The sequence below is a fragment of the Salinicola corii genome (assembly GCF_008298015.1).
In the GTDB taxonomy this organism is placed as follows: Bacteria; Pseudomonadota; Gammaproteobacteria; order Pseudomonadales; family Halomonadaceae; genus Salinicola; species Salinicola corii.
Genome location: NZ_VTPX01000003.1, coordinates 173,015 through 230,685, shown reverse-complemented (window position 1 = coordinate 230,685; position 57,671 = coordinate 173,015). Strand labels below are relative to the sequence as shown.

At 64.5% G+C, this 57,671-nt stretch carries 47 protein-coding genes (2 of these 47 running past the window's edge); 11 read left to right on the top strand and 36 right to left on the bottom strand.

What is annotated here, in order from left to right:
* On the bottom strand, positions 1-211 hold the beginning of the coding sequence (locus F0A16_RS07470) for a Yip1 family protein (protein WP_206019075.1). The gene continues 395 nt to the left of window position 1, outside the view; 211 of the gene's 606 nt are visible here — the first part of the coding sequence; it begins with the start codon at positions 209-211; its stop codon lies off the left edge, out of view.
* 301 nt (positions 212-512) lie between these two features.
* Here F0A16_RS07470 and F0A16_RS07465 point away from each other — a divergent pair, with 301 nt between their 5' ends.
* Both F0A16_RS07465 and F0A16_RS07460 read left to right on the top strand, forming a co-directional pair.
* Positions 513-2,222 (top strand): proline--tRNA ligase, encoded by a 1,710-nt coding sequence (locus F0A16_RS07465; protein WP_149434761.1) that lies wholly within the window; start codon positions 513-515, stop codon positions 2,220-2,222.
* Positions 2,223-2,236: 14 nt separating this feature from the next.
* Positions 2,237-2,842 carry a lytic transglycosylase domain-containing protein gene (locus F0A16_RS07460; RefSeq protein WP_239023746.1) on the top strand — a complete coding sequence of 202 codons (606 nt, stop codon included), beginning with the start codon at positions 2,237-2,239 and terminating at the stop codon, positions 2,840-2,842.
* Between the two features lie 17 nt (positions 2,843-2,859).
* On the opposite strand, the gene F0A16_RS07455 is transcribed toward F0A16_RS07460, so the two are convergent.
* Together F0A16_RS07455 and rfaH are read right to left on the bottom strand one after the other, a co-directional pair.
* Positions 2,860-3,375 carry an FKBP-type peptidyl-prolyl cis-trans isomerase gene (locus F0A16_RS07455; RefSeq protein WP_149434760.1) on the bottom strand — a complete coding sequence of 172 codons (516 nt, stop codon included), beginning with the start codon at positions 3,373-3,375 and terminating at the stop codon, positions 2,860-2,862.
* Positions 3,376-3,436: 61 nt separating this feature from the next.
* On the bottom strand, positions 3,437-3,973 hold the full coding sequence (rfaH, locus tag F0A16_RS07450) for a transcription/translation regulatory transformer protein RfaH (RefSeq protein WP_149434759.1): 537 nt from the start codon (positions 3,971-3,973) through the stop codon (positions 3,437-3,439).
* Between the two features lie 367 nt (positions 3,974-4,340).
* On the opposite strand from rfaH, the gene F0A16_RS07445 reads away from it, so the two are divergent.
* On the top strand, positions 4,341-5,813 hold the full coding sequence (locus F0A16_RS07445) for an AmpG family muropeptide MFS transporter (RefSeq protein ID WP_149434758.1): 1,473 nt from the start codon (positions 4,341-4,343) through the stop codon (positions 5,811-5,813).
* Positions 5,814-5,831: 18 nt separating this feature from the next.
* Here the strand turns inward: F0A16_RS07445 and F0A16_RS07440 are convergent, their stop codons facing one another.
* Positions 5,832-7,649, bottom strand: a complete 1,818-nt coding sequence (locus tag F0A16_RS07440; RefSeq protein ID WP_149434757.1) for an SEC-C domain-containing protein — start codon at positions 7,647-7,649, stop codon at positions 5,832-5,834.
* A 121-nt stretch (positions 7,650-7,770) separates the two neighbouring features.
* Between F0A16_RS07440 and F0A16_RS07435 the strand changes: the two genes are divergently transcribed.
* The 3 genes from F0A16_RS07435 to F0A16_RS07425 all read left to right on the top strand — a co-directional run bounded on the left by F0A16_RS07435 (position 7,771) and on the right by F0A16_RS07425 (position 12,713).
* On the top strand, positions 7,771-9,684 hold the full coding sequence (locus tag F0A16_RS07435; RefSeq protein WP_149434756.1) for a hypothetical protein: 1,914 nt from the start codon (positions 7,771-7,773) through the stop codon (positions 9,682-9,684).
* 99 nt (positions 9,685-9,783) lie between these two features.
* The gene (locus F0A16_RS07430) at positions 9,784-11,772 is read left to right on the top strand and encodes a DNA topoisomerase III (protein WP_149434755.1); all 1,989 of its coding nucleotides are present in this window, start codon (positions 9,784-9,786) and stop codon (positions 11,770-11,772) included.
* Positions 11,769-12,713 (top strand): ketopantoate reductase family protein, encoded by a 945-nt coding sequence (locus F0A16_RS07425; protein WP_239023745.1) that lies wholly within the window; start codon positions 11,769-11,771, stop codon positions 12,711-12,713. Before F0A16_RS07430 ends, F0A16_RS07425 begins: the two co-directional genes overlap by 4 nt.
* Positions 12,714-12,816: 103 nt before the next feature.
* On the opposite strand, the gene F0A16_RS07420 is transcribed toward F0A16_RS07425, so the two are convergent.
* From F0A16_RS07420 to cysM, 9 genes are all read right to left on the bottom strand, one after another.
* On the bottom strand, positions 12,817-14,259 hold the full coding sequence (locus F0A16_RS07420) for a sugar porter family MFS transporter (protein ID WP_149434753.1): 1,443 nt from the start codon (positions 14,257-14,259) through the stop codon (positions 12,817-12,819).
* 75 nt (positions 14,260-14,334) lie between these two features.
* Positions 14,335-15,021, bottom strand: a complete 687-nt coding sequence (locus F0A16_RS07415; RefSeq protein ID WP_239023744.1) for a nucleoside/nucleotide kinase family protein — start codon at positions 15,019-15,021, stop codon at positions 14,335-14,337.
* 208 nt (positions 15,022-15,229) lie between these two features.
* Entirely contained in the window at positions 15,230-15,532 is a 303-nt protein-coding gene (locus F0A16_RS07410; protein ID WP_149434752.1) for a chaperone modulator CbpM, read from the bottom strand.
* Entirely contained in the window at positions 15,529-16,533 is a 1,005-nt protein-coding gene (locus tag F0A16_RS07405) for a DnaJ C-terminal domain-containing protein (protein ID WP_149434751.1), read from the bottom strand. Before F0A16_RS07405 ends, F0A16_RS07410 begins: the two co-directional genes overlap by 4 nt.
* Before the next feature lie 93 nt (positions 16,534-16,626).
* Positions 16,627-19,290 (bottom strand): phosphoenolpyruvate carboxylase, encoded by a 2,664-nt coding sequence (ppc, locus tag F0A16_RS07400; RefSeq protein WP_149434750.1) that lies wholly within the window; start codon positions 19,288-19,290, stop codon positions 16,627-16,629.
* A 139-nt stretch (positions 19,291-19,429) separates the two neighbouring features.
* Positions 19,430-20,326, bottom strand: coding sequence for a nucleoside triphosphate pyrophosphohydrolase (mazG, locus tag F0A16_RS07395; RefSeq protein ID WP_149434749.1), 897 nt, complete (start codon positions 20,324-20,326; stop codon positions 19,430-19,432).
* Positions 20,327-20,334: 8 nt separating this feature from the next.
* On the bottom strand, positions 20,335-22,584 hold the full coding sequence (gene relA / locus F0A16_RS07390) for a GTP diphosphokinase (protein ID WP_149434748.1): 2,250 nt from the start codon (positions 22,582-22,584) through the stop codon (positions 20,335-20,337).
* Position 22,585: 1 nt separating this feature from the next.
* Positions 22,586-24,025, bottom strand: a complete 1,440-nt coding sequence (rlmD, locus tag F0A16_RS07385; protein ID WP_149434747.1) for a 23S rRNA (uracil(1939)-C(5))-methyltransferase RlmD — start codon at positions 24,023-24,025, stop codon at positions 22,586-22,588.
* 2 nt (positions 24,026-24,027) lie between these two features.
* Positions 24,028-24,924 (bottom strand): cysteine synthase CysM, encoded by an 897-nt coding sequence (gene cysM / locus F0A16_RS07380; RefSeq protein WP_149434746.1) that lies wholly within the window; start codon positions 24,922-24,924, stop codon positions 24,028-24,030.
* A gap of 284 nt (positions 24,925-25,208) precedes the next feature.
* Here cysM and F0A16_RS07375 point away from each other — a divergent pair, with 284 nt between their 5' ends.
* Positions 25,209-27,731 (top strand): Hpt domain-containing protein, encoded by a 2,523-nt coding sequence (locus F0A16_RS07375; protein WP_149434745.1) that lies wholly within the window; start codon positions 25,209-25,211, stop codon positions 27,729-27,731.
* Positions 27,732-27,736: 5 nt separating this feature from the next.
* Here the strand turns inward: F0A16_RS07375 and pdxJ are convergent, their stop codons facing one another.
* The 10 genes from pdxJ to rpoE form a co-directional block, all read right to left on the bottom strand.
* Positions 27,737-28,528 (bottom strand): pyridoxine 5'-phosphate synthase, encoded by a 792-nt coding sequence (gene pdxJ / locus F0A16_RS07370; protein WP_149434744.1) that lies wholly within the window; start codon positions 28,526-28,528, stop codon positions 27,737-27,739.
* Positions 28,529-28,607: 79 nt separating this feature from the next.
* Positions 28,608-29,318: a DNA repair protein RecO gene (gene recO, locus F0A16_RS07365; protein WP_149434743.1), complete on the bottom strand. Its 711-nt coding sequence runs from the start codon at positions 29,316-29,318 to the stop codon at positions 28,608-28,610.
* Positions 29,319-29,394: 76 nt separating this feature from the next.
* The gene (gene era / locus F0A16_RS07360; RefSeq protein WP_149434742.1) at positions 29,395-30,294 is read right to left on the bottom strand and encodes a GTPase Era; all 900 of its coding nucleotides are present in this window, start codon (positions 30,292-30,294) and stop codon (positions 29,395-29,397) included.
* Complete coding sequence (rnc, locus tag F0A16_RS07355; protein ID WP_420853074.1) at positions 30,291-30,974, bottom strand: ribonuclease III; 684 nt, start codon at positions 30,972-30,974, stop codon at positions 30,291-30,293. The genes era and rnc overlap by 4 nt, the downstream gene beginning before the upstream one ends.
* Positions 30,975-31,152: 178 nt before the next feature.
* Positions 31,153-31,941 (bottom strand): signal peptidase I, encoded by a 789-nt coding sequence (gene lepB / locus F0A16_RS07350; RefSeq protein ID WP_149434740.1) that lies wholly within the window; start codon positions 31,939-31,941, stop codon positions 31,153-31,155.
* An 11-nt stretch (positions 31,942-31,952) separates the two neighbouring features.
* Complete coding sequence (lepA, locus tag F0A16_RS07345) at positions 31,953-33,770, bottom strand: translation elongation factor 4 (protein ID WP_149434739.1); 1,818 nt, start codon at positions 33,768-33,770, stop codon at positions 31,953-31,955.
* Between the two features lie 219 nt (positions 33,771-33,989).
* Positions 33,990-35,405 (bottom strand): DegQ family serine endoprotease, encoded by a 1,416-nt coding sequence (locus F0A16_RS07340; RefSeq protein ID WP_149434738.1) that lies wholly within the window; start codon positions 35,403-35,405, stop codon positions 33,990-33,992.
* A gap of 233 nt (positions 35,406-35,638) precedes the next feature.
* Positions 35,639-36,697, bottom strand: coding sequence for a MucB/RseB C-terminal domain-containing protein (locus F0A16_RS07335; protein ID WP_149434737.1), 1,059 nt, complete (start codon positions 36,695-36,697; stop codon positions 35,639-35,641).
* Positions 36,697-37,464: a sigma-E factor negative regulatory protein gene (locus F0A16_RS07330; protein ID WP_149434736.1), complete on the bottom strand. Its 768-nt coding sequence runs from the start codon at positions 37,462-37,464 to the stop codon at positions 36,697-36,699. Before F0A16_RS07330 ends, F0A16_RS07335 begins: the two co-directional genes overlap by 1 nt.
* Before the next feature lie 289 nt (positions 37,465-37,753).
* Positions 37,754-38,359 (bottom strand): RNA polymerase sigma factor RpoE, encoded by a 606-nt coding sequence (rpoE, locus tag F0A16_RS07325; protein ID WP_149434735.1) that lies wholly within the window; start codon positions 38,357-38,359, stop codon positions 37,754-37,756.
* A 333-nt stretch (positions 38,360-38,692) separates the two neighbouring features.
* On the opposite strand from rpoE, the gene F0A16_RS07320 reads away from it, so the two are divergent.
* A complete protein-coding gene (locus tag F0A16_RS07320) occupies positions 38,693-39,775 on the top strand; it encodes a 3-deoxy-7-phosphoheptulonate synthase (protein ID WP_149434734.1) in 1,083 nt (360 codons plus the stop codon).
* 107 nt (positions 39,776-39,882) lie between these two features.
* Here the strand turns inward: F0A16_RS07320 and dinG are convergent, their stop codons facing one another.
* Together dinG and F0A16_RS07310 are read right to left on the bottom strand one after the other, a co-directional pair.
* Complete coding sequence (gene dinG / locus F0A16_RS07315; RefSeq protein WP_149434733.1) at positions 39,883-42,036, bottom strand: ATP-dependent DNA helicase DinG; 2,154 nt, start codon at positions 42,034-42,036, stop codon at positions 39,883-39,885.
* A gap of 123 nt (positions 42,037-42,159) precedes the next feature.
* On the bottom strand, positions 42,160-43,449 hold the full coding sequence (locus F0A16_RS07310; protein WP_149434732.1) for a DEAD/DEAH box helicase: 1,290 nt from the start codon (positions 43,447-43,449) through the stop codon (positions 42,160-42,162).
* 354 nt (positions 43,450-43,803) lie between these two features.
* Between F0A16_RS07310 and F0A16_RS07305 the strand changes: the two genes are divergently transcribed.
* Both F0A16_RS07305 and xthA read left to right on the top strand, forming a co-directional pair.
* Positions 43,804-44,040 (top strand): hypothetical protein, encoded by a 237-nt coding sequence (locus F0A16_RS07305; RefSeq protein ID WP_149434731.1) that lies wholly within the window; start codon positions 43,804-43,806, stop codon positions 44,038-44,040.
* Positions 44,040-44,858, top strand: a complete 819-nt coding sequence (xthA, locus tag F0A16_RS07300) for an exodeoxyribonuclease III (RefSeq protein WP_149434730.1) — start codon at positions 44,040-44,042, stop codon at positions 44,856-44,858. The genes F0A16_RS07305 and xthA overlap by 1 nt, the downstream gene beginning before the upstream one ends.
* A 78-nt stretch (positions 44,859-44,936) precedes the next feature.
* Here xthA and F0A16_RS07295 read toward each other — a convergent pair whose 3' ends face one another.
* The 8 genes from F0A16_RS07295 to F0A16_RS07260 form a co-directional block, all read right to left on the bottom strand.
* Entirely contained in the window at positions 44,937-46,148 is a 1,212-nt protein-coding gene (locus F0A16_RS07295) for a tetratricopeptide repeat protein (protein WP_187775933.1), read from the bottom strand.
* The gene (locus F0A16_RS07290; protein ID WP_149434728.1) at positions 46,148-46,915 is read right to left on the bottom strand and encodes an energy transducer TonB; all 768 of its coding nucleotides are present in this window, start codon (positions 46,913-46,915) and stop codon (positions 46,148-46,150) included. Before F0A16_RS07290 ends, F0A16_RS07295 begins: the two co-directional genes overlap by 1 nt.
* Positions 46,915-47,322: an ExbD/TolR family protein gene (locus tag F0A16_RS07285; protein WP_149434727.1), complete on the bottom strand. Its 408-nt coding sequence runs from the start codon at positions 47,320-47,322 to the stop codon at positions 46,915-46,917. Before F0A16_RS07285 ends, F0A16_RS07290 begins: the two co-directional genes overlap by 1 nt.
* Positions 47,315-47,848, bottom strand: coding sequence for a MotA/TolQ/ExbB proton channel family protein (locus tag F0A16_RS07280; RefSeq protein WP_149434726.1), 534 nt, complete (start codon positions 47,846-47,848; stop codon positions 47,315-47,317). Before F0A16_RS07280 ends, F0A16_RS07285 begins: the two co-directional genes overlap by 8 nt.
* Positions 47,832-49,253, bottom strand: a complete 1,422-nt coding sequence (locus tag F0A16_RS07275) for a MotA/TolQ/ExbB proton channel family protein (protein ID WP_149434725.1) — start codon at positions 49,251-49,253, stop codon at positions 47,832-47,834. Before F0A16_RS07275 ends, F0A16_RS07280 begins: the two co-directional genes overlap by 17 nt.
* Entirely contained in the window at positions 49,250-50,083 is an 834-nt protein-coding gene (locus tag F0A16_RS07270; protein WP_275401752.1) for a DUF3450 domain-containing protein, read from the bottom strand. Before F0A16_RS07270 ends, F0A16_RS07275 begins: the two co-directional genes overlap by 4 nt.
* A gap of 360 nt (positions 50,084-50,443) precedes the next feature.
* Positions 50,444-51,370 (bottom strand): electron transfer flavoprotein subunit alpha/FixB family protein, encoded by a 927-nt coding sequence (locus F0A16_RS07265; RefSeq protein WP_149434724.1) that lies wholly within the window; start codon positions 51,368-51,370, stop codon positions 50,444-50,446.
* 14 nt (positions 51,371-51,384) lie between these two features.
* A complete protein-coding gene (locus tag F0A16_RS07260) occupies positions 51,385-52,146 on the bottom strand; it encodes an electron transfer flavoprotein subunit beta/FixA family protein (RefSeq protein WP_149434723.1) in 762 nt (253 codons plus the stop codon).
* A 405-nt stretch (positions 52,147-52,551) separates the two neighbouring features.
* Here F0A16_RS07260 and F0A16_RS07255 point away from each other — a divergent pair, with 405 nt between their 5' ends.
* Positions 52,552-54,213, top strand: a complete 1,662-nt coding sequence (locus F0A16_RS07255) for an electron transfer flavoprotein-ubiquinone oxidoreductase (RefSeq protein ID WP_149434950.1) — start codon at positions 52,552-52,554, stop codon at positions 54,211-54,213.
* 112 nt (positions 54,214-54,325) lie between these two features.
* On the opposite strand, the gene F0A16_RS07250 is transcribed toward F0A16_RS07255, so the two are convergent.
* The 3 genes in view from F0A16_RS07250 to F0A16_RS07240 are tightly spaced (at most 46 nt apart) and all read right to left on the bottom strand, a layout consistent with a single transcriptional unit that may run on beyond the window.
* On the bottom strand, positions 54,326-55,153 hold the full coding sequence (locus F0A16_RS07250; protein ID WP_149434722.1) for a sulfurtransferase: 828 nt from the start codon (positions 55,151-55,153) through the stop codon (positions 54,326-54,328).
* A gap of 46 nt (positions 55,154-55,199) precedes the next feature.
* Positions 55,200-57,473: an ATP-dependent helicase gene (locus F0A16_RS07245; RefSeq protein WP_239023742.1), complete on the bottom strand. Its 2,274-nt coding sequence runs from the start codon at positions 57,471-57,473 to the stop codon at positions 55,200-55,202.
* Positions 57,470-57,671: the 3' end of a DUF1285 domain-containing protein gene (locus tag F0A16_RS07240; RefSeq protein WP_149434721.1), read on the bottom strand. 332 nt of this gene lie beyond the right edge of the window; 202 of the gene's 534 nt are visible here — the last part of the coding sequence; its start codon lies off the right edge, out of view; it ends in the stop codon at positions 57,470-57,472. Before F0A16_RS07240 ends, F0A16_RS07245 begins: the two co-directional genes overlap by 4 nt.

Genomic DNA, 57,671 nt, shown 5'->3' with positions numbered 1-57,671 from the left:
GCGATACGCTCACCGTCTTCGCCATCCCGGTCTCCGTCGTGCCGAAGTGCCAACCCACCACGGTCGTGCCGATGAAGGCGCAAACCACCGGAATGGCGGCCATCAGCAGCACGTGGGAACCGTAGAAGTGCGACACGGTCTCGTTCTCGCCGCGGATCTGTTGCCACTCGCGATTGGGATGCGTGAGCAGTCCCCAGACGTGATGAATCATGAAACACCTCCTTCCGGCGCGGGCCGCCAACGACGGATTTTCGATGGTGTCCTGTTCCGCTCGCCTCTCCGACGACGCCGGATGCGACCCTGACTTTCACTATAGAAAAAATTGCGGGAGTGGAAAGGCCAATCTCACCGTCGGGCTCGCACTGGCCGGGCGACAGAGCTTTTTAGCGTCGGCCCCTCCCCGTCGGCAGTTCCCATCTCTATACTGGCCAGCCTGAGAACGACTGCAGATCACGCCATGTCCCTATAGGCGCGTTCCGCTCGACGCCGATGAATACAGGAAAGAACACCCAATGCGTGCCAGCCAATTACAGATCTCGACCCTCAAGGAAACTCCGGCGGACGCGGAGATCGTCAGCCATCAACTGATGTTGCGAGCCGGCATGATCCGGCGCCTGACGTCGGGGCTCTACACTTGGCTGCCAGTGGGGGTGAGGACGTTGCGCAAGGTCGAACGCATCGTTCGCGAGGAGATGGATCGGGCCGGTGCGCAGGAGGTGCTGATGCCTGCGGTACAGCCCGCGGAGCTATGGCAGGAGTCCGGCCGCTGGGACGAGTACGGTCCCGAACTGCTGCGCCTCAAGGATCGTCATCAGCGCGACTACTGCGTGGGCCCGACCCATGAAGAGGTCATCACCGACCTGGTGCGTCGCGAGATCGGCAGCTACAAGCAACTGCCGACCAACTTCTATCAGATTCAGACCAAGTTTCGCGACGAGATCCGCCCCCGCTTCGGTGTCATGCGTTCGCGCGAGTTCATCATGAAGGACGCCTACTCGTTCGATACCGACGAAGACGGTCTCAAGGCGTCCTATCAGCGCATGTACGACGCCTACGTCCGGATCTTCACCCGCCTGGGCCTCGATTTCCGCCCGGTACTGGCCGACAACGGCTCCATCGGCGGTACCGGCTCGCACGAGTTCCACGTGCTCGCCGATTCCGGCGAGGACGCGGTGGTCTTCTCCACCGGCTCGGACTACGCCGCCAATATCGAGAAGGCCGAGGCGCTGCCGCCCGCGGGCGCCGAGCGCGCTGCTCCGGAGGAAGCGATGCGTCAGGTGCCCACCCCCGGCGTTCGCACGATCGCGGCGCTGGTCGATGGGTTCGACCTGCCTATCGAGAAGACCGTCAAGACGCTGATCGTGCATGCCACCGACGGCGGCCTGATCGCGCTGATGGTGCGTGGCGACCATCAGCTCAACGAAATCAAGGCCGAGAACCTCGACGCCGTCGCAGCGCCGTTGACCATGGCCAGCGAGGAGGAGATTCGGGCCGCCATCGGCGCCGGCCCCGGCTCGCTGGGGCCGGTCGAGCTGCCGCTGCGACTGATCGTCGATCACAGCGTCGCGCTGATGAGCGACTTCGGTGCGGGCGCCAACGTCGACGACCACCATCTCTTCGGCATCAACTGGGAGCGCGACCTGCCGCTGCCGGAAGTCGCCGATCTGCGCAATGTGGTCGAAGGCGATCCGTCGCCGGATGGCAACGGCACGCTGTCGATCACCAGGGGCATCGAGGTCGGCCACGTGTTCCAGCTCGGCCAGAAGTATTCACGGGCCATGAACGCCACCGTGCTCGATGACACCGGTCAACCGGCGACCGTGTGGATGGGCTGCTACGGCATCGGCATTACCCGCGTGGTGGCGGCAGCCATCGAACAGAACCACGACGCCGGCGGCATCATCTGGCCCGATGCCATCGCACCCTTCCAGCTCGCCATCGTGCCGATGAACGCTCACAAGTCGGATCGGGTTCGCGAAACAGCCGACAGGCTCTATCAGGAATTGACCGATGCCGGCATCGATGTGCTGCTGGATGATCGCGATCTTCGCCCCGGCGTCAAGTTCGCCGATCAGGAGTTGATGGGCATCCCTCATCGCCTGGTGGTAGGCGATCGCGGACTCGACAAGGGCGAACTGGAGTACAAGGGGCGTCGCGACAGCGAGGTCACCATGGTGGCGCTGGACGACCTCCGACACTTTCTCGACAACAAGTTCGCCTGATCACACGCCAGCTCGTGACAAGGTCTCTCCTCGCGCTGGCGGCGACGACCTGGCTCGTCGCCGCCAGCGCGAATGCCGTGGAGCAGACCGCGAGCGGAATCGACGAGCCGCCCTCCCAGGCGCTGCTCGATGCCCTGTCGCGAGTCATGGCGGAGCCCGACGGGTTCGAGGATGCCTTCTACGCTCAGGTATGGCTACTGGACATGCAGTCGCGACTCGCCAAACGGCAGCCCAAGGCCTACCTCTCTCGCCGCCAGCGGCTGGCATTGCTCGAGCGCGTCCACACCGAAGCCCGACGTGCCGGTCTGCCGCCCGAGCTGGTCCTGGCGTTGATCGATGTGGAGAGCCGCTTCCAGCCCACGGCGGTTTCGCCGGCCGGGGCGCTGGGATTGATGCAGGTGATGCCGTTCTGGAAAGCCGAGATCGGCCGCCCCCAGGACGACCTTCACGATATCGACACCAACCTTCGCTACGGCTGCATCATTCTCGCGCACTATCTCGAGCGCGAACGGGGGGACTGGACCCGCGCGCTGGCGCGCTACAACGGCAGCCTGGGCCGCACGATCTACCCGGAGCAGGTAATGCAGGCCTGGTTCACCCGGTGGTGGGTCGATCGCTGACCCCATCTCCGACTGCGCTATCGTTTACGATCCTCGACCTCGGTATGTGACGTCCCCGCCGGAAGCGGATGACCCTTGGCCAGTTCGGCCCGCGTCGCCTCGCGCACCTCCAGGATCTCGATGTCGTAGGTCAGCGTCTCCCCCGCCAGCGGATGGTTGGCATCCACGGTGACCCGAGTATCGTCGGCCGCGACGACCGTAACCGTGCGCGGGCCATCCGGTCCCTGAGCCTGAAACCGCTGGCCAGCCTGAAGTACCCGATCCTGCGGGAAAGCCGAGCGCGCACTGATGCTGACCAGCGCTTCGTCGCGCTCGCCATAGGTGTCGCCAGGCGCCAGCGTGACACGCAATCGTTCGCCGGCCCGCCGTGCGGTCAGTGCGCTTTCCAGCGCCGGGAACAGGTTGCCGTGGCCGTGAAGATATTCGAGTGGTCGTTGACGCACCCGGGAATCGTCCAGGGTGCGGCCTCGCTCGTCCGCGAGGGCATAGTGAAGGGTCGCAACGTGGGACGGCTCGATGGCGAGCTGGCTCATGATGACTCCAGAGTGATGATGGGATTCGTGAAGACGGACTGGCGGCAGTCGGATCGACGGCTTAGGAGGGATGCTTGCGCAACGCCTCCACAGGCACCTCGAGACGCTGGGTCTGCTGCAGCAGGTTGAGCAGCACGATGGCGCGCTCCTCACCCTTCTGCGCCTCGAAGACGGCCTGCAGCGCACGGAAGGGCCCGTCGGTGATCTCGACGATATCGCCCTGACGATAATAGACATTGGCGCGGTCACGACTGCTGTCGGCGCTGACGCGATTGCGCAGCGTGTCGACCAGCGCATCCTGCACGAATACCGGCTCGTTGCCGAAACTGACTAGCCGCAACACGCCACGGGTGGAACGGATCGGCCGCCAGTTGCTGGCCATTCGATCGAGACGAATGAACAGATAGTGAGGGAACAGCGGCTCGGCTACCCAGGCCAGCTTGCCACGTCGACGCTTCTGAACCTCGAGTACTGGGTGGAACACCTCGTACCCCTGATTGTCGAGATGTTCGCTGGCACGAAAAGACTCGCCGCCCTTGCATTGGATCACGTACCAGCGGGGTAGCGACTCGCCATCCTGCGTCGACTCACTGGTCATCGATATATCCTTCCTGATCACAGCCACTAAAGAGACAATCCATGTCGTCGCTACCAGTGCCGGGGCAATATCACGCGCCATTGCGGGATCGCCATCGCAGCATCCGGACCAGACGCGACAGGCCATCTAGAGTACCATTTTCGATCCGACTCGTCCGCCCGCGGCGGGTCGATCCGGTTTCTTGGAAACACTGAATAAATCGGCGAGCAGGATGAAGTGGGCGGCATTCCGTCGCAGGGCGCACGGAGCGCAGCAACCGGAGCCTATGGGGTATAGGTGAGGATTCGACCGGGCTGGCGCTCCAGCACCGCGCAACGCAGCGATTCACCTGCGCAGACATTTAGGCAGCGTTTCCTTTGGAGGTTGCATGCAACACGAGCCACGTGACTGGCTGACATCCTTGCGCGTCTATCTGCGGGCCCCGGTCGTGACCTTGCTGTTCCTGGGATTTTCCGCCGGTCTACCCTATTTGCTGGTGTTCTCGACGCTCACCGCCTGGCTCGAGGACAGCGGCGTCGAAGTGGCCGCCATCGGCTTTTTTAGTTGGGTGGGACTGCTCTATTCGATCAAGCTGTTCTGGGCGCCGATCGTCGACCGCGTAAGGCTCCCGCTGATCGGAAGCTGGCTCGGCCAGCGCCGCAGTTGGATGCTTCTCGGCCAGGCGTTGATCGGCGGTGGCCTGCTGGGGCTCTCCGGGCTCGACCCCGCCGGCCACTTACCACTGGTGGCGGCTTTCGCCCTGCTCACCGCTTTCGGCGCAGCGACCCAGGACATCGTCATCGACGCCTATCGTATCGAGTCCGGTGAAGCGGCCATCCAGGCAGCCATGGCATCGACCTACATCATCGGCTATCGCATCGGTATCGTGATGGCCGGCGCGGGCGCACTCTACATCGCCGACGCCGCGTCCTGGGCGATCGCCTACCTGAGCATGGCCGCGCTGGTGTCGGTGGGCGTGATAACCGTGCTGGTGCGACCGGAACCGCCACGCCCTCAGAGCCTATCGATGGTGCTGTTTCATCCTCGTGTGAAGCATTTCCTGCGCCATAGGCGACAGCGGCCCGGTTGGCAACGCCAGGCCGGCGCCTGGCTGATCGCCGCGGTCGTGTGCCCGATCAGCGACTTCTTCCAACGCTACGGCCGGCTGGCGCTGTGGTTGTTGGTCTTCATCGGGATCTACCGAATCAGCGACATCTCGATGGCGGCGATGGCCAATCCGCTCTACCTGAGCCTGGGCTTCACCAAGAGCGACATCGCCAGTGTCACCAAGGTCTTCGGCGTGCTGATGACCATCGGCGGTGGCGTGCTGGGCGGCTTGCTGGTGGTTCGCTACGGACTTGGACGAATGCTGATCGTGGGCGCGCTCGCCGTGGCGCTGACCAATCTGCTGTTCGCCTTGCTCGCCACCGGCGGCGACAGCCTGCCGCTGCTGGTCGTCGCCATTACCGGGGACAATCTGGCCAACGGGCTCGCCAGCACGGTCTTCATCGCGTTCCTGTCGAGTCTAACCTCGCGCACCTACACCGCGACCCAGTACGCGCTGTTCTCGTCGTTGATGACGCTACCCGGCAAGTTCATCGGCGGCTTCTCCGGCCTGGTGGTGGCCGATCTCGGCTACGCCAGTTTCTTCGGCATCGTCTGCCTGCTGGGCCTGCCTGCGGTGGCGCTCGCCTGGTGGCTCAGTCGACGCCTGCCGACACTCGATGAAGAGGCCGACACCGGCGGCGGAACGACCGGCCACCCGGCTGCGGCGTTTCAGGAGAGCCCGGACTTTCAGAAGAGGGAAGCGCGCCCGTCGATGCGTGCCGACGGGCGCCAAGGCGAGGAGTCGGGCCGTTGAGCAGCCCGTCGGAAGCACTCAGGCGAGGGACGTTCTTTGCCGGGAGAGCCACTCCAGTGCGCCATCGGATGCCACCCACTGGTCACGCATCAGCTGTCGATACTGCCACGCCTCCGCCCGCGTCCCCGGCTCCGGCATATCCTCGCCGAGCCGAGCCGGGCGGGGCCGATCCTCGCACAGGATCGTGAGGATATAGGGGTTGGAGGCATAGACGTCCCGCAGCACGGCAAGAGCATCGTCGTGCCGGGTCAGGCGATAGAGCGCCAGCACCCTGCCCATCTGCACCCCCAGCATCTCGACCCCCTCCGGCCCCTGCTCGCTGACCGCCAGCGCCTGTTCGTCACGCCCTTCGCGCAGCAACTGATCGATCACCAGTTCGCGCAGGCCAAGACTGTCCTCCTCGTCCAGCGCCAGCAGGCGTTGAGCCAGTCCACGCGCCTCCTGGCCCGCGCCTCGCTCCATGCCGATGACCAGCGCCAGTCCGGTCCGCAGTAACGTCGCATTGTCCGCATCGTGCCAGGAGAATGTCCCACCGGCGTCCTCGAGCTGGCTCAACCAGAAACCGTAGCGCTCGGCCAACGGCGTGAAGAAGGTATCGACCATCCACGGCAGACTGCCGAAACGACTGGCCAGCGCCAGCGTCAAGGCCTGCATGACGCGAGGTGCGTCGAGCCATTCCGGATTCGAACACAGCGCCTGCAGCCACTGCGGTGCTGTCGCCCAGGGGTCGCCAAGAAACCCGAGCGCGGCATCTTTATCGATCTCGACCTCGCAGGCCTCGGCCCAGCCCCTGTAAAGCGATTCCTCGCGGGAACTGGGCTCGTACAGCAGCACGCCATCATCGGCACTCAGCTCGAGGCGTGGCGGCCGCTGCTGGGTGTGCAGCAATGCCTGCAGGGCCGTCAGCGGACCAGACAGCATCTCCTCGGAGTGAATCACCTGCTCCGCCAGCGCCGTCTGGGGATCGTCGGCCAGCTCGGCAATAAATTCGAGCTGATCCGGGTCCAGATGGTGCTGGCGCGACAGTCGCCGCCACCAGAAGGCCGCCCGCTGCCGCGCCTTGCCGACATTGCCCTCGTGAAGCAGCACCATCGCTTCGATATAGGCCAGGGACGGCGAGTCCGGCAGCGTTCGCTGTGCACTCTGGAACGCTTCCCGTGCGCTGGCAAGATCCCCGCTATCCAGGTGCATCAGGCAGAGACGCTCCAGCGCCGCGCCCCGGAGAAAGTCGGGGCCCTCCGCCATCACTCGCTCGAGCAGGGCGCCGCGCTTGCGATGAAAGCCGCGCTCCTGGTAAAGGTCGACCAGTATCTCGAATGCCGGCTCGATCTGCTCCTCCAGCGCCTCCCAGTCCCGGTTGCCGGCGAACAGCGACTCCAGGATCTGCTGCGCCCGGCCGTTGTTGCCGCTCTCCGCCGACACGATGCCCGCCTCCAGCAGTGCCTGCGCCGGCGCCTTGCGGCTTTCCAGGGCAGCCTTCAGCGTTTCGCCCCGCCACTCGCGTAGCGACAGCATCCACATCAGATGCCCGGGTATCACGCTCGGCATCTCGACGCGGGCGCAACAGTCACGATAGAGCCGACCCGAGTCGCACCAGCACGGCTCGTCGCGTTTGGGCTCGGCCAGGGGTTCGGTATCGAAGTCGCGACGCTTGAGCGGGGTCTGGTTCCATATCAAAGGGGCAAGCGCCTGAGCCAGATCGAGGCTGCCGCCACAGTGTTCGACCCCCTCGCTGCGGGCCCATGCCATCATCGTCGGGTAGTGTTCATTGGCGCGAATCGCCTCGAGGGCGCCGCTGGCAAAACCCAGCAGCTGTTCGACCCAAGCTGTCAGCATGGCATTCCTCCATTTGCTGGCTCCATCCTAGCATGCCGGGCAAGAGCGCTGGCGAGTGCCGCCATGGGGTGATAATTTAGCCGCCGCCCACCCCGTCGTCGCTGCCAATAAAGGAGCGCCCGTGCTCTTGCCGATCCCGTTTCGTCGCCCTTCGCAGTCGATGGCCAGCGATGCGCCTCAGGTTCGACTGGAACGCGAAGGTCGCGATGAAATCCGGCGGATCACCGCGGCGGTCGAGAAAGTGCCGTGGACCGTCAGTCTGCTCCAGATTCTGTGGACCGCCGGGCCGGTGACGCTGCTGGGCGCCTGGGGTGGTTACCTGCTGGGGTACGGCAAGGCACCGACGCTCGAGAACTACATATTCTTTATCTCGTTCACGGTCATCACCGGCGCGGCGGGTATCATCGCCAACCTGCTGCATCAACTCACCGGCGGGCGACGGCTGGAGCGAACCTCGAGTCGCATCGAGCGCGTCATCAAGACACTGCCGGAGCTACTGCTGGCAACGCGCAACCTGATCGTCGAAAGCCTGGAAGGCGATGCGCGGCGTCGCGAAGCCGCCGCCATGCTGCTGCGCAAGCAGGACCTGTCTCCCGAGGGCGTCGAACTGGCGGCGCTCGAGCTGCTGGATGACCGCGACAACGCGCGCCTGATCGGCCAGATCGACGTCTACCGACGGGTTGGACTCCATGCCCGCATCAGTGACTTGGTCGACATCTATCGCGACGAGATCGAACCCCGCTTCACCGAACTCTACGATCTCGCGCCAGCGGCGATCACGCTGCTGAGAGAGCGTTTCGAAGGCCATGCGCCGGACCCACGCTACGGCGTCCCCCGAGACGAACACTTCATCGAACGCGTCATGGCCGCGATCGAAAACGACAATGACCTGCTGATGACACTGCAGGACGTCGAGGAGATGGTGATCCTGGCATTCGAACTGATCAGCGGCCGCGAGATACCGGTGCTGTCGTTCGAATACCGCGGCCGCTGGAAGCTGGCGCGGGCGTTCGACGGCCTCGAGGAGGCGCGCGCCCGGCACCGTATCGCCCAGGCCACCGGTCTCTCCCGTCTGAAGGCCCTGAACACCTATCTCATCGAGCATTCGGTGACCCCGCTCGCCGAGAGCGTCGCCGGGCAGCGCGCCGACGCGCTGCTGACCCACAGCGTTACCGCCCTCGACGATCTGAGCGAGAAGATCCAGTCGCTGGCCCACGCCATTCACACCGGGCGCAGCGACGATCGCCAGACCCTGCGTCATCAGGCGGAAGTGCTGACCAACGCGATCAAGCTCTACAAGAGCGTCTCCAGCGCCTACAGCGAAGTCGGCCGCAGCCACGCACATCGGCTGCGAATGGCCCAGCGCTGGGAAGCGGTCAGCGCCGATCTCTCCGACAACTCCACGCGGCTGCGACTGGGCCCGGGCCGTCGAGGCCTGCGCATCCGCGAGAGCAAGATCGCCCTCGACGACGAGGCCAAGGCGGTCGTCTGCAAACAGCTCGGGCGTTATCTCGAGAAGGCCAACATCGGCACCCTACGGGAGCGGCTGCGCCAGGCCGAGCGAGACACTCAACTCAGCGTGGGCGTCGAGAGCGCCAAGCGCGTCGCGGTAGAGATATTCCTGGCCCTGGAGCCTCACGTGCATCTATCACGGCCGGCCGTACAGCGCGCCATCAACAGCACCAACGCGGCGGACTTCGGGCAACTCGAACCCAACCTTTCGGTGGCGGCGAAAGCGGCGATGGGCTCCGCCATGGTCCGCGAGATCGAGACCGACCTCTCGCGTACGGCGGAGTCACTGGCGCTGGCCCTGGTCAGGCATTATCGCGTCGCCCTGGAGCCGGAGGCGATGGCGTTCCTGCAGCGCCAGTACGGTGCCCGGGAGGCCACGCTGCAAATGCTGACCAACGTCAACCTGGAGCGCGGCGAGACGCCCAATGTCAGTTATCTCAGCATGGCGCCGCCGGCCGTGGGGACGCCCCATCGCCACTGGTATCGCGCCCTGGTGCGTGCGCGCCGCCATCTCGAAAAGTGATTCGCCGCCGACCGGCATCTTTCTCGAGCCGAGACTTTTCCCGCGGTGTCAGGTTGCGGGAGAATCCAGCAACGACACCACTCACCACCGGAGCGCGCCATGCGTTTGATCGTCGCCGAAAAACCGAGTCTCGCCCGCGCCATCGCGGATGCTCTGCCGGTCAAGGCGACGCGTCGCGAGGGCTATCTCGAGGCCGGCGATACCGTGGTGAGCTGGTGTCTCGGCCATCTGCTGGAGTTGGCCCCGCCCGAGCGTTACGATCCCCGATACAAGCAGTGGCGGCTCGACGACCTCCCGATCGTTCCCGAGCGCTGGCAGTTGGTGCCCCGCAGCCAGGCAAGAACGCAGCTGGTCGTCCTGCGCAAGCTGGTCAAGGGTGCCGACAGCGTGGTGCATGCCGGCGATCCCGATCGCGAGGGGCAACTGCTGGTCCAGGAGGTCTTGAATCATCTGGGCTGGCGCCGACCGACACAGCGTCTGCTGGTGCAGGACCTCAACCGGCCCGCAGTGGCCAAGGCGCTCGCCGGCCTCGAGGACAACCAACGCTATCAGCCACTCTACGCCGCCGCAGAAGCCCGCTCCCGCGCCGACTGGCTCTACGGTATCAACCTGACCCGGGCCTGGACGCTGATCGGGCGCCAGGCCGGCTTCGACGGATTGCTGTCGGTGGGTCGCGTCCAGACACCGGTGCTGGGTCTGGTGGTACGCCGGGACCGGGATATCGCCGCGTTCGAGCCCAAACCATTCTACGTGCTGTGGGTCGACCTACGCGTCGCTACCGGCGCGCTGCGCGCCTGGTGGCAGCCCGGCGAGCAGCATCCGCTCGACGATCAGGGCCGGCTGCTCGATCCGCGACCGGCCGAGGCGCTGGCCCAACGCCTCGCCGGCGCCGATGGAGGACCCGGCCAAACTGGCTATCTCGCCCAGCTCGAGCAGAAGCGCAAGCGCCAGGCGGCCCCGCTGCCCTACTCGCTGTCGTCACTGCAGATCGATGCCGCGCGCCGTCATGGCCTGTCGGCAAAGCGGGTCCTCGACGTCTGCCAGACGCTCTACGAGCGCCACCAGCTGATTACCTACCCCCGCTCCGATTGTCGTTACCTGCCCGCCGCACATCATCGGGAGGCAGCCAAAACCCTGACCGATGCCTGCTGTCTCGACGACCAACTGCGGGGGTGGGTCGAACGGGCAGACTTCGGCCTGCGCTCCAAGGCATGGGACGACGCCAAGGTCGGCGCCCACCACGCGCTGGCGCCAACGGGCCGCCCCGCCGAGCTGGAGAAGCTGAGCCGCGACGAGGCCAACCTGTTCCGGTTGATCGCCCGTAACGTTCTGGCCCAGTTCTACCCGGCGCTGGAGACCTTCGAGACCCAGGCGATCTTCGAGATACTCGGGGAGCGCTTCAAGGCGCAAGGGCGGGAGATTCTGGAACCGGGCTGGAAGCCGCTGTTCACGACACGCGACGACGTGCCAGCCCTGCCGCCGCTGACGAAAGGCGAAGCGGCTAGCGTGACCGAGGCCGGCTGCGAGGCTCGCGAAACCCGGCCACCGGAGCCCTTCACCGACGCCAGTCTGATCAAGGCGATGATGAATATCTCGCGCTACGTCGAGGATCCCGTGGTCAAGCGCACCCTGCGCGAATCCGACGGCCTCGGCACCGAGGCAACCCGCGCCGGCATTATCGAAACGCTGCTCACGCGGGGCTATCTGGTTCGCGATAGGAAAGCCATCAAGGCCACGCGCACCGGCCACGCGCTGATCGATTCACTACCGCCAGCGGCCTCGCGTCCGGAACGTACGGCACTATGGGAGCAGCGGCTCTCGGCCATCGCCGATAATCAGGATGCCGCAGCGCCCTTCCTGGAAGCGCTGGTGAGCGATCTGCGTTCGCTACTGGGTCAGGCGGATGCGGGCCGGCTCGATCAGGCGCTGAAGGCCTCCGCGCAAGGCCCGGCACCGGAGGCGCCACCGCGCAAAGGCAGCAAGTCGCGCAAACCGGGCACCGGCTCGCGCCGTCGTAGCCAGGCGAAAACGGCGAGCGGCGACAAACCGGCCCGCCCCCGGGGAACGCGGAGACGCTCGACATCATGACGGCGCCGACCATGGCGACGAACGCCCCCTGGCTGATCGTCGGTGCCGGGGCGCTGGGACAGCTGTTCGCGGCGTCCCTGGCCCAGCGCCAGCGCGTCGTTCTACTGGGCAGGCGCCCGACGCGGCACGTCATTCGACTGCGCAAGCCGGATGGGACCGACCATCAAATCCCGGCAAGACGGGAAAGTCTCGAGCAGTGGTCGGGCCCCGAATCTCCGGCATTGGTGATCCTCGCGACGAAATCGCACCATGGCAAGACCGCCCTCGACGCCCTCGCGTCGCGCCTGCCACCGCAGACGCCGCTGTTGCTGCTCCAGAACGGCTTCCTGCTTCAGCCACGACTCACCGAGCAGTGGAGCGGCCCGGTACTCTGCGCCTCGACCACCGAGGCCGCCTATCGGCCGGCGACGGCATCAGGCATGGATCTCGATCCGGACTCGCCGACGCCAGACGTGATCCACGCCGCAGCGGGCGAAACCTGGATCGGCGATCTCGCCGACCGTCACGTTACGTTGGCGACGCGAGTGGCCGAATGCCTGGCGGACGCCGGCATGAAGGCGGCGGCATGCCAAGACATCCGCCACCGCCTGTGGCGAAAGCTCGCGATCAACGCCGTGATCAACCCGCTGACAGCCATCCATCGCGTGCGCAACGGCGAGCTGGCAAGCCGGGCGTTTCGACCTCGCGTCGCCGCGCTCATCGCAGAGATCGCTCACATCATGCAGGCCGAGGACGTCCCGCCACCGGCGCAAGGCTGGGACGTCTTCATCGGCGACGTGATCCAGGCCACGGCCAACAACCGATCGTCGATGCTACAGGACGTGCTGGCGAATCGCCCCACAGAACGCGACGCCATCCTCGGTCCGCTTGAGGAGGCGGCCAGGCATCATGGACTGCACCTGCCCGCCATCGCCGATCTCTACCGCCAGACCCCACCGTGACGGCTTCCCCGGCGAGTGGATACCGGCGTCACCAGCGCCGACGGCCGGTCATCTCGACCGGCCGTCGGCAACGTCAATTGACGTTCAGCCCCTGGGCCGGGAATCAGTCCCCGGCGGCGCTGGAAACGGCGGCACCTTGCGCCCGGCCCGGATCCGCCTTTCCCTTGGGCTTGTCCGCCGGGAAGAAGACGCCGTTCTTGAGATCGTTCTCGATCTCCTCGAGCGAGCGCCCGTTGGTCTCCGGCACGTAGCGCACGATGAACACCAGCGCGAGAGTGGTGACCGCAGCGTAGAGCCAGAACGTACCTGAGGTGCCCAACGTGCTGATCAACGACAGCGTCGTCAGCGTGACCAGCAGGTTGAAGACCCAGTGGCTCAACGCCCCCATGCTGGCGCCCTTGCCGCGGACGAACAACGGGTAGACCTCCGCGTTGATCAGCCACAGGCAGACGCCGAAGCTGCAGTTGAGCGCCATGTAGATCGCCAGGCACGCCACCAGCACGTACTGGCTGAAAGCGTCTTCCGGCGCGCCACCCATGAACAGCAGCCCCATAACCACGAGCGCCACCGCCGAACCGGGCACCATCCACAGTAGGAAGCGCTTGCGACCGATGCGGTCGACCAGAAAGATCCCCAGGATCGTGGCCAGGTTGATCAGCACCGCGCCGCCGATGGCGGCCAGCACCGACGCGCTGTCACCGAACCCGGCCTGGCTAAGGATAGTCGGCGCATAGTAGATCAGCGCGTTGTTGCCGGTGATCTGCGAGAACATCGCGATCCCCACCCCAGCGATCAGGGCCGGGCGAATCCATGGCTGGAACAGATCGCGCCAGGACCCTTCGGGGCGCGCCGAGACCTCTTTGATCTCGTCCATCTCGGACTGGGCACCCTCGCGACTGGAACGCACCCGCTCGAGAATCGCCAGTGCTTCCGGCTCACGCCCCTTGCCTATCAGCCAGCGGGGACTTTCCGGCAACACCAGCATGCCCAGCATCAGGATTACCGCCGGCACGATGCCCAGACCGAACATCCAGCGCCACGCGTCGCCCAACCCGTAGCCCACGAGGTAAGCGACGAGAATGCCGAACACCACCATGAACTGGAACATCACCACCAGTTTGCCGCGATGCTCCGGAGGCGTGACTTCGGCGATATAGACCGGAATGATCTGCGTGGCGCTACCGGCGGAGAGCCCGAGGATAAAGCGCGCGGCGATCAGCATGCCGACATTGGTCGCGGCGGCCGAGAGCACCGAGCCGACGATGAACACCGCACCGACCAGCACGATCGTCCAGCGCCGGCCAAGCCGGTCGGAAAGCCGCCCGGTCCCCACACAGCCAAAGATGGCACCGAGGATGATCGCGCCGGTCACCAGCTGCTTGAGGGTATCGTCAAGGGCGAACTGTTTGGACAACCCGAGTAGCGCGACGCCGATGATCCCGGTGTCGTAGCCGAACAGCAGGCCACCCAGCGCGGCGATGATCGACACCATGACAACGAGCCCCTTTCGCTGCGGGCCACGCCTGGCGGTCGAGGTTGCGGTCATGTCTTCTCTCCTTGAAAAACGAGCGTCCTGGGTGACGTTTCGTCCTGCTCGTGTGATGGTGGGACGATCCAGAAATCAATCGTTCTCGAACCGAATGCTCGTCCCGCTCCAGCGCAGGTGGCGATCGGCATTGGCGGCCACGGCTTCGATTCGTTCCGCGTTGGGTCCATCGGTGGTCCGCACCCACTCCCGGGCCTCTGTTTCGCTGCGCCCGAACTGCATGTGGCGCGCGACCAGGCGCGCTTCGCGCAGCTCTCGGTCGACATCGAGAAACCAGACTTCGTCGAGCGTTTCTCTGACGCGGGGCCAAGGTTCGTCCTGGAGCAGCAGGTAATTTCCCTCGGTGATTACCAGCGGCGTCTTCGGAGCCACTGCAATGCTGGCCGCGATCGGCTCTTCGATTTCTCGATAGAAACCGGGCGCATAGACGATTTCCCGGCTGTCCCATGCATGACGCAGACGTTCGAGCAGGTCCCGATAGCCCAGCGCGTCGAAGGTATCCGGTGCTCCCTTGTGTCGGGCACGGCCCAAGGCGGCCAGCTGTCGGTTGGAAAGATGGTAGCCGTCCATCGGCACGATCTGGACCTGCTCGCCGAGTGCCGAGTGAAGCGCCTCCGAGAGTGTGCTCTTGCCGGAGCCTGGGGCGCCGACGATGCCGAGGATTTGGCGACGAGGTGAATCGATTAATCTCTTTGCCGCATAAAGGATCCGCGGGTCGATATCGATCGATAGGACCCGCGTCTCCATCATTGTTTTACACATGGGGAAATCGCAGAAAAGCAGGAATATTCGACTAGCGTAGCACGCTCATTTTATCGATGAGAGTGGTTTTTCTGCGACACGACCTTCGTAGTAATTTTACCAACATCGATTCATTTACAAGCGCCGCACATGGCCTGGAATCGCCAAAAAATCCGCGCCTGGAAGTCTTACGATTCCGGGGCCAAGATTGCCAATTCATTCATCGGTGCTAACCGACGCGCCGACGCAGATGCGCTAGTTCGTCCATCAGTTCCAGCGCCAACGCAGCGCCGGCCAGATTGACCCCCAGATCCCGCTGCAGGCGCTGAACGACTCTCACCCGCTGCAGCGCGACGCCGTAGAACCTCCACTGCTCACGCTGGCGGCCCTCGGGAATGATGATGCCCTCGTCGACCAACTCGATGACCCACTCGGCATGCACGGTGCAGCAGCGGCACAGCTCCGCCAGCGTCATGACTGGCGTCTCGTCGAGATTGTCACCGGAAAGGTGCGTCAGATCGTGAACGCTCATGATTCTCCCTCCTCTGCCGCTCTCGGGTCGAAGCTCGCCGCCGCTTCCGACAGTCGCCGATAAGCCGCCTTGACATCCTCATCCTTCGCCGACGGCAACACGATCTGCAGCACAACGTAGCAGTCGCCGGCTGGCTCGCCGGGAATGCCCCTGCCCTTGAGCCTCAGGCGTCTGCCGGACTGGGAGTCAGGCGGGACTTTCAGATCCACGGCGCCCTCGGGCAACCTCACGTTGACCGTGGCTCCCAGGGCAGCTTCCCAGGGCGCCACCGGCAGCGTCAGCGTCACATCTCGCCCGTCGACATGGTAGCGGCGGTTGGCGTCAAACTCGATCTCGAGATAGAGGTCGCCCGCAGGGCCGCCATCCATGCCGGGTTCCCCCTGGCCGGCCAGACGAATTCGCTGGCCCTGTTTCACTCCCTTCGGAATCCGGACTTTCAAGGTCCGCCGGTGCGGCCGCACTCTTCCCTGCTCATCGAGTTCGCCACTCTGCAGCGTGAGCGTGCGCGTAGCACCAAGGTAGGCATCCTCAAGCGCGATCGACACTCGGGCATGGTGGTCCTCGCCACGCAGACCCGCCCGCCTGGCGCCACCGCTCGGGCCAAAGCCCGTCGAGTCGTAGCTCGTGGAACGATAGCTCGCCGCCCCGTGACCGAACAGGGATTCGAAAAAATCGCTGAAAGCGGCGTGCTGTTCCTGCGAGTAGCCCTCCTGAGTATAACCGCCTCCCCGAAACTCGAACCCGGTATCCCAATCCGGAGGCGGCCTGAAGTCCTCCCCGGCCCGCTGACCCTGGCCGACTCGATCGTAGGCGAGACGTTTCTCGGGATCTTTCAGGACTTCATACGCTTCGCCAAGCTCTTTGAAGCGCGTATCGGCATCGGCCTCCTGACTGACATCCGGATGATACTTCCGGGCCAACCTGCGATAGGCACGCTTGATTTCATCCTGGGTGGCGTCGCGCTCCACGCCCAATACCGCGTAGTAATCCTTGAACTCCATGCCGCACTCCCTGTCGAGGGGCCGCCGGCACCCGAAGTTGGGCCAGCGTGACGATCATTACCGTTATAGCAGGTATCGATCCGCCCGTTGCGGTTAGCCGGTGTTACGAAGCCCGGCGGCGATACCCGCCATGGTTACCATCAGAGCCCGCGACAGCTCCGGCGTGATATCGCCGTCGGCGTCTCGATTTCGCTGCAGCAGCTCGGCCTGAAGGCCGTGAAGCGGATCGATATAAGGGTTGCGTACTTCGATGGCCTGGCTGATCAACGGCGTGTTCTCCAGCAGTCGACGCTGGTCGAGGATTCGCAGCAGCACGGCCTCGAGATCGACCAGCCGCTGGCGCAGCGATTCTCCCAGCCGAGTCAAGGCGGGGTCGTCGACCAAGCGCCTCTCGTAGTAGGCCGCGATGAGCGGATCCGACTTGGCCAGCAGCATCTCGAGCATATCCAGGTAGGTGCCGAAGAATGGCCACTGTTCGCGCATCTCGCGCAACCGGTCGAGCCCGCCCCGCTCCTCGAGCCGCTTCGCGAACGCTTCGCCGCTTCCGAGCCAGGCCGGGAGCATCAGCCGCGTCTGCGTCCAGGCGAATATCCACGGGATGGCCCGCAGCGTTTCGATGCCGCCTTCCTGGCGCCGTTTGGCAGGACGTGATCCTAGCGGGAGACGGCCCAGCGCGCCCTCCGGCGTCACCGCACGGAAATAGGGCACGAAATCCGGGTCTTCACGCACGACGCCCACGTAGGCGCCGTGGGCGATCTCGGCCAGACGATCCATCTCCTCGCGCCACACTGGCCGAGGCGCGGGCGGCGGCAACAGCGTGGCCTCCAGCACGGCACAAACGTAGATCTCCATCGAACGCAGGGCGATATCGGGCTGACCGAATTTGAAGCGAATCATTTCGCCTTGTTCGGTCACCCGCAGGCTGCCACTCACCGATCCCGGCGGCTGCGACAGGATCGCGGCGTGGGCGGGGCCACCGCCGCGACCTACGGTGCCGCCGCGACCGTGGAACAGCGTCAACGCGACGCCACCGTCACGACACACCTCCACTAGCCGCTCCTGGGCCCGGTACTGCGCCCACGCCGCCGCCAACTGACCGGCATCCTTGGCCGAATCCGAGTAGCCGATCATCACTTCCTGGTGGTCACCGGCAACCGCTCGATATCCCGGCAGTGCCAGCAGACGTTCGATCACGTCGCCGGCCCGGTCCAGGTCGTCCAGGGTCTCGAACAGCGGCGCGATGGGCAGGCGCACGCCGTTGCCGGCCTCCTTCATCAGCAGCGCCACCGCCAGCACGTCGGAGGGTTGCTGCGCCATCGAGATGATGTAGGTTCCCAGGGCCTGACGATGCTCGCGTCCGATGACGCCGAAGGTGTCGAGCACTTCCCGGGTTTCCGCGGAACAGGCCCAGCGTGGCGGAATCAGCGGCCGCGGCGAGGTCAGCTCCTCGAGCAGGAACGCCTGACGGCGCTCTTCGTTCCAATCCCGATAGTTGCCGAGGTCGAGATATTGGGTCAGCTCCTCGAATACCTGGGCATGGCGGGCGCCATCCTGGCGCACGTCGAGCTTGGCCAGGTTGACGCCGAACACCGCGACGCGTCGCAACGTATCCAGCAGTACGCCGTTGGCAATGGTTTCCAGTCCCACGTCGCACAGCGAGCGGTGGCAGGCCAGCAACGGGGCGAATAGCTGATCTCGCGTTTCGATGATCGCGTTGTCGGCGGGAGCCTCCCCGTCGAGCCGCGCTCGCGCCCACTCCCGGGTCGCCTCCAGCCGAGTCGACAACCGCTTCAGCAGCGCCCGATAAGGCTCCGGGTCGTCACCGACCTCGGCGTGGAGGGCATTGTTCACCTTCCACATCGACAGCTCCGCCTTGAGCTGTTCGAGGTCGCGAAGATAGAGATCGGCCGCCATCCAGCGCCCCAGTAGCAGCACCTCCTCGGTGACGCTGGCCGTCACGTTGGGATTGCCGTCGCGATCACCCCCCATCCAGGACGCGAAACGGATGGGCGACGCCTCCAGCGGCAGCCGCTCGCCGGCCTTCTCCATCAGCAGCGCATCCAGGTCGCGATGGAAGGTCGGCACCGCTTCCCACAGCGAATTCTCGATGACCGCGAACCCCCACTTCGCCTCGTCGACGGGGGTGGGACGCTCATGACGGATCTCGTCGGTATGCCAGGACTGGGCGATCAGTTCCTCGAGTCGCCCTTGCGCGCGCTGCAGCACTTCCGGCTGGTCGCCACTGTCCTCGATGATCTGCAGACAGTGGTCGATGGCGTCGTATTTCTGGATCAGCGTGCGTCGAATGACTTCGGTGGGATGCGCCGTCAGTACCAGGTCGATGCGCATCCCGGCAATGGCATCCACCAGTTGACGAGGGGATTGACCCGCAGTCGTCGCGCGCTGGAGCAGTTCGCCCAGATCGGGCTGGGTACCCGGCTTGTAATCCTCGACACGCCGAAAGCGCGCCCGGTAATGCTGCTCGGCGATGTTGGAGAAGTTGAGGAACTGGTTGAACGCGCGGGTGACCGGCAGCAATTCGCCTTCGGGGAGTGACCGAAGATAGTCGATCAGCTCGCGGCGATCCGCCTCTTCGGCGCTCTGCCGCCCCTTCTTGGCCAGGGCGCGAATCCGTTCGATCCGATCCACGAACTCGGTGCCCAGATCCTTGGCAATGGTCCGACCAAGGCTATCCCCCAGCAGCCGGACATTGTCTCGCAACGATTCGTGCAGCGACGTTTCCTGTTCTGAACTCATGGCATCCCTCCCCAAAATGACCAAATCGGCACGCCGGCGGGCATGCCGATCGCCGACGACAAGATAAATCGTTCAAGGCGTCAGCATAACGATCTGGGGGAAAGAATCGACCGGAACAGAAGCGACATTGGTCGTAAGTTTACGACATTGACGATCTGCCGCTGGCGCTCTCTTCCTGTTTCGCCGCCTGCCAGTGGCGCTCCATCTGCTCCAGCGTGGCATCGCCGGGAGCGACGCCGTCGCGGGCCAGCGCACGCTCGACATGGCGGAAACGTCGCTCGAACTTGGCGTTGGTGCGGCGCAGCTGCTGCTCCGGATCGCACCGGAGCCGCCGGGCCAGATTGACCACGGCGAACAGCAGATCGCCGACCTCTTCTTGTGCGTGAGCCCGGTCGTCGTCGGCCAGCGCCGACTCGACCTCCGCCAGCTCCTCCCGGATCTTGTCGATGACGCCACGCTCCTCCGGCCAGTCGAAGCCTTCGCCGGCGGCCCGCTTGCTCAGCTTGGCGGCACGGCTCAGCGCGGGCAGTGCCGTGGGAATGTCGTCCAGCGCCGAGAGGGGTTGCGAGGGGGAAGAGACGCGCGCCTCGCGCTCCTCCGCCTTCAACGCTTCCCAGCGGGCCTTGACCCGGCTCTCGGCTACCGGCTGGGTGGTGCCATCGCCCTCGTCGCGCCGGGAGTCCAGGGTGCCGTCGGGGAACACATGCGGATGCCGCCGCAGCATCTTCGCCGTCAGGGTGTGCACGATGTCGTCGAAATCGAACCGCCCTTCTTCTTTCGCGAACTGGCTGTAATAGACCACCTGAAAAAGCAGGTCGCCCAGTTCGCCGGGCAGTTCGTCGAAGGCTCGGCGCTCGATGGCGTCGGCCACTTCATAGGCCTCCTCCAGCGTATGGGGGACGATGGTGTTCCAGTCCTGCTTGATATCCCAGGGGCAGCCGTAAAGCGGATCCCTCAACACCGCCATCAACGTCAGCAGGTCATCCAGCGAATGGCGGCCATCGTTCGGCGCTGTCGGGGCGTTGCTGTCCTGCATATGGATTCCTATCCCTGTCCATGGCCTTGCCGCAGCCGTTTCACGTCGATCACGTTGGGGAGCTGCTGGATACGCGAGAAGATGCGCTCGAGCGCTTCCAGCCCCTCGATCTCCAGCGTGATTCGCATCCGCGCGATGTTGTCGAGCTTGTCGGTCACGGTGTTGACCGAGGTCACGTTGACACGATCGCTGGAGAGCACGTGAGTGACGTCGCGCAACAATCCGGAGCGATCCCACGCTTCGATTTCGATGTCGACCGGATACTGGGTGCGCTCTTTCTGCCCCCACTCGACATCGACGATGCGTCTGGGCTCCTCGCTGCGAAGCTGGAGTACGTTGGGGCAGTCCTGACGATGGACGGTGACGCCACGACCCTGGGTGATGTAGCCGATGATCTGGTCGCCGGGTACCGGATGACAACAATTGGCCATTGCCGTCTTGAGATTGCCGACGCCCAGCACGGTAATGCCATCGCTCGGCTCCTTGCCCTGATGCCGACGAGGCTTGGTCAGCAAGCGGTCGAGCTGCTCCTGGTCGTCGATCTCGCCGAACAGCTGCTGGGCCTGATGCAGTACCTGGCCGATACGCAGATCGCCGGCGCCGATGGCGGCATACATGTCCTCGACAGAGGTGTAGTTGACCGCGCCCGCCAGTCGCTCGAGATCGACCCCATCAATGTCGAGGCGACGAAACTCGCGGTCGAAGATCGCCTTGCCCTCGTCGAGATTCTGCTCCCGCGCCTGCAGCTTGAACCAGGCCTGGATCTTGGAGCGCGCGCGCGAAGTGCGAACATAGCCGAGATTGGGATTGATCCAGTCCCGGCTCGGCGCGCTCTTCGTCGCGGTCAGGATCTCGACCTGCTGGCCGGTCTTGAGCAGGTAGGTCAACGGCACGATGCGGCCGTCGACCTTGGCCCCACGACAACGGTGGCCGATCTCGGTATGCACGCGGTAGGCGAAGTCGATCGGCGTCGCGATCTGCGGCATGTCGATGACGTGTCCATCCGGGGTGAATACGTAGATCCGGTCCGGCGCCACGTCGCTGGCCAGCCCCTCCCGGAAATCGCCGACATCGCCCACTTCTTCCTGCCACTCGAGCACCTGGCGAAGCCAGGCGATCTTCTCTTCGTAGCCCCGGCTCTTGGCGTCGGTATCCATCCCCTTGTAACGCCAGTGCGCGCAGACGCCGAGTTCCGCCTCCTCGTGCATGCCGAAGGTCCGTACCTGAATCTCGAGCACCTTGTTCTCGGGCCCGATGACGGCGGTGTGCAGCGACTGATAGCCGTTCTTCTTGGGGTTGGCGATGTAATCGTCAAATTCGTTGGGGACGTGGTGCCACCGCGAATGCACCACGCCAAGCGTGGTGTAGCAGTCGGCGATCTCGGGCACCAGGATACGCACCGCCCGGACGTCGTAGACCTGGGAAAAATCGATGCGCTTGCGCTGCATCTTGCGCCAGATCGAATAGATGTGCTTTGCCCGGCCATCGACCTGGTAGCGCAAAATCCCCTGGCGTTCGAGCAGCGTTTCGAGAGTCTCCACGACCTCGTGAATGTAACGGTCGCGATCGAGGCGCTTCTCCGCCAGCTGTTTGGCGATCGACTTGTATTCAGTATCATGCAGATAACGAAAGGCCAGGTCCTCGAGCTCCCACTTGACCTGGCCGATTCCGAGGCGATGCGCCAGCGGCGCATAGATATCGAAGACCTCACGTGCAACGCGCAGGCGCTTCTCCCGCGAGGCATCCTTGACCTGACGCAACATGCAGGTGCGCTCGGCGATCTTGATCAGTGCGACGCGGACGTCGTCGACCATGGTCACCAGCATCTTGCGCAGGTTGTCCTGCTGGTTGTGCTGGGACAGCCCCTGCTTGGGCGCCTGCAGCTGGCTGATCGCGGCCATGCTGAGCACCCCCTCGATCAGCCTGGCGACCTCTCCTCCCATCTGCTTGGCGACGCTCTCCAGGCTCAGCAGGCCACGGCGGACGCTACGATAGAGAATCGCGGCCTCCAGCGTCTGCTGGTCCAGCTTGAGCTGACTGAGGATGTCGGCCATCTCCAGGCCGGTCAGCAGTGTCTGGTCGGCGAGGGCGTCGCCAGCATGGGTGTCCCGCTCGCTTGCCTGCAGGGCCAGTTGGCAGGCCTGAAGGATGCGCTCGGGGGCGCGCAGTTCGACCTCTTGCTGCAGCCGCGTCACCCACAGATCCAGATCGACGCTGCCATCATCGACCAGCGGCTCGCTTTCTCGCACCTTCACCATGCTAGTGCCTGCCTCCCGAAGCTGGGGTTCCGTGGCCTTCGTTCCGACGCCTTGGTCGGCTGGAACGGGCTGGCCGTTCGAACAACGCGAGTGATTCCAGATGTGCCGTGTGTGGAAACATGTCGGCCATCGCCAGGCGGGACAGCACGAAACCGCCGGCCAGCAAGTGAGCCGCGTCTCGCGCCAGCGACGCCGGATCGCAGGAGACGTATGCCACCCGCGCCACGCCACTGTCTGCCAGTCGGCGGCAGATCGCGCTGGCGCCCTCCCGTGGCGGATCGAGCAGCACCGTGTCGTGCTCGGCGATCAAGGAATCGATCGCCCTGCCGGGGTCACTGAGATCGGCCTGCAGCGCATCGACATCGAGACCGTTCCGCCTGGCATTGTCCCGCAGGCGCTCGACCATCGCATTGCTACCTTCGACAGCGGTGATCCTGGCAGCGTCTTCGGCCAGGGCCAGCGAGAAATTGCCGATGCCGGCGAACAGGTCGAGCAGCGAGTCGTCTTGCCCTGGCGCGAGCCAATCCCGAAGGGTGTCGATCAGGCGTTGGTTGATGTAGGCGTTGACCTGCAGGAAGTCCCCCGGCGCCAGCGCCAGCGATACCGGCCGCCGACAGCCGGACACGGTCGTGACCAGTCGCGGCTGATCGCTCAGCCAGACCAGCTCGGCCGTCTCCCGTCCGCGTCGCAGCGCACAGGCCAGCGCCTCGCGCGCCGCGAACGCGCGCCAGCGCTGTTCGTCTTCCGGCACCTGACGCAGCTGTCGGACGACCAAGGTGACGACATCGGCATCGGTCAGCAGCAGCTCGAGATGACCGACGTGGCGCGGCGCCTCGAGCGACTCGAGCTGGGCCCGCAGTCGCGGCAACAGGGCCGCCAGCGAGGGCGCCAGCACATGACAACTGTCGATATCGACCAACTGCTCGCTGCCCCGCGCACGAAAGCCGAGATGGACTCGGCCCTGGGCATCGCATTTGACGCCGAGCCTGGCCCGACGCCGGTAACCGGCATCGTCACCCGCCAATATCGCCACGTCTTCCGGGGCATCGATACCTTGGCGTCCGAGCAGGTCGACCAGCACCTGTCGCTTGTGCTCGCGCTGCCCCGCAATACTCAAATGCTGCAGATGGCATCCTCCGCAGCGAGTCGCGTACACACAGGGCGGTCCCACCCGGTTCGCGGCATCGCTGAGTCGCTCGCGGACATGCGCTTCGTCGTAGCGCTTGCGCTGGCGGTGTATCGCCACCTCGACGCGCTCTCCCGGCAGTGCGGCATCGACGAATACCGTCTTGCCTTCACCGTTGCGCGCGACGCCGCGCCCATCATGGGCCAGTCGCTCGACCGTCAGCGTGCCCGCTTCCGCGGACACCGCGGAGGCGGGTCGCGATACCTGGCGTTCCCGGCGCACGGCCGGCGTCCGTCTTTTTCCCAGCATCGCCATGGTCAGGATTCCGGAGCGTAGAGGCCGGTGGAAAGATAACGGTCGCCGCGATCGCAGACGATGAACACGATGACGGCATTGTCGACTCGCTCGGCGACCCGCAATGCGCCCGCCAGCGCGCCACCGGAGGAGACGCCGGCGAGAATGCCCTCTTCCCGCGCCAGGCGACGCATGTGTTCCTCGGCCTCCCGCTGGCCGATGTCGAGCACGCTGTCCACCCGCTGCGGTTCGAAGATGTCGGGGAGATAGGCTTCCGGCCAGCGCCGAATGCCGGCGATGCTAGCGCCATCGGCCGGCTGCAGGCCGACGATCTGAATCGAGGGGTTGCGCTCCTTCAGATAGCGCGAGGTTCCCATGATGGTGCCGGTGGTGCCCATGGCGCTGACGAAGTGCGTGATACGACCTGCGGTCTGCTCCCACAACTCGGGACCTGTGGTGCGGTAGTGCGCCAGGGGGTTGTCGGGATTGGCGAACTGGTTGAGCGGCTTGCCTTCTCCCCGGGCGATCATCTCGTCTGCCAGGTCCCGTGCACCCTCCATTCCCGCCTCCTTGCTGACGCCGATCAGTCTGGCACCGTAGGCCGCCATGGCCTGCTTGCGCTCGCTCGACGCGTTGTCGGGCATGATCAGGACCATTTGGTAACCCATCACCGCCGCCGCCATGGCCAGCGCGATGCCGGTATTGCCGGAGGTCGCCTCGATCAGCGTATCGCCTGGAGAGATGTCGCCGCGGGCCTCCGCTTCGCGAAGCATGGACAGCGCCGGGCGATCCTTGACCGACCCCGCAGGGTTATTGCCTTCCAGCTTGGCCAAGATCGTGTTGTCGCGCCCGGCGGAAATGCGAGCGAGTCTGACCAGCGGCGTGTTGCCGACGGTCTGCGCAAGCGTGGGGAATGCCATAGTGAATGTCCTAGAGCCAGAGCCTGAACGTTTTCGGCTCCTGCCGCCTCGAGACGATCAGCCGAAAACCGATGATAGAGAGCCACCACAGTATATCGAAGCCGACGGGGGACATGACAGCGCCCGGCCACCACCCGATCCGGTCTTCGCGACTTTGGTGATGCTGTGACACGATGCCGAAGACATTTTTTACTCCATGGTCGACTGAGGTTACGGCAAACACTACGGTTTTAACCGTATTCGCCGATAGAATCGATTGGAAACGCAAAGGTTTCGGGTAACGCATGGCTTCACGCAGGCTGATCATTCTCTCGCTGCTGTTATCGGCGCTACTGCTCGGCATCACCGGGTGGCATGCGTGGGATTGGCATCGAGCCAGCGATGAGATGCTCTCTCGGCGCCTGCAAAGCATCAACCGTGTCTTCACACCTTCGCTGGCCGAAGCCGCGCAGGACGAAGACATGTCGCGTGTCCATCGACTGCTGGTCCGCCTGACCGAGGATCCGGCGATCGTCAATGCCACCTTGCGAGATGACAGCGGCACCACACGAGACTTCACCGGGACCGCTCCTTCCGCACCATTGACAACGCTTCCGGCCGCCTTGATTACCTGGAGCCAGGATGACATGCAGCGATGGATACAGCCGCTGGGCGACTTCCAGGCGCTGCAACCATCCCGCCATTACTGGCTGGATTTGACCCTCGACCCCTCACGGATCAGCACGTATTCGCAAAGCGCTCTCCCCCTACTGATGCCACTACTGTCGCTGCTGTTGCTGATCCCCGCAGCTCTTGTCTGGCGGCATTCATGGCGCACCGGACGAAATTCCGACAGCAAGCCGGATTCCGGACAGGCGACACTCTCCGGAAATTCCGCACACCTCCCGAAAGTCGGTCCGGACAGCGACCTTACCTACATGAGCCATGAGCTGCGCGCGCCACTTTCCGGTCTGCTCGGCTTTTGTCGTTTGCTGGAAAACAGCCCCCTCGATGCGCAGCAGCGCGAGTGGCTGCGTCACATTCATCTGGCGTCCAATGGGCTATTGGATACCGTCGACCAGGTACTGGGAGACCCCCGTCGCTGTCGGAAGAATAATGTATTTGATATCGCCGAAGTGCTGTGGGAAGTCCTCTGCCTCCAGGCACCGTTGGCGCAGTCCAAGCGGATTACTCTACTGGCCATCGTCTACGACGATGTTCCGCCCCGCCTCATTGGCGCTGACATCGCCGTGCGCCAACTGCTGACCAACCTGGTCAACAACGCCATCAAGTACGGCGGCGAAGGCGATGTCGTCACACGTATCGTGCTCGAGAACCGGGAAGGCAGCGACGTCAGGCTGCGACTGAGCGTGAGTGACGGAGGCAACGCCACTCCCGCCCACCGTGAACGCCTACGTCGACTGGTTGCACAAGGTGCGACTCGCTCCGTCAACGCCGAGGATGGCGTGGGTATCGCCATCTGCCATCGTCTGGCGGCGGAGATGGACGGCTCTCTCGCGCTGGGCGAGCGCCAGGTCGGGAGCCAGACGATCGTTTCCCGCCTCGGGTTCGAGGCCTGCGAACCCTACGTTCGTCCGGCGGAGTTCGATCTCGGGGGCGCCAGGATCGGCGTGTGGCAACCGCACACCCGTCTCGCCCATCTGCTGGATTACGCCCTCAAGCGCTGGCACGCGCTGCCGAGTTCCATGGCGACGGCGGATTCGCTGACGTCGGCGGATGACACGAGTCAGCTTCTCATCATCGGCATCGACGACGAGGCGCTCTGCCCCGAAACCCACGACCTCTGGCAGCGCCGATTCGACGCCATTTCCCAGCCTTGCCTGGTGGTCGCCAACGTGGCGCCGACGCGGGCGCTGGCCTGGCGCCTAACTCAGGGCAGCGTCGTGCTGAGGCTGCCGATGTCCCGCTATATGCTGGGCCGCACCCTGGCCAAGATGCTTGCGGAATGTCGTCAGCGAGCACTGCCTCCCCGCCCCCGAGTGCTGGTCGTCGACGACGACGAGGTTTCTCAGCACTACCTTGACGCGGTACTGCCCATCATTGGCGCCAAGGCCCTGGTGGCCGGCACCGCGGCAGAGGCCATCGCCATCGCCTCGGAAACATCGGTCGACCTGGTTCTGATGGATCTGCATCTGCCGGACGCCAGCGGCTTCGAGGCGACGAAGCAACTGCGGTGCTTGAGTGTGGATTGGGCGCACAAGCCCGTCATCGCCATGACAGCGGGGCCGGACACGCATGGCCATGGGGTGGTGGCAGGCAACTGGCTCGATGAAGTCATGACCAAACCGTTGGACGAGCACCTGCTCAGAGAGGTACTGGCAAGGCATTTGCCCATCTCCAGATCGCCGACCGCTGACCGACGACCGGAAGCGGCGCGGGTCGTACGCGGAATGACCAACCGGGAGAACGCAGCGGAAGAGGCCAGTTTAGCCCCGAGCGCCCTGTCTCATGCCGGTGACCTACCGGTCGTCGATAAGGCCCAGGCCCGTGAACGCAGCGGCGGCCGCGAAGCGCTCGTCGCGGAAATGAGGACATTGCTGATCGCGGATTTGCCGGGACACCGCCAGGAACTGGATGCGGTATGGCGACAGCGTGATGTCAACCTGCTTCGGGAGCGAGTGCATCAGCTCGGGGGCGGCTGCCGCTACTGCGGCGTACCGCAACTCGCGGCGGCTTGCGAGGAACTGGAGCGACGCTGTAGACACGCCGCCATCGACGAGTGCGACGAAGCGTTTCACGAGTTGATCGCCGCCTGCGACCGCCTGATCCTGTGGGCCGACGACCAAGCGTTCACCGACATCCACTGACAGGTCTATCCGTGGTCGTGGTCGTGGTCGTGGTCAAAAGATTCGATCTGGGCAATGAGCCCCGATTCCTGGCCCGCGACCATCAGCCGCTTCATTTCCCCCACGGCTTCCTTGAGGCCGACAAACAACGCGCGAGCGATGATCGCGTGGCCGATATTGAGCTCGTGAACGCCGGGAATCGCCGCGATAGCCTCGACATTGTGGTAGTGAAGCCCATGCCCGGCATTCACCACCAAACCCAGTTCACTCGCGAACTCCGCCGCCGCCGCCAATCGCTCATACTCGAGTCGCCGTGATGCGCCGGTCGCCTCCGCGTACGCGCCGGTGTGCAACTCGACCACGGGCGCGCCCGACTCGAATGCCGCCTGAATTTGCGCGGGCTCGGGATCGATGAACAGCGATACCTGGCAACCCGCCGCCCCGAGTCGCTCGCAGGCGCTGGCGACCGCCTCACGACCGGCCATCACGTCCAGCCCGCCCTCGGTCGTCAACTCTTCCCGCTTTTCCGGCACCAGGCAGACATCCGCCGGCTTCAACCGCTCGGCGAGCGCGACCATCTCCTCGGTCACCGCCATCTCCAGGTTCATGCGCGTATTGAGCACGGCCGCGATCAGTTCCACGTCCCGCTCCTGGATATGACGTCGGTCCTCGCGCAGATGCAAGGTAATGCCGTCGGCGCCGGCTTCCTCGGCCAGCAGCGCGGCCTGAACCGGATCGGGATAGCGGGTACCGCGGGCCTGGCGTAGCGTCGCGACATGGTCGATGTTGACACCCAACTGAATACGAGTAGCGATCATGAACTCAGGCTCCTTGGAGCGGTGAAAGATAAGAGGACCCAGGCCGGGGACGCTCTCCCCGCCCCGGCGATGGCGAGAGTCAGGCACGCCCCTGACGACGGCGCTGACTGAGCCGTTGCATCAGTTCCCGGGAGCGTAGCGGCTGGTTGCCGATCAGCGGCGCCAGTGCCGCTCGGGTCAATGCCTTGCTCAGGCCAGCCAGCCCGGACGCGTCCCAGTCGCCGCGCGCCAGCAGCTTGAGGCTGCGGCCATCCCAACCGGGGTGCTGCGCGCCAATGGGCCTGAAGCGGCGGCTCTCGGCAACGTAGGTGTAGCGAGTGGAGGGATCGAGCGGACTGTCGTCCGTCTCGAGAAAGATCGGCTCGGCGTCCAGTGCCTCCAGCAGCGTGATCTCGAGGCGCCTGAGGCTGGTGGCACGTTCGGCCGGACGGGTCAGCCGCTCGATCGTCCAGGCGTAGATGGCGAAGAGATCGCCCGTCGGCAGCCCGACTGGCAGCGCTCGCGTCAGCAGCTCATTGGCGTAGAGCCCACAAAGCAAGCCTTCACCGGCCAGTAACACGGCGCTCTGGGTGGTTTCCATCATCCGCAGGCGCTTGAGATCGCCGTCGCCGATCCAGGTCAGATGCAGTGGCGCAAAAGGCTGCAGCTTGGCGCGAGACTTGCTCCCCGCCCGCTGCACGCCCTGGGCGACGGCGCGGATATGGCCGTGCTCCAGCGTGATGACGTCCACCAGGGCGCTGGTTTCCCGATAGGGCCGCTTGTGCAGCAGATAAGCCGGCTGGGGCGTCATTGCCAATGCCTCTTGAGAGGAAGCGCAGTTCGCAGTTCCCTGCTCGAATCATTTCGTCGATCGGGAGATCGGCTCGTCAATCGAGATTGTAGCCAAGGCTCTTCAGCGCCCGATCATCGTCCGACCAGCCGCGCTTGACCTTGACCCACAGGTTGAGCATGACCTTGCTGTCGAAAGCCCGCTCCATCTCCTGGCGCGCTTCGATGCCGATCTTCTTGATCCGCTCCCCCTTGTCGCCGATCAGAATCTTCTTCTGGCCCTGTCGCTCGACCAACATCAACGCGCTGATGTGGATGACCTTGCCCTCGTCGCGGAACTCCTCGATCTCGACGGTCATCTGGTAGGGCAACTCGTCACCCAACTGGCGCATGACCTTCTCGCGCACCAGCTCGGCGGCCAGAAAACGCTGGCTCTTGTCGGTGATCTGGTCGTCCGGGAAATAGTGCACGCCTTCCGGCAAGCGCTTGGCGACCTCGCCCTCGAGCTCCGGCACGTTGGTACCGTGTTTGGCCGAGATCGGCAGAATGGCGGCGAACTCGCGCCTGGCGGAGAGCGATTCCAGCCACGGCAGCAACGTCGTCTTGTCCTCCAGCCAATCGACCTTGTTGACCGCCAGGATCACCGGCGCCTGCACGTGGGTGAGCTTGTCGAGAACGACCTGGTCCTCGTCCGTCCAGCGTGTGCGGTCGACCAGGAACACCACACAGTCGACGTCGCGCAGCGCCTGGGTGGCCGCCTGATTCATGAAGCGGTTGATCGCCTTGTTGCGGTCCCGGGTCTGCAGGTGGATACCCGGGGTATCGACGTAGATGAACTGCGCTTCATCGATCGTCTTGATGCCCATGACCTGATGGCGCGTGGTTTGCGGACGCCGGGAGGTGATGGAGATCTTCTGCCCCAGGATGCGGTTCATCAGCGTCGATTTACCCACGTTGGGACGCCCGACGATAGCGACGAAACCACAGCTCTGTGTCATTGGCGCTTGCCCTTTGATGGTTCGAGTTTGGACAACGCAAGCTCGGCGGCTTGCTGTTCGGCGATCCGCCGGCTGGAGCCTTCGCCCAGCGTCGGCGACTCGTCCAGCATGGAGACGTGGCACTCGACGCTGAAGGTCTGGGCGTGGGCTTCGCCCTCCACCGAGATCACCTCGTATCGCGGCAGCGCCTGCTGGCGGGACTGCAGGAACTCCTGAAGTCGCGTCTTGGGATCTTTTTGCGTGTTGTGCAGATCGATCGCCTCCAGCCGTGTCCCGAACCAGGCCAGCACCCGGCTGCGGGCCACGTCCATGCCGGCATCGAGATAGATCGCACCAATCACCCCTTCCAGCGCGTCAGCAAGGATGGAGTCGCGACGATGGCCGCCGCTCTTCATCTCGCCCGAGCCCAACCGCAGACATTCTCCTAGCTCGAACTCACGCGCTACCACGGCAAGGGTCTGTCCCTTGACCAATCCGGCACGCAGGCGGGACAACTGCCCTTCCCGAGCGGCCGGAAATCGCTTGAACAGCGCTTCGCCGATCACGAAATTGACGATCGAGTCTCCCAGAAACTCGAGTCGCTCATTGTTGGCGCCGCCCACGCTCCGGTGCGTCAGCGCCAGTTCCAACAGCGTCGGGTCACGGAAGTCGTGGCCAATACGACGGCTGAAGCCTTGCAGAGGATCACTCACGTCATTCCCATTGAGTCGTTGTCTTTGAAACGAAGAGTCGTTGCATTCGAAGCAAAGCGGGCGCGGGGAAGTCCCGTCGCCCGCCATGCGATTCCTGCCGCTGGCCACCGATCCCGCGCCGGGCCTGTCAGGCCCGGCGCGGGATCGGTGGCGGGTTATATAAGAATCAGTTTATCTGGCGTACCGTACTGAAGCTAGGCAATCCGCCATCCCAGTGCATCCACACGGCGAACGCCTTGCCGACGATGTTCTTCTCCGGCACGAATCCCCAGTAGCGACTGTCATTGGAGTGATCACGGTTGTCGCCCATCATGAAGTATTCATGATCGGGTACGACGATCTCCCGCATCTGCGGCCCCGGGCTCTGCGGATTGTTGAAGATCCGGTGATCGACATCGCCGAGATGCTCTTCGAACAGTTCTTCTCCGGGCGCCTCGGCGGGATCGGGATCGGTCATGGATTTAGGCACCGGCTTGCCGTTGACGTAGAGCTGCTTGTTCTCGTAACGGATGCGATCACCAGGCAGCCCAATGACGCGCTTGATGAAGTTGACCGAGGGATCCTGGGGGAACCGAAATACCATGACGTCACCGCGCTTAGGTTCTCCGACATCCGCGATTTCGGTGTTGATGACCGGCAGGCGAAGCCCGTAGCTGAACTTGTTGACCAGGATGAAATCGCCGACTTCCAGGGTCGGACGCATGGAACCGGAAGGAATCTGGAAGGGTTCGATGACGAAACTACGCAGTACCAGGACGATCAGTAACACGGGAAAAAAAGAGCGGGCATAATCGACCGGCCAGGGATCCTTGTAGCCTACCGACTTTTCATTACCCTGCGCTGCGGCGGCCGCCTGCTGACGCTGGCGACGGGGACGACGCCAAAACAGGCTGTCCAACAGCCAGACGAGCCCCGTGATGGCGACAGCCAACACCAGTAACAACGAAAAATCCATGAAGTGTTTTCCTACTCGTTCACTTTGAGAACGGCGAGAAACGCATCCTGGGGTATTTCGACGCGACCCACTTGTTTCATGCGTTTCTTGCCGGCTTTCTGCTTCTCCAGCAGTTTCTTCTTGCGCGTGGTGTCACCGCCATAGCATTTGGCCGTCACGTTCTTGCGCAGCGCCTTGACCGTGGACCTAGCCACGACATGGCCACCGATCGTCGCCTGAACCGCCACGTCGAACATCTGACGTGGTATCAGCTCCTTCATCTTGTCGACCAGGATGCGACCACGGGAGTGGGCATGGTCGCGATGGATGATCAGCGCCAGCGCGTCGACGCGATCGCCATTGATGAGGATGTCCAGGCGCACCAGCTTGGCCGCGTCGAATCTCTCGAAGCTGTAGTCGAGGGAAGCGTAACCCTTGGAGATCGACTTGAGCCGATCGAAGAAATCCATCACGACCTCGGCCATCGGCAGTTCATAGACGAGCTGCATCTGGCTGCCGAGCACCTGCATGTCGAGCTGGACCCCACGGCGGTTGACGCATTCCGAGATGACGTTGCCCACGTACTCCTGCGGCACCAGAATGGTGGCGCGCACGATTGGCTCGCGCATCTCCGACACGTTGGCCATGTCGGGCAGTTTCGACGGGTTGGAGATGGTGACCAACTCACCGTTGTCCATCAGGATCTCGTAATTGACCGTGGGCGCCGTGGTCAGCAGATCGATGTCGTATTCGCGCTCCAGGCGCTCCTGGACGATCTCCATGTGCAGCGTACCGAGGAAGCCGACGCGGAAACCGAACCCGAGCGCATCGGAATTCTCCGGCACGTAGTCGAGCGAGGCGTCGTTGAGCGCCAGCTTCTCGAGTGCGTCACGGAAATCCTCGTAATCGTCGGAGCTGACCGGGAACATGCCCGCGTAGACCTGCGGCTTCACTTTCTGGAAACCTGGCAGGCGTGGCACGTCCTTGGTCTTGGTATGGGTGATGGTATCCCCGACGGGTGCACCTTGGATGTCCTTGATCCCGGCAATGACGAAACCCACCTCTCCCGCTCTCAGGATACCGGTGGAGTTCTGCTTGGGCGTGAAGTAGCCGATATCGGTCACCTCCCAGTCGCGACCGGTCGACTTCATCTGTATCTTGTCGCCCTTCTTCAGCGTGCCGTCGAACAGACGCACCAGCGACACGACGCCCTGATAGTTGTCGAACCATGAGTCGATGATCAGCGCTTGCAGATGACCCTCGCGGTCTCCCTTGGGCGGTGGGATGTCCCGCACCAGCCGCTCGAGCAGCAGGTCGATGTTGAGACCGCTCTTGGCCGAGACGCGTACGGCATCTTGCGCTTCGAGGCCGATGATCTCCTCGATCTCGTGAGCGACTTTGTCCGGATCCGCCTGGGGCAGGTCCATCTTGTTGAGCACCGGGAGCACTTCGAGATTCTGCTCGATGGCGGTGTAGCAGTTGGCAACCGACTGCGCCTCGACCCCCTGGGCGGCATCGACCACCAGCAGCGCCCCCTCGCAGGCGTAAAGCGAGCGCGACACTTCGTAGGAGAAGTCGACGTGGCCCGGCGTGTCGATGAAATTGAGCTGATAGGTATTGCCGTCCTGAGCCCGATAGTCGAGCGTGACCGACTGGGCCTTGATGGTAATGCCGCGCTCGCGCTCGAGGTCCATCGAGTCGAGCACCTGCTCCTTCAACTCACGCTCCGTCAGCCCGCCGCAGAACTGGATGATGCGGTCGGCGAGAGTGGACTTGCCGTGGTCGATGTGGGCGATGATCGAGAAGTTGCGGATGAACTTCAGTTGCTCGTTACTTGCAGCGTCTGCCATTTAAGCCTTACCGGTAATTTGTACGCGCGCAGTCCACACGGTGGCGCTGTTGCCGAGAAAACGCCGATGGGTGCCGTTCTCTTCCCGCGTGCGGTCGATGACGAATGTGGCGCATTGTACCGACATGACCGGGGCAAGGACAGCAACAAGCCCAAAGCACACGGCCCCGCCGAAGCGGGGCCGTGTGGCGGATAGCCGTAGGCTGCCGACCAACGCCGGTCAGCCCTTGGCCTTCAGGCGCAGTGCCACGAACAACGAGTTGCCGTCGCGCACGATACGTACCGGGATGGCGCGATCGTCGTCCACCTTCTTGACCGCGTCGATCAGTTGATCGGCGCTCTCGACCGGTTTCTGGTCGAAGCCGACGATGACATCGCCCGGCTGAATCCCGGCTGCGGCCGCCGCGCCGCGCGGATCGACACGACGAACAAGCGCGCCCTCATCGATATCCAACTGCTGCTTTTCCTGATCGCTGAGATCGCTGATCGCGATTCCCAGCTTGGTTTGATCATCGGCAGACCGAGAGGACGGCGCCCCATTGGCAGCCATCTCTTCCGGCCAATCGCCCACGGTAACGTCCACTTCACGCTTGTCGCCGTTGCGCATGACCTGGAGCTCCACCTCGTCGCCCGGTGCCACCTGGCCGATCAGACGGGGAAGCGTCGTGGAGTCATCGATATCGGCACCATTGGCACTCAAAATGACGTCGCCTGCCTCGAGCCCCGCTTTCTTGGCCGGGCTGTCGTCGCTGACATCGGAGACCAGCGCACCGCTGGTGCCGTCGAGCCCGAACGATTCGGCGAGATCCTTGGAGACCGGCTGGATCACCACACCCAGCCAGCCACGGCTGACATGGCCTTCGGTGCGCAACTGGTCGGCGACGTTCATGGCGACGCTGATCGGAACAGCGAAGGAGAGCCCCATGAAACCGCCGCTTCGGGTGTAGATCTGCGAATTGATACCAACGACTTCGCCGTCGAGATTGAACAGCGGACCGCCGGAATTACCCGGGTTGATGGCGACGTCGGTCTGGATGAACGGCACGTAGGTCTCGCTTGGCAGCGTCCTGTTGATGGCACTGACGATACCCGCCGTTACCGAGTGATCGAAGCCGAATGGCGAACCGATGGCGGCAACCCACTCGCCGGCTTCCAGATCATCCGAATTCCCGATCTTGAGCGTGGGCAGATCGTTGGCATCGACCTTCAAGAGCGCCACGTCGGTTCGAGCATCGGAGCCCACCAGCTTGGCGGGTAGCTCGCGCCGGTCGTTGAGCCGGACCATGATCTCGTCGGCATCCTTGACCACATGGGCATTGGTCAGAATATAGCCATCCTTGCGAATGACGAATCCCGAACCCAGCGACTTGCGCTCCTCCTCGCCCTGCGGTATCCCGGGCATCGGCGGCATCTGATCACCGAAGAAACGGCGGAAAATCTCGGGAACATCCTGCTGGCCGTAGGGCCCGGCGGGTGCGCTGACACTGCTGGTCGTGGAGATATTCACCACCCCGGGAGCAGCCTGCTTGACCAATTCGGTGAAATCCGGCAGCTCGCGCGCCTGAGCGGTCTGGAAAGCGAGCAGAGTGACGACCATCAGCAGCCACGGAGCGAACCATCTTGTCATGCGTTCCATTAAACACTCCTAAACACTGGATAAAGACTCTGGAGAGCCACACGTTGAACAGATCGATGCCCAAGGGGTAAACGTCACGAAAGAACCTCGCGCATCGAACCCCGCCGCACCTGGAGGCAGGACACGGCGACACTCTCATTGATAAGAAAAGACGGCAAGAGTTCAACGGGATGTAAAGTTTCTTTGCGGCGACAAGCGCCGCGGGCTGGATATTGGTGGCACCGGATGGCGGCTCAGGAACCGGGAGTGGAGGTCTCGGCGCTAGCGTCCTTCTGCTGCCCCTGCGTGTCGCCGACGACCCGGTCGACGCCGCCGCCGCTCCCCTCGTCCCATGTCACTCCCGAGGCGATACGCGCAAGCACTTCCGCGGGGGCTTCACCCAACACCAGTATCTGCATCGGTCTGCCCTGATGGATCACATGGCGAACCGCGGCGTGGGAAATACCCAAACGATGAATCCCGGCCAACAGCGGGTGCTGGTCACCCGCGAGGGGTTCGACGAACAGACTGATACTGGTCAAGCCGTCGCTGTACATCCGATGCTCGGCGCGCTCACTCTGTCTTGGGCTATCGGGAGGGATCGGCTGTGGCGTGAAACCATCCGGCAGCCATTGAGCCTGCCACGGCGAATCGACGGGGCGATGACCGGGGCCCAGGCGGAGCGTTTCGGGATACAGCGAGGGTGACTGCAGGTCGGTTATCTGAAAGGTCTCGAGAATCTGGCCATCGACACCGATCATCTCGCGCTTCAACGGCAGCGATGTCTCGCTGTCCAGCCACAGACGATAACCGTAGCGGAGTCCGTCCTGTGGTTCGATATCGAGACGCCACGCCGAACGCCCCGCGACCCGCTCCAGCTCCATCGGCTGGAGTTCGTAATGTTCGACGATTTGAGCGGTCAGGGCGCCCGGTGCGACCCCAGCCGTGAAATCGAGCGCGGCCTGGCTGGAATCCTGGCTCACGCTGCCCCGCTTCTTGACCGCGACGGGCGGGCCGTCGAGAAACCGGGCGACTTCGGTCTCGACACCTTTCTCCACCCGATGGGTCAGCGCCAGCGTCCTGACGCCATCGTAGCTGATGCGTACGGCGCGGGCCTGGAAGTTGTAGCAGTGGCTGGCCCAGAGGCTTCGCAGGAACAGCGCCCTGGGAGAGACGTCATCATCCGCTTTGGCCAACTCGCGACAGTCGAAGCTCTCCGTGGCCGCTCTTGCCTCGCCGTGCGACTGCGCCAGCACGGCGCCCGGCAGCGTGAACAGACTGATAGCCACAGCCCCAAGGTAAAACCGAAGCATCAGCGCGCTTCCGTGGCTCCAGCCCCATCCGCCTGCGCGGACAGCGAACCTGGCGTACGAAGTAGCGGCATCCAGTTGTCACCCGTGCTGTAGGCGGCACCGATCGAGTGACGTTCGAGATAGGATTCCAGCGTTTGCGCCTGCTCGAGATCGACGCTGGGCGACTGGCGGGCATTTGGTGACAGAAACATCGGCCGCATGACCTGTTCACCGACAGTCATCAGGCCGTTACCGTTACCCAAGCCGCCGCCATCCAGCGAATAGGGCAACCCGTTTGATACCGGCGCCTGCATGGAAGCCTGCATCGCACCGCTCTGGTCATTGGGCGCGGCATCGACGGCCAGCGAGGCCTGCACGCCTCCGCCCTGAGGGGCATTCCCGCTACTCGTCGCGACATCGGAAGCCGTCGTGGTGTCGCCGCCGAACTGGCCGTTGTATACCTGGACTCCCGTAATCACCATCAACGACACGGCGGCAGCGACGGCGGCGCCACCCATCATGGAGAAGGAGTGGCGTTTGCCCGGCTGACCGGCTGGCTCCTGGACCGGCACCGGTTCGTCCACCAGCGCGGCCATCACGTCGCCGGAAATATCGATATCGACGATCGCATCGCGCTCGCGCCGTATCATGCTACGCGCCAGATGGTATCGACGCCAGGTATCGGATTCCTGCGACGAGGCATCCAATGTCTTGAGTACTCGTCTCAGATCGAATTCATCGGCCTCGTTGTCCATCAATGCGGAGAACGATTCGTGTACCTGCTTCATAGTCACACCCTCACACTCGCCTTGCGGCTTGCCACGTGTTGAATGACGGCGACACCCAGGGCAACACCTGAAGGCGCGTCATCGCAGTCGCAAGACCGCAACGCGCCAGCCCACTCCCTCTTCACCGGCCCTTGATCGCCTGTCATGTCACCAGTCGACGACGCCTTGACTATCGCCTGCACCACTATGACGACGGAAACCGGCAACAGTTCATTTTCGATTCATCTTTCGTGACCCCATCGTCGAGCGGGATCGGGCGAACCCACCCGAGCAGCGGTGCCAGCGGGACTCAGGAGCCATTGACAGCATTCTGGGCGCCATGTTCCAGCAATGGCTCAATATGCCTATCGACGGCCTCGCGCGCCCGGAAGATTCGCGAACGGACCGTGCCCACCGGGCACTCCATGATCGTGGCGATATCTTCATAGGAGAGGCCATCGAATTCGCGCAACGTGATCGCGGTACGCAAATCGTCGGGTAACTGCTCTATCGCCGCGAACACGGCAGACTCGAGCTGGTCGCGGGCGATGGCAGCCTCCGGTGACTCGATATCCGACAGTCGCCCGCTCTGATCGACGATCTCGGCGTCGCTGATGTCCAGATCGCTGCCGGGCGGCCGTCGCCCACGGGACACCAGATAGTTCTTCGCCGTATTGATGGCGATGCGATACATCCAAGTATAGAAGGCGCTCTCGGCACGAAAACTTCCCAAGGCGCGATACGCCTTGATGAACGCCTCTTGAGCAACATCCTGCACCTCGGAATGGTCCTGGACGTAGCGGCTTATCAGCCCGAGAATCTTGTGCTGGTATTTTTTGACCAGAAGATCGAAGGCCCGAGTATCTCCCTTCTGCGCGCGCTCGACGAGTTGTTGATCGGTCTCTCGGACACCCATTCAACGCCTCCCCGAACGACTGGGGGCAGGACGCGGCAGAGCAAAACGACGGTGACAACTATGGTGACTGGGAGACAATACGCTCATGATCCAACCTGGAGCCCTTGGGGCTCGCGATTCAGTGACAGGCGTGCAACTTATAACAGAAACGAAGGATTAGCACGCGAAGCCGGCCCAGTGTTGCCGTTTTAGCCTCTCCCATCAAGCCGCCAGTTTTCCGCCCGATTCCCGGGAGACGGCGCCAGCTGGGCTCGCGAAGTTGATTTTTGTACCCTTGAACCTCCATAGTACGCGCTTCACGAGCAGTCACTACCAGAGCCAACGGGACCCAGCATGTCGGAACAGCAGGTCAACAATCTCAACGTTCTTTCCCAGGATCTCCTGATTACCCCGGAGGCGTTGAAGCAGAACATTCCACTTTCGGAATCCGCCGAACGCACCGTCATCGAAGGCCGCCAGACCATCCAGCGGATTCTCGATCGTGAAGACCCTCGCCTGCTCGTCGTCATCGGCCCCTGCTCGATCCACGACCCGGATGCGGCCCGCGACTACGCCAGGCGCCTACGCAAGCTGGCCGATGCGGTCAGCGACAGCCTCTACATCGTGATGCGCGTCTACTTCGAGAAACCCCGTACCACGGTGGGCTGGAAAGGTCTGATCAACGATCCGCACCTCAACGACTCGTTCGAGATCGAGGAAGGCCTACATATCGCCCGCCGGCTGCTGGTGGACCTGGCCGAGATCGGACTGCCGCTGGCCACCGAGGCGCTGGATCCCATCTCGCCGCAATATCTGCAGGACTGCATCAGTTGGTCCGCGGTGGGTGCCCGCACCACCGAATCCCAGACTCATCGCGAGATGGCCTCCGGCCTCTCCGGCCCCGTCGGATTCAAGAACGGTACCGACGGCAGCCTCGATGTGGCCGTCAACGCGTTGCAGTCGGTGGCCAGCCCGCACAATTTCCTGGGTATCGACCAGGCAGGCCAGGTCGCGGTGATTCGCACCCGTGGCAACGCCTACGGCCACGTCGTGCTGCGGGGCGGCAACGGCAAGCCCAACTACGACAGCGTCAGCGTCACCCTCGCCGAGCAGGAACTACACAAGGCGGGCCTGAAGGCCAACCTGATGGTCGACTGCTCGCACGCCAACTCCAACAAAGATCCAGCGCTGCAGCCGTTGGTGATGGAGAACGTGACCCACCAGATTCTCGACGGCAACCGCTCGATCATTGGGCTGATGATCGAGTCGAACATCGGCTGGGGCAGCCAGAAGGTGCCAGAGGATCGCAGTCAGCTCCAGTATGGCGTTTCGATCACCGACGCCTGCATCGACTGGCCAACCACCGAGCGCACGCTGACGCAGATGGCGGAGCAGCTCGAGACGCCGCTGCGCGACCGCCTGCAGGCCGGCGACTGATCCGTTATCGATAACGGATCAACTCGCAAGGGTCGATAAGGGAAAACGCCCGATGCTGGTTCCAGCATCGGGCGTTTTCACAACGGCGAAGAGGCCTCGCTCAGCGATCAGTTCCGGACCGGCTCGCCCGCTTCCACCCCGTCGATCTGACGTCGAAACGGTGGTAGCGCATCCAGCAACGCCTTGCCGTAGCGACGCGTCAGCACGCGCCGGTCCAGCAGCGAGATGCGGCCGCTGTCGTTCTCCTTGCGGATCAGCCGCCCGCACGCCTGCACCAGCTTGATCGACGCATCCGGTACCGAAATCCGCATGAACGGGTTGCCGCCCTGGCTTTCGATCCATTCGGCCAGCGTGGCGCCGACCGGATCGTCCGGCACCGAGAATGGCAGCCGGGTGATCACCACGTGGGTCAGATAACGCCCCGGCAGGTCGATCCCCTCGGCGAAGCTCGCCAGACCGAAGATCAGGCTACCCTTGCCCGCGTCGACGGCAACGCGATGGCGCTCCAGCAGCTCTCTTTTGGGCAATCGATCCTGGGAGAGCAGCCGCGAGGCCCACGGCTCCTCCAGCGCATCGGCGACACTGCGCAGCTGCTTGCGTGACGAAAACAGCACCAGTACCGCTTCATCGTCACCCAGGCCTTCGATGAACTGGACGATCGAGCGATCGTGGACCATGGCATCCCCCGGCTCGACGGCCTCTCGCGGCACGCTGAGAATCGCGCGGGAATAGTCGAACGGGCTTGGCAGGCGTTGGTAGCGGTAACGGTTGGCCAACCCCGCCCGCTCCTGAAGTCGTTCGAAGCGATTGAGCGCCGTCAGCGTGGCAGACGTCACCACCGCGCCATAGCAGCTCCCCCACAGATGGCGGGCCAGGGTTTCCGCCGCCGATACCGGGCTGGCCGAAAAGGTGAGCTCCGGTTCTCCAGCGAAGCTCTGGAACGTCAGCCAGCGCGCCTGCGGTGCCTGTCCCTCCGGATCCGGCTTGGCCATGGCGGACCACAGCGAGTGAGCCTCCAGGGCGCGCCCATGGAGCAGCGCCGTCAGCGGCAGCCAGGGCTCGGCCTGCTCCTTGGGCAGCCCGGTCGATTTATCCGGGTCCAGGCTCTCGCGCAGAATATCGCTCATGGTCTCGAGATCCCGCGACAGCTCGGCAAACGGAATGACCAGTTGCTGGGCGAGCTCGACCAGTGGTTCGGGCGCGCGACCGTTGGGAAAGCGAAAATGCTGGGTTTCGTCGCCGGCACCCGCGCTCAGCCCGGCGATCTGGTGCCCCATGGCATAAGCGTCACCCAGCCGAGGTTCCAGCGCGGCGATCCGCTCGGGGAACGCCGCCAGCAGTCGCGCCAGCGTGGGCTGGGCGCCCAACGCGGTGTTCAATTCGGTCAGCGACTTCTTCAGCGTGCGCAGCCAGCGCAAGGTGCTATTGATACCGAAGCGGTGATAGAAGTGATCCAGCGCCTTGTCCGGCAGGTGATGTCCCTCGTCGAAGACATAGATGCAGTCCTTGGGCGACGGCAGCACCATTCCCCCACCCAGCGCGAGATCCGCCAGCACCAGGTCATGGTTGGCGACGATAATGTCGGCCTGCTCGAGATGCCGGCGCGAGCGAAAATAGGCGCAGGCCCCGAAATGCCCGCAGCGGCGGTTGGTGCACTGGCGGTGGTCCACGGTCAGCCGACGCCAGTCCCGGTCGTCGATGGCGACCGGCCAGCTGTCCCGATCCCCTTCCCAGTTGCCGGAAGCGTAGGTATCGGCCATCTCCTGGATCAACTGCGGAAAGTCGCCGCCCGCATCGGTGGCGATGGTCTGCTCGAACAGCGACAGCGTCGGATTGGGCTCTACGCCTTCCAGCGCCTGATCCAGCTTGGCCACGCACAGGTAACGGCCGCGGCCCTTGGCCAGCGCGTACTCGAAGTCGAGGCCGCTGTGGGCCTTGAGCATCGGCAGGTCCTGATTGAGCACCTGCTCCTGCAGCGCCACCGTGGCAGTGGCGATGACCAGCCGCTTGCCACGGGCCTTGGCCACCGGCAGCGCCGCCAGCAGATAGGCGAGGGTCTTGCCGGTTCCGGTACCCGCTTCCAGCACGCAGACGTGTTCGTTGGAGGTCCGGCGCCCCTGCTCGTCCCGCTCGATCGACGCCAGCGTGCGCGCGATCTCCGCGATCATCAGGCGCTGGCCGTAGCGCGGCGTGAGCTCCAGCCCTTCGAGCACGCGCCGGTAAGCCTCCTGGATTTCCTGCTTGAGGGATTCGTCGAGCATGCGCTTTCCGGGCGGACTATCGGAGATGAGATCGCCCACCGGCGGCGGGCGACTGCCACGAGACGATCAGGTCGTCCAACACCATCGATTGAACCGCAGCACCAGCCGACCGGCGCCGCCGGCTCACGACAGCATGGACTCGGGCGGATGCTCGCAGGGGAGCTTGCCGTTGATGTAGTTTTCGATCTCGGGCAGCGAGAAGGCGTCTTCCTCGCCGACGAAGCTGATCGACACGCCCTTGGCGCCGGCACGACCGGTCCGACCGATACGGTGGACGTAATCCTCGGGATCTTCCGGCAGCGTGAAGTTGATTACGTGGCTGACGTCCTCGATGTGAATCCCGCGTCCGGCGACATCGGTGGCCACCAGTACGGTGACGTCACCCTCGCGAAAGCGCTCGAGTGTCTTGATGCGCTGGTTCTGGGGCACGTCGCCGGAGAGCATGGCGGCGTTGATGCCCTGGTCGCGCAGCAACTGATCCAGCTCGCGCACCAGATCGCGACGGTTGCCGAACACGATCACCCGCTCCATCGCTTCCTGATTGACCAGGTTGAACAGCAGCTTGCGCTTTTCGCTGTCGCTGACCAGATAGACGCGCTGGTCGATGTTGGCGGCGTTGTCGTGGGTCACCTCGATCTCGACGTGAGCGGGACTCTGCGTCCACTGCTCCGAGAGACTGAGAATATCCGGCGTGAAGGTCGCCGAGAACAGGAAGGTCTGGCGCTCCTCGCGCTTGGGCGTGTAGCGGATGATGCGCTTGACGTCCGGAATGAAGCCCATCGACAGCATGCGGTCGGCCTCGTCCAGGACCAGAACCTCGACCTGGGACAGGTCGATGTCCCGCTTCTGCTGGAAGTCGAGCAGGCGCCCCGGGGTGGCCACCAGAATGTCCAGGTTCTTGCTCAGCTGGTCGCGCTGCTTCTGGTAGTCCATGCCGCCGACAACGCTCGCCACGTGCAGTGACGTGAAACGGGACAGCGCCTTGGCGTCCTTCTCGATCTGCAGCGCCAGCTCACGGGTCGGCGCGACGATCAGGGCACGCGGCGTCCCTGGCTTCTGGCCATCCGGCGATTCCTCTTCCAGGAAGTAGGCCAGCATCGAGATCAGGAATGCGGCGGTCTTGCCGGTGCCGGTCTGCGCCTTGCCGACGACGTCGCCACCGAGCAGCGTGTGCATCAGCGCCTCGGCCTGGATTGGCGTGCAGTACTCGAAGCCTTCGGCCTGGATCGCGCGCATCAGCGGATTCGGCAGGTCGAAATCGTGGAATCGCCAGCGTCCGGCAACGGGCTCGACCTGAAACTGCTTTAGCGACCAGCCTGAAGTGTTCCGCGACTGCGATTTACGTGGCTTGCGCCGACGCCGCTTGGGTCTGCGGTTCTGTGCCGGGGCCTGGGTGTTGTCAGACTCACTCATAGTTATGACGAATGTCCGAAATCGATTGACGGTTTGACTCGCGAAGGCTGGCGCTATCCATACCGGTGGCCGGAAGCACCATGATCGGCGCGGCGGGCATCCACGCCCTGCAAGACGGATCCTCGACGCGACGAGTGACGATCTCGCGCAGAGATCACCCGGCGCGAGCCGACGGTATTGTACCAGCCTCGCCCGCCAACGTCGCGAGCCCAGTTGATCGATATCGTCCAACCTTGGAGCTCCGAGTTGACCGATCCCGCCCGGGTAATCGATGGCAGGCGCTTCGCTGGCTGTTAGACTACGCGGCAATATCCCGCTCTCAAGTACCAGGCAAGAAACTCATAGGTCACGCGCATGACTCGCAGAAAAAAGACCAGGTCGCTGGCCGACAAGGTGACGATCCGCACCGGCAAGCGCAAGGATTACCGCCGCTGGCGCCATGACAACCCCGATGAAGTCGCGCCGTCGCGTCGCTATGTCGACAAGAAGACCCAGCAGCGCAAGTTGCAGGCCGAGCGCAAGCGCCAACGTCAGAGCGCCCCGCCACTCCCCCTGCACAAGCCCTCCAACGACGACAAGGATTCCGACTGATGCGCCTGGTTTCTTTCAACATCAACGGCATCCGTGCGCGGCTGCACCAGCTCGAGGCGCTGATCGCGACACACGCGCCGGATGTCATCGGCCTGCAGGAGACCAAGGTTCAGGACAGCGAGTTTCCCAGGGAAGCCGTGGAGGCCATGGGCTATCACGTCCATTTTCATGGCCAGAAAGGCCACTACGGGGTCGCCATGCTGACCAGGTCCGCGCCGGAGTCCGTTCACTACGGGTTGCCGGACGATGGTGAGGAGGCGCAGCGCCGCCTGATCGGGGTGACGCTCGACATGGATGATGGTAAACCGCTGACAGTGTGGAACGGTTACTTTCCCCAGGGCGAGAATATCGCTCACCCTACCAAGTACCCCAACAAGCGGGCGTTCTACGCCGGTCTCAACACGCTTCTCGAAACGCGGCACGCGCCTTCGGAACGCGTCGCGATCATGGGGGATTTCAATATCTCGCCGGCGGATATCGACATCGGCATCGGCGAAGAGAACCGCAAGCGCTGGCTACGCGAGGGCAAGACCAGCTTCCAGCCGGAGGAGCGCGAATGGCTTGCACGCTTGAAGGCGTGGGGACTGGAGGACAGCTACCGGCACTGCCATCCCGACAGCACCGATTTTTTCAGTTGGTTCGACTACCGTTCCAAGGGCTTCGACCGTGAGCCCAAGCGCGGACTGCGGATCGACTACATCCTGGTGACCGAGCCGTTGGCGAGTGCCACTCGGCGGTCCGGGATCGACTACGACCTGCGCGGCATGGAAAGGCCTTCCGATCACGCCCCGGTGTGGAGCGAGTTCGACCTCGACTGAGTCGATGTCGATCCGAATTGAGCCGGCAGCAGAGACGGCGCCTCGGATCCCGGGGCGTCGCCGCCGGGACGCCGTCGTTCAGCCCAGGGAATCCAGCCACTGCTGCGCCTGCTCGACGCCGGCGGCCCTGGCCTGACGAAAGGCCTCCCGCGCCACGTCACGCCGATCGAGCTGGGCGGCCGCGATTCCCTGTAGCAGCCAGTCCCGGCCCGACACCTCGCCGCCCGACTGACGCAGGCTGGAGAGCGCATCCAGTGTCGCTTGCCATTCGCCCCAGCCGTAAGCGATCTCCGCCAGCTGTTGCCAGTCCTGCCCGCGGCCAGTCCGCTCCGCCAGCGCCCGCCAGGCCGACAGTGCCTCGTCGTGGCTGCGTGCCGCCATCCAGGCCTGCGCCAGGAGCTTCAGGTTGTCGGCATTGGTTTCCAGCCGACCGTCCTCCAGCCACTGTGCCAGATGCTCGGCGGCACGGGCAGGCGTACCGCCGGCGATATGCAACTTGGCCAGTTGCCGCAGATCATCTTTCGTGACCAGCACGCCACGGCGCCAGCCGCTCTCCCAGATCGCCGCGGCCCGGCCGCTATCGCCGGCTTGCTGGGCCAGGCCCGCGGCGCGGCGCCAGACGTCCGGCGAATCCTGGTCATTGCCCAGTAGCGCCAGGGCGTCGTCAAAACGCCCACTCTGCTGATAGACCGTGCTCGCCAGTTGACGCTGCGACGAGCTCCAGCCTTCGGTTCCGGATTCCCGCAGGCGATCGAGAGACTGGCTGGCCGCGCTCCAGTCATCGAGCGACGCCCGCGCCTGGACCAGCAGCCAGCGCGAGGCATCGCCACCGCCGCTGCGCTCGATCCAGTCGGTCAGCAGGTCCGCGCCCTGCCGCGTCTGGCCGGCGCGGAGCCGGAGACGCGCTTCCTGCTGCAGCCAGGAGAGCCGGCGAGCATCAGGGACGCCGTCGATTCGCCGCGCCTCGGCAAATTGATCCGCCGCCACGGCGTCGTTATCCCGACTGGCATTGGCCGTGGCGGTCAGTTGCAGGAATAGCGCCCGCGCCCAGCGGTCGGCGGCGTTACCGCCTTCAAGACGCGAGGCGGATGCCGCCGCACGCGAGGCCACGGCAGCATCGTCGCCGGCCTCGAGCTGAGATTGCATGGACTGCAGCGTTCGAATCATGTCCGGACGCAGCCCCGGCCCCTCCGCCTGCGCCAGCGGAACGCCGCCGAAGCCGATCAGGCCCGCTGCCACCAGCACCAGGCAACGCTTGCCCAGCCGGCGAACCGTCGTCGAACTCATCATCAGCCCTCCAACTGGAACTGGATACGCTGGGTGGCGCGCCGTACGTCGTCGGCCGGCGGGAACCGCCACTGCGATACAGCCTCTTCCACCGCTCGATCGAAGACATTGGCCGGGTCGGCATCGATCACGCGCAAGCTGCCGGTATCGACACGCCCATCCGGTTGAATGATGAAGCTGACCTCGACATAGCCCTCCATGCCGCGACGACGCGCGCGCATCGGGTAGGTCGGATTGACCCGACTGGTCGGCTGCAACTGACCGACGTCACGTGGCGAAGCCTGGGTGCCTCGGGGCGGTTGCTGCGGCGCCGGATTCGGCTGCGGCGGCCCATCCGCCGCCTCGGGTGTGGCTTCCGGCTGCGGCGCGGTTTCAGCAACCGTTTCCTGCGTCGGCCGGGGTTCCGGCTCGGGGCGAGGTTCCGGTTCGGGCCGTGCTTCGCTCAGCTCGGGCAGCGTCTCGTCCAGCGTGACGTCCGGCGTCTGCATCGGCGGCGTCTGCGGCTCTGGAATCTCCACCGGGCTGGGCGCTTCGGCTGCGGGTGGCGGCGCTGCCGCGGGCGGCGGCGGTGGCGCACTGGGCGGCGGTAACGAGGGTGATGTCGGCGTCGGCTGCGTCTGGTCCTGCTGCGGGGCGTCGACCATCGAAATCGCCATGGGCGTGACGATCTGGGTACGATCCGGTGCCGGCGGTGCCACCAGCAGCGCCAGTAGATAGAACAATAGCAACGCCAGCATCGCGCCGCCCACCAGACCGGCCAATCTGCGCATCAGCCGGCGTCCCGATTGGCGGCTACGGCAACGTTGTCGACCCCAGCTTGATGAATGCGATCCATCACCTGAATCAACAGCCCGGTGGTCGAGTTCTTGTCGGCCTGCACCACGACGCTACCATCACCGGAGACCAGTTGCGCAACGCGCGCACCGACGCGATGAGCATCCACGGCCTCGCCATCGACCCACACCGCACCCTCGCCCGTGATCGCAACCAACACCTGGGTGTCCTGCCGCGCCGTCGCCTCGCTGGACTCGGGCCGCTGAATCTCGACGCCACTTTCCTTGATGAAGCTGGTGGTGACGATGAAGAAGATCAGCATGATGAAGACAACATCCAGCATCGGCGTCAGGTCGATGCCGGTCGAATCATCATTCGCTTCCCGCAAGCGGCGCCTACGCATGAGAGTCCTCCACGGCGCGGGCCATGCGGTCGTGCAGCCGCTGATCCTCGCGCCGAATGATCTGTTCCAGACGGGTGACGAACAGCAGACCGACCACGGCGACCGCCATTCCGCACAGCGTCGGCAACGTGGCCTGGGCAACGCCATCGGCCATTGCCCGCGCCTGACTGCTCTCGGTCAGCGCCAGGCTGTCGAATACCTGGATCATCCCGGTCACCGTCCCTAGCAATCCGAGCAAGGGGCAAATCGCGATGAGCAGCTTGAGCCATGGCACCGGTAGGCGCAGCCGGGCAATCAGTTCGCTCGTCCACACTTCGCGTAGTGTCAGTGCGCTCCAGCTCGAGTGATCGCGACGCCGAATCCAGGCTTCGATCAGCACCCGCCGAGCACGGCGATGGGTGAATCGCCAATAGAACAGCCGCTCCAGCGACATCGCGAACAGCGCCATCGCCACCAGCATGATCACCACCAGCACCTCACCGCCGGCGCCGATCAGCCAGCGGATCGGCTCAAGCGTGAGCACCATGGCGACGCTCCTCGGCGTGGGCAACGGCAGCGGTTTCGGCTTCGAGATGCTCGGCGAGCACGGCGCTGGCGCGGCCTTCCAGCAGGCCGATCAGGCGGCGGCTGCGGCTGTTCAGCGCCGTATTGACGAACAGCAGGGGAACGGCGGTGATCAGACCCAGCACGGTCGTCACCAGGGCCTGGCTGATGCCGCCCGCCATCAGTTGCGGATCGCCGGTCCCGAACACGGTGATCGACTGGAAGGTGACGATCATGCCGGTGACCGTGCCCAGCAGCCCCAGCAGCGGGGCCACCGCCGCGATCAGCTTGACGATCGGCTGGCCCCGCTCCAGGCGTGGCTGCTCCGCCAGCATGGCCTCGTCGAGACGAGCTTCCAGCGCTTCCGGGGCGTGATCGCGGCCCAACGCGGCGAAGCGTCCGAGCACCCGGCCCAACGGGTTGTCGTCATGCAGCGTCTCCGGGTTCTGCGTCTGGCGGCGCATTTTCGCGCTGACCCGAAGCAGATAGGCGTACTGGACCAGCGCCACCAGCAGCCCGACGAGTCCCAGCGCCACGATCACGTAGCCAACGTAGCCACCCTGCTGGAAGCGCTGCCACAGCGTGGGCTGCTGAGATAGCGCCTCGAGCACGTCACCGTCGGTGGGGTCGATCACGATCTGGTTGCCCTCGCCCTGCTGGAACGCCCGCAACGCCTGCCGGGCGTCGCCCGGCGTCGCCGCGAACACGGCGAGGCGTCCGTCGTCGCCCATGCGCTGCAGCAGATTGCCATCGCTGAAGGCGACGGTATCGCCCAGACGCACGACTTCACGCTGGCTCACGTCGCCATCCTGACCCGCGACAGGTGCCTGGAAACGCACCCCGCGCCCGCTCTCCACGATCAGCCCCGCCAGGTCCCGGCGTACTCGTTCGAAAGTCTGCAGATCGACGAGCCCACGATCGTCGAGACGCGGCGGCAACGCCGCATCGCCGCCAACGGTCAGCCAGCTCTCGGCGAGGGCGTCCCGAAGCTCGCTGGCCTGTTGCTTGACGATCCCGGAGACATCGCCGATATCGCCGGCATCCTGCTTACGCTGCTGGCGAAGATCGGCCAACTGCTGCTGCTGGTCGGACCGGCGCGCTTCCAGCTCTTCCCGTCGGACCTGTGCCTGCTGTAACCGCTGCTCGGCATCGCTAACCGCCTGTTGCAGCGCCTGACGATCGTCCAGCAGCGCTTCCAGCCGCTGGTTGTCGCGCTGCTCGGCAGCTTGGCTGTCGGCACGGAACCTGTCGAGTACCTGCTGCATAGAGGCCGACGTGTCACTCGTCGCATCGTCGCTTGCCGTGGCGCCGGATTGTGCACTGACGGTGCCGGAAAACAGCGTGATCGCCGCGATCGGCAGCGCCAACCACCATGAATGACGGCTCATGACCGGCCCTCCGTCGCTGACCGCCCCGCGCCGACTACCAGCGATGCCGGCAGATGCAACAGGGCCGGCGCGCTCTGGTCCTGAGCGATTCGAATGCCACGGCGAACCTCGCCGATCTGATCGCCGTTCAGCGCTTCCCACTCGCCGTCGGCGACACTCCAGACACCGCCGGCGCGATCGTCCGGGGTGACGTAGTACCAGCCGGTGCGGCCAACGCGCAAGTAATCGACTTCCCTCGCCATTTGGCTACCCTGGCTGGCGGCATCGGATTGTACGCCCTCGAGCGGTCCGCTCCATTGGTCCATCTCGCGCCCATAGGCCAGCTCGGCGCGCCAGGCGGAAAAGATACGCTGTAGCTTGTCGGCCTGGGAGGCGTCATCGCGGGAAAGCATCTGCTCCAGATCGTCGACGCGCGCCAGACGCTCGTCACGCAGGAACGGCATATCCGCTTCGATCATCTCTCGCAGTTGTCCGACCATCTGGCGCATCTCTCCCGGCAGCGCCTCGCGAGTCACGGAAATCTGCGTGAGCGCCTGCTTTTCAGAAGCAATCCGCTTGGCCTGGTTGTCGACGATTGGCGCCAGTTCGGCATTGTAGCTCTCCAGCCGATCGGCCTGCTGGCCGGCCTGCCGCAAGCGCTGCAGCGCCTCGCGCGTGGCGTCATCGGCCTCGTCGATGCGCTGCTGGAGCTCGGCCTGGGTCTGCTGTGCCTGGATACTGGCCTGACTGAGCGAATCCTGGGCAAGTATCGTGCTGGACGCGCTCACGCCGATGGCTGCGAGGCAAAGGGCCGATACATACCCACTCGTTCTTCGCGGGAAATGAAGCACCACGCTATCTCCTTGCGGATGAGCCGTAACGACGAGGCGGTGAAGAGCGCCGCCGGGTCGGCGGGATGACGACGTTGAATTCGACGCGACACGCTAATACAAACAAGAACAATTATCAATCCGCATGCACGCCGCCACCCTCTCAGCGACGCCCTTCGCTGGCGCTGAGGCAAGGCTTCCTGAACACGGCGCCCGATCCCCGGACACGAAAAAGCCGATGCCATCGGGCATCGGCTTCTTCACCACCGCGGTTCCACGGCGACGGGACTACAGCTTCTGTTCCAGCTCGGGCAGGATCTCGAACAGGTCACCGGCCAGGCCGGGGACCTGCGAGAGCGCCACCTGGAAAATCCCGATTTTCTACAGCTTCTGCTCCAGCTCGGGCAGGATCTCGAACAGGTCGCCCACCAGGCCATAGTCCGCCACCTGGAAGATCGGCGCCTCGTCGTCCTTGTTGATCGCCACGATCACCTTGGAGTCCTTCATCCCGGCCAGATGCTGGATCGCGCCGCTGATCCCCACGGCGATATAGAGATCGGGGGCAACGATCTTGCCGGTCTGTCCGACCTGCATGTCGTTGGGCACGAAGCCGGCGTCGACGGCGGCGCGGGAGGCACCAATCGCCGCACCCAGCTTGTCGGCGATGCCGTCGAGAAGCTTGAAGTTGTCGCCATTGCCCATCCCGCGACCGCCGGAAATGACGACGCGCGCGCCACCCAGCTCCGGACGTTCGTTCTGGGCCAGCTCCTCGCCAATGAAACGCGACAGCGTGCTGGAGACCACGATATCCAGGGCTTCGACGGGAGCGGCGGCGCCGTCGGCCACCGGCTCGAACGCCGTGGTGCGCACCGTGATGACCTTGAGCGGATCGCGGGATTGCACCGTGGCGATGGCGTTGCCGGCATAGATCGGCCGCTTGAAGGTATCGGCACTCTCGACGCTCAAAATCTCGGAGATCTGGGAGACGTCCTTGAGCGCGGCGACGCGTGGCAGCACGTTCTTGCCATCCGTGGAGGCCGCGGCCAGCACGTGGCTGTAGTCGTCGGCGAGCTGGACCAGCAGATCCGCCAGCGGCTCGGCCAACTGGTGGGCGTATACCGGGGCGTCGGCCACGCGGACGCGCGAGACGCCGTCGAGCCTGGCGGCCGCTTCGGCAACGCCGGCGATATCGTCGCCCGCGACCAGGATATCGATATCGCCGCCGATCGCCCGGGCTGCACCCACGACGTGGGCGGTACCGGCAGCGAGCTGTCCGTCGTGGTATTCGGCGAGAACCAGAATGCTCATCCCATCCGCTCCTTTCAAAGCACTTTGGCTTCGTTCTTGAGTTTGTCGATCAGCTCATCCACGGAGCCCACCTTGATACCGCCCTTGCGCTCGGCCGGCGTCTCGACCTTGAGCAGCGACAATCCGCTGGCAACGGTCACGCCGAGCGCCTCCGGCGTCCTGGTATCGAGCGGCTTCTTCTTGGCTTTCATGATGTCCGGCAGCTTGGCGTAGCGCGGCTCGTTGAGGCGCAGGTCGGTAGTGACCACGGCCGGCAGCTTGAGCGCGACGGTCTGCAGGCCGCCATCGATCTCGCGGGTGACGCGAACCTCACCCTCTTCGACACCGTCGCCGAAGGCCACTTCGGAGGCGAAGGTGCCCTGGCCCATGCCGCTCAGGGCCGCCAGCATCTGGCCGGTCTGGTTGTTGTCGGTATCGATGGCCTGCTTGCCGAGGATGACCAGGTCGGGCTGCTCCTCGTCGACGACGCCCTTGAGCAGCTTGGCGACCGCCAGCGACTCGACGCGCGCGTCGGTCTCGACGTGGATGGCACGATCCGCACCCAGCGCCAATGCCGTGCGCAGCTGTTCCTGCGAGGCCTTGGGACCGACCGTGACGGCGACGATCTCGGTGGCGATCCCCTTCTCCTTGAGTCGAACGGCCTCTTCCACCGCGATCTCGCAGAACGGGTTCATGGCCATCTTGACGTTGGTCAGGTCGACATCGGAGTGGTCCGGCTTGACCCGGATCTTGACGTTGTAGTCGATGACGCGTTTGACCGCGACGAGTACTTTCATGGGTGTCCTCGCTGGCTGTTGGCAGACCGACCCGGCAGGCATCGGCCGATATCGACGATTGGCGCCTCGGCGGCCCCCGATCATGGCTCGATGCCCGGTAACAAAAACGTCGGCGGAGACAGAATCACGCCGACGCCGGCCGGGGTCAACTCGACACCCACCGCGCCCCAGGATGGTGCATCACGGGGACAGCGATGGGCGAAAATGCGATAATAGCGCATCGACGGCATCGTGCCGAAGCAGCACCTTCGCATAAGACCAGCGCCGGTTGGCATAACGGCAATCATCTGGCTAACGTTAGGCTATAACAAACGACGGTCCATCGCCGTCGACGAACGGACCGGGCAGGCATCGTGACATAGGCCCTGCCAGCAAGCGAGGAGATCGGGTTTGGAACGTGAATCCATGGATTTCGACGTAGTGATCGTCGGTGCAGGCCCCAGCGGGCTGTCGGCGGCATGTCGTCTGATGCAGCAAGCGAGCGACGCCGGACGGGAGTTATCGGTCTGCGTGGTCGAAAAGGGGTCGGAGGTCGGCGCGCACATTCTCTCCGGCGCGGTGTTCGAACCGCGAGCCCTGGCGGAGCTGTTTCCCGACTGGGCCGAGCGCGGCGCGCCGCTGAACACGCCCGTGCTGCGCGATGAACTCTACCTGCTGAAAGACGCCGACAAGGCGCAGAAACTGCCCAACGCCCTGGTGCCGAAATCGATGCACAACACAGGCCATGGCAGCGACAGCCAGGCCACACAAAACTACGTCATCAGTGCCGGCAACCTCTGTCGCTGGCTGGCCGAGCAGGCCGAGGGGCTGGGCGTCGAGATCTTCCCCGGCTTCGCCGCGCAGGAGCCCATCGTCGACGAGGATGGCATCGTACGCGGCATCATCACCGGCGACATGGGAGTTGCCGCCGACGGCAGCGAAACCGCCAATTACATGCCCGGCATGGAACTTCGCGCCAAGTACACGCTGTTCTGCGAAGGGGCCCGCGGCCATATCGGCAAGCAGTTGATCGCGCGCTTCGAGCTCGATGCGAACCGCGACCCCCAGCACTACGCCATCGGCTTCAAGGAGCTGTGGGACGTGCCCGCCGAGCAGCACCAGCCCGGCCTGGTGCTGCACGGCTCCGGCTGGCCGCTCGGTGGCGATAGCCATGGAGGCTGGTTTCTCTACCATGGTGACGATCAGCAGGTCATGGTGGGCCTGATCGTCGACCTGGCCTATCGCAATCCCTATCTCTCGCCCTTCGACGAATTCCAGCGCATGAAGCATCATCCACTGCTGGCGCGTCATCTGACAGGCGGAAAACGCGTGGCCTACGGCGCCCGCGCAATCACCAAGGGCGGTGCCAACTGCCTGCCCAGGATGACCATGCCCGGCGCCCTGCTGCTGGGCTGCGATGCCGGCACACTCAACTTCGCCAAGATCAAGGGTATTCATACCGCGATGAAGTCGGGGCTGATCGCGGCCGAGACCGTATTCGCCGCCATCGCCGCCGACGATGAGGGCGATGAGGGCGGCAAGGAGCTCACTGAGTTCACCTCGGCCTGGGAGTCGAGCTGGGCGTGGCGGGAGCTCGATGCCAGCCGCAGCTTTGGCCCGGCCATTCACAGGTTCGGTACCGTGGGCGGCGGCGCTTTCAATTTCGTCGATCAACTGCTGGGCGGCAAGCTGCCGACGCAGCACGACACCACGCCGGACCATCGCCTGCAGACCGCGCCGGAGTCATCGCCGATCGACTATCCCAAGCCCGACGGCAAGCTGTCGTTCGACAAGCCATCATCGGTGTTCCTGTCGAACACCAACCATGACGAGAACCAGCCCTGTCATCTGAAGCTGAGCGATCCCGACATCCCGATCGAGAAGAACCTGCCGACCTACGCCGAACCCGCGCAGCGCTACTGCCCGGTGGGCGTCTACGAGGTGGTCGAGGAAGCGGGTGAGCCGCAGTTCCGGATCAATTTCCAGAACTGCATCCACTGCAAGACCTGCGATATCAAGGACCCGTCCCAGAACATCACCTGGGTGGCACCGGAAGGCGGCGGCGGCCCCAACTACCCCAACATGTAAGCTCGAAGCTCGAAGGCAGCATAAAGCAGACCGCCCCAAGCAAATGCCTGGGGCAGTTTTTGGTTCCCGCTTCGAGCTTACGACCGGGACACGGCGCTGGGCGAAGCCGGGCCTAGTCGCCGGTCGCGACCGGCCTGGCGGGGTCGCGGATCCACTCGCTCCAGGAGCCGGCGTAGAGTCGCGGCAATGGCAGGCCCGCAATTGCATAGGCGAGGATGTTGTGGCAGGCAGTCACGCCGGAGCCGCAATAGGCCGTCACGCTGTCGGCCCGAGGCAACTCCTCCGCCAGCCGCCGTGGTGACTTGAAATGACCGGTCGCATCGAGATTGGTGCTACTGGGTCGACAGGCTGCGCCGGGGATATGTCCCGCAACCGCATCAATGGGTTCCTCGTCGCCACGAAAGCGAGCTTCGCCTCGGGCATCGACCAGCAAGCCACCATCTTCCAACAGATCTCGTGCCGAGATGAGCACCGTATGGTCGAAATCCGGCCGCCATCGGCTGGTCAGCGGCGATATCGACTCATTCGTCGCCAGCTCACCGCCAGCAGCCTGCCAGGCGGGCAAGCCACCGTCGAGCACCCGCACATCGGGATGTCTCGCCCAGCAAGCCAGCATCCACCAGGCGCGAGCTGCCGATAGCTGTCCACCTTTGTCGTCATAAACCACCACGGCACGGTGCGGCTGGATGCCAAGACATTGGATCGTCGTCGTAAAGGCCTCAGGAGACGGCAGCGGATGGCGGCCACCGTCACCGGGCGGGCTAGAGAGATCGCGATCCATATCCAGTTGGTGACTGCCAGGGATATGCGATTCCCGCCAAAGCCGCTTTCCTGCTGAGGCGTCATCCAAGCGAGCACGACAATCCAGTACAAGCGGCGGGCGATCGCCGACGAGACTGCGCTGCAACTCCTCCACCGTCACCAGCACGGATGCGTTCATCACTCCCTCCACAAGCGTCATCGATCGAAAGGGACAGTCTGGCCTATCACGAGAGTTTCGTCAGCGGCGCTCGCGAGGCGATCAAGCGGCGGCGACCGGCCGAGACAAAGCGGACATCGATCACCGGGTTGGCGGCATTGCCCTCGACCACCAGCACCTCGCCATCACCGAAGCTGGCGTGCCGCACCCGGTCTCCGACCCGCCACGGCGCCACACCGACCGGCTCGGCAGCAGCCGCCGGGGATGGCGCCTCCGGCTGCCGGGCGTGCAGCGTGAGGGATCGCCCGAGATGCTCCAGATCCGCACACGCCTGGCCGATGCGCTCCAGATAGGTGCCGATCATCTCCGGCTCGCGAACCGCGACGCCGGTCTCCCTGCCGCCGCGGATCGCCCGGTCGATTCGACTGCAGTCCTCTACCGCGGTCTCGTCGAGGAACCGGCTCGGCCGGTGATCGCCGCCATCCTGAACCAGCAGCAGCCGCTCCCTGGCTCGGGTGATGGCCACGTAGTAGAGCCGCCGCTCCTCCTCCAGCCGCTCCGGCGAGAGCGGATTGTCGCGACTGAAATGGGGAAAATCCTCCTCGTTGAGCCCCCACACCGCAACCAGCGGCCACTCCAGCCCCTTGGCGCCGTGCACCGTGCTGATCAACACGCCGTCGGGGCGATTCTCGACCGGATTGCGCAGCAGCTCGATGAACGCCTCGGGATCGCTGGCCAACTCCCCCGCCTGCTCGATCAGGACATCGAGCAGGCGTACGTCATCATCGCCTTTCTCGCGTCGCGCCGCCGAGCGACGCAGAATTTTCTCGGCGTCGATGGCATCGACCACGTGCTCGAGCAGCTTGGCCGGCGGCCACGATGCCAGTTTGGGGAGCTCGCACAGCAGCTGCCACCGCCGTTTAAGGTGCCGGCGCTGGCCGGGTTTGAGGCCCGCCAGAACCGAAGCGTCGCGAGCCGGCCAATGCTGGGTGCGGGCAAGCTCATCGACCAGCCGGCGCACGCGCTCCTGGGCCACGAAGGTCGTCGGCTGCGAAAACAGCAGCGCCAGATGGGCGGGATCGTGCAGCCTCTGCGGTTCGCGGGCCAGTTGGAGGTAGCCCGCCAGGGCCTGGACCAGCGGCAACCGGAACACGAAGCGCTCCTCCTGCGCCAGCCGAAACGGCACGCCGGCCCGCAGCAACTGCAGCTGTACCGAGACCGACAACGACCAGCTGCGCACCAGCACGCAGGCCTCGTCGCTGTGTCGGCCATTCGCGTGCCAGCGCTGCAGTGTCTCCAACAGCGCGCTGGCACCGACGCCGGTTTGGAGTTCGGTCAAGGGGTTGCCGGGCGCTGCCAGACAGAGCTGGTCCCAGCGCTGGCGATTGTGCCGAATCGCGTGGTTGGCAGCCAGTGCCAGGGCGTGGCCATGTCGGAAGGTATAGGAGAGCGGGTACTCGCTGGCGTTGCCGAACAGCCCGTCGAAGCGTGCCAGCATCGCGTCGGGCCGCGCACCGCGCCACTCGTAGATGCACTGATTGGCATCGCCCACCGCCATGACCTGGGCCTGCCGGCCGGCGAGGATCTTGAGCAGCCGTAGCTGGGCTTCGTTGATGTCCTGGTATTCGTCGACGATCACATGACCCAGAAAACCCTCGACCCGGCGGCGCGCGTCAGCGTGGCTCTCGAGACATCGCAGCGGACGATGGAGGAGATCCGCATAGGTCATCTGTCCGGCGGACTCGAGCAACGATTCCACCACCTCGAAGGCGTCGATGAAGTGCCGCTCGCTAGCGGTATAGCCGAGCTTTTCGAACAGCTCCGCCGGCGTGGCGACCTCCGCCTTGACCAGGTCGCAGAACTGGCCGAACGCCTCGAGCCGATCCGCATCCAGGGCCGCCTCGCGGGTTTCGCCGTCGGCCGACTCCAGGCTCTGCATCACCGCCTGCCGCAGCAGCCGTTCCCGCTGCCAGTCCGCCTGCAGCAACTGGCGCGGCGGCAGGTATCCCCAGCGTGTCAGGCTCTGGGTCAGGCGATGGCCGATCGAATGAAAGGTTCTCACCTCCGGCAGCGCGACGTTCGGCGGCGCCTCCCGGGTCAGCTTGGCGCGGAAGTCGTCCCTCGCCGCGCGATTGAACATCAGCACCAGGATGCGCCGCGGATTCTCGCCGTTGGCGAGCAGATGCAACACACGCTTCACCAGGGTCGTGGTCTTGCCGGCACCGGCTACCGCAGCGACCCGCGCGTGACCCTGACGATGGCCGACCACGGCACGCTGTTCAGCGGTCAATCCGTCGGCGCTCGCCCTGTCCGGCAGCATCGAGTGGACCAGATCGTTCATGACGCCTCGTCGTCGATCCGGCCCAGCACCTGCCAGACACCCCCGCTCCACAGCCCGATCTCGCCGCCGCGCCGCTCGGCCAGCTCGACCCAGCGATAGAACAGGTTGCGGTGCAGGCGCGCCAGCAGGCCATGGCGAATGGGCAGTGCCGGCAGGAGGTCTCCCGCCGGACCGCTCACCAGTGTCAGACGGTGGGTG

Coding starts and splice junctions, on each gene's coding strand:
- F0A16_RS07465 (WP_149434761.1), top strand. CDS start 513: ATGCGTGCCAGCCAATTACAGATCTCGACCCTCAAGGAAACTCCGGCG.
- F0A16_RS07455 (WP_149434760.1), bottom strand. CDS start 3,375: ATGAGCCAGCTCGCCATCGAGCCGTCCCACGTTGCGACCCTTCACTAT.
- rfaH (WP_149434759.1), bottom strand. CDS start 3,973: ATGACCAGTGAGTCGACGCAGGATGGCGAGTCGCTACCCCGCTGGTAC.
- F0A16_RS07445 (WP_149434758.1), top strand. CDS start 4,341: ATGCAACACGAGCCACGTGACTGGCTGACATCCTTGCGCGTCTATCTG.
- F0A16_RS07440 (WP_149434757.1), bottom strand. CDS start 7,649: ATGCTGACAGCTTGGGTCGAACAGCTGCTGGGTTTTGCCAGCGGCGCC.
- F0A16_RS07430 (WP_149434755.1), top strand. CDS start 9,784: ATGCGTTTGATCGTCGCCGAAAAACCGAGTCTCGCCCGCGCCATCGCG.
- F0A16_RS07425 (WP_239023745.1), top strand. CDS start 11,769: ATGACGGCGCCGACCATGGCGACGAACGCCCCCTGGCTGATCGTCGGT.
- F0A16_RS07420 (WP_149434753.1), bottom strand. CDS start 14,259: ATGACCGCAACCTCGACCGCCAGGCGTGGCCCGCAGCGAAAGGGGCTC.
- F0A16_RS07415 (WP_239023744.1), bottom strand. CDS start 15,021: ATGTGTAAAACAATGATGGAGACGCGGGTCCTATCGATCGATATCGAC.
- F0A16_RS07410 (WP_149434752.1), bottom strand. CDS start 15,532: ATGAGCGTTCACGATCTGACGCACCTTTCCGGTGACAATCTCGACGAG.
- F0A16_RS07405 (WP_149434751.1), bottom strand. CDS start 16,533: ATGGAGTTCAAGGATTACTACGCGGTATTGGGCGTGGAGCGCGACGCC.
- ppc (WP_149434750.1), bottom strand. CDS start 19,290: ATGAGTTCAGAACAGGAAACGTCGCTGCACGAATCGTTGCGAGACAAT.
- mazG (WP_149434749.1), bottom strand. CDS start 20,326: ATGCAGGACAGCAACGCCCCGACAGCGCCGAACGATGGCCGCCATTCG.
- relA (WP_149434748.1), bottom strand. CDS start 22,584: ATGGTGAAGGTGCGAGAAAGCGAGCCGCTGGTCGATGATGGCAGCGTC.
- rlmD (WP_149434747.1), bottom strand. CDS start 24,025: ATGGCGATGCTGGGAAAAAGACGGACGCCGGCCGTGCGCCGGGAACGC.
- cysM (WP_149434746.1), bottom strand. CDS start 24,924: ATGGCATTCCCCACGCTTGCGCAGACCGTCGGCAACACGCCGCTGGTC.
- F0A16_RS07375 (WP_149434745.1), top strand. CDS start 25,209: ATGGCTTCACGCAGGCTGATCATTCTCTCGCTGCTGTTATCGGCGCTA.
- pdxJ (WP_149434744.1), bottom strand. CDS start 28,528: ATGATCGCTACTCGTATTCAGTTGGGTGTCAACATCGACCATGTCGCG.
- recO (WP_149434743.1), bottom strand. CDS start 29,318: ATGACGCCCCAGCCGGCTTATCTGCTGCACAAGCGGCCCTATCGGGAA.
- era (WP_149434742.1), bottom strand. CDS start 30,294: ATGACACAGAGCTGTGGTTTCGTCGCTATCGTCGGGCGTCCCAACGTG.
- lepB (WP_149434740.1), bottom strand. CDS start 31,941: ATGGATTTTTCGTTGTTACTGGTGTTGGCTGTCGCCATCACGGGGCTC.
- lepA (WP_149434739.1), bottom strand. CDS start 33,770: ATGGCAGACGCTGCAAGTAACGAGCAACTGAAGTTCATCCGCAACTTC.
- F0A16_RS07340 (WP_149434738.1), bottom strand. CDS start 35,405: ATGGAACGCATGACAAGATGGTTCGCTCCGTGGCTGCTGATGGTCGTC.
- F0A16_RS07335 (WP_149434737.1), bottom strand. CDS start 36,697: ATGCTTCGGTTTTACCTTGGGGCTGTGGCTATCAGTCTGTTCACGCTG.
- F0A16_RS07330 (WP_149434736.1), bottom strand. CDS start 37,464: ATGAAGCAGGTACACGAATCGTTCTCCGCATTGATGGACAACGAGGCC.
- rpoE (WP_149434735.1), bottom strand. CDS start 38,359: ATGGGTGTCCGAGAGACCGATCAACAACTCGTCGAGCGCGCGCAGAAG.
- F0A16_RS07320 (WP_149434734.1), top strand. CDS start 38,693: ATGTCGGAACAGCAGGTCAACAATCTCAACGTTCTTTCCCAGGATCTC.
- dinG (WP_149434733.1), bottom strand. CDS start 42,036: ATGCTCGACGAATCCCTCAAGCAGGAAATCCAGGAGGCTTACCGGCGC.
- F0A16_RS07310 (WP_149434732.1), bottom strand. CDS start 43,449: ATGAGTGAGTCTGACAACACCCAGGCCCCGGCACAGAACCGCAGACCC.
- F0A16_RS07305 (WP_149434731.1), top strand. CDS start 43,804: ATGACTCGCAGAAAAAAGACCAGGTCGCTGGCCGACAAGGTGACGATC.
- xthA (WP_149434730.1), top strand. CDS start 44,040: ATGCGCCTGGTTTCTTTCAACATCAACGGCATCCGTGCGCGGCTGCAC.
- F0A16_RS07295 (WP_187775933.1), bottom strand. CDS start 46,148: ATGATGAGTTCGACGACGGTTCGCCGGCTGGGCAAGCGTTGCCTGGTG.
- F0A16_RS07290 (WP_149434728.1), bottom strand. CDS start 46,915: ATGCGCAGATTGGCCGGTCTGGTGGGCGGCGCGATGCTGGCGTTGCTA.
- F0A16_RS07285 (WP_149434727.1), bottom strand. CDS start 47,322: ATGCGTAGGCGCCGCTTGCGGGAAGCGAATGATGATTCGACCGGCATC.
- F0A16_RS07280 (WP_149434726.1), bottom strand. CDS start 47,848: ATGGTGCTCACGCTTGAGCCGATCCGCTGGCTGATCGGCGCCGGCGGT.
- F0A16_RS07275 (WP_149434725.1), bottom strand. CDS start 49,253: ATGAGCCGTCATTCATGGTGGTTGGCGCTGCCGATCGCGGCGATCACG.
- F0A16_RS07265 (WP_149434724.1), bottom strand. CDS start 51,370: ATGAGCATTCTGGTTCTCGCCGAATACCACGACGGACAGCTCGCTGCC.
- F0A16_RS07260 (WP_149434723.1), bottom strand. CDS start 52,146: ATGAAAGTACTCGTCGCGGTCAAACGCGTCATCGACTACAACGTCAAG.
- F0A16_RS07255 (WP_149434950.1), top strand. CDS start 52,552: ATGGATTTCGACGTAGTGATCGTCGGTGCAGGCCCCAGCGGGCTGTCG.
- F0A16_RS07250 (WP_149434722.1), bottom strand. CDS start 55,153: ATGAACGCATCCGTGCTGGTGACGGTGGAGGAGTTGCAGCGCAGTCTC.
- F0A16_RS07245 (WP_239023742.1), bottom strand. CDS start 57,473: ATGAACGATCTGGTCCACTCGATGCTGCCGGACAGGGCGAGCGCCGAC.